General features: G+C 76.1%; 56 protein-coding genes (2 of these 56 cut by a window edge). 46 read left to right on the plus strand and 10 right to left on the minus strand.

Translation table 11 applies throughout. The features are described from left to right. The 3 genes from ACI8AC_RS00310 to ACI8AC_RS00320 all read right to left on the minus strand — a co-directional run. Positions 1-287: the start of a class I SAM-dependent methyltransferase gene (locus ACI8AC_RS00310; protein WP_456894120.1), read on the minus strand. It extends 559 nt beyond the left edge of the window; the window shows 287 of its 846 coding nt (coding positions 1-287); the start codon lies at positions 285-287; the stop codon falls past the left edge of the window. A gap of 4 nt (positions 288-291) precedes the next feature. Beyond that, the gene (locus tag ACI8AC_RS00315) at positions 292-2535 is read right to left on the minus strand and encodes a bifunctional MFS transporter/dTMP kinase (RefSeq protein ID WP_456894122.1); all 2244 of its coding nucleotides are present in this window, start codon (positions 2533-2535) and stop codon (positions 292-294) included. A gap of 61 nt (positions 2536-2596) precedes the next feature. Next, a complete protein-coding gene (locus tag ACI8AC_RS00320) occupies positions 2597-3451 on the minus strand; it encodes a hypothetical protein (protein WP_456894124.1) in 855 nt (284 codons plus the stop codon). Positions 3452-3540: 89 nt separating this feature from the next. Here ACI8AC_RS00320 and ACI8AC_RS00325 point away from each other — a divergent pair, with 89 nt between their 5' ends. Together ACI8AC_RS00325 and ACI8AC_RS00330 are read left to right on the plus strand one after the other, a co-directional pair. Then, the gene (locus ACI8AC_RS00325; RefSeq protein ID WP_456894126.1) at positions 3541-4488 is read left to right on the plus strand and encodes a Ppx/GppA phosphatase family protein; all 948 of its coding nucleotides are present in this window, start codon (positions 3541-3543) and stop codon (positions 4486-4488) included. After that, entirely contained in the window at positions 4485-5249 is a 765-nt protein-coding gene (locus ACI8AC_RS00330) for a hypothetical protein (protein WP_456894128.1), read from the plus strand. The genes ACI8AC_RS00325 and ACI8AC_RS00330 overlap by 4 nt, the downstream gene beginning before the upstream one ends. Here ACI8AC_RS00330 and ACI8AC_RS00335 read toward each other — a convergent pair whose 3' ends face one another. After that, entirely contained in the window at positions 5250-5816 is a 567-nt protein-coding gene (locus tag ACI8AC_RS00335; protein WP_456894130.1) for a type 1 glutamine amidotransferase domain-containing protein, read from the minus strand. It abuts the gene before it with no gap. Between the two features lie 23 nt (positions 5817-5839). Between ACI8AC_RS00335 and ACI8AC_RS00340 the strand changes: the two genes are divergently transcribed. The 6 genes from ACI8AC_RS00340 (at position 5840) to ACI8AC_RS00365 (ending at position 10574) form a co-directional block, all read left to right on the plus strand. Then, a complete protein-coding gene (locus ACI8AC_RS00340; RefSeq protein WP_456894132.1) occupies positions 5840-6607 on the plus strand; it encodes a hypothetical protein in 768 nt (255 codons plus the stop codon). Continuing rightward, positions 6604-7425: a pyrroline-5-carboxylate reductase gene (proC, locus tag ACI8AC_RS00345; protein ID WP_456894134.1), complete on the plus strand. Its 822-nt coding sequence runs from the start codon at positions 6604-6606 to the stop codon at positions 7423-7425. The genes ACI8AC_RS00340 and proC overlap by 4 nt, the downstream gene beginning before the upstream one ends. 251 nt (positions 7426-7676) lie before the next feature. Then, positions 7677-8024: a helix-turn-helix domain-containing protein gene (locus ACI8AC_RS00350; protein ID WP_456894136.1), complete on the plus strand. Its 348-nt coding sequence runs from the start codon at positions 7677-7679 to the stop codon at positions 8022-8024. A 433-nt stretch (positions 8025-8457) separates the two neighbouring features. After that, entirely contained in the window at positions 8458-8556 is a 99-nt protein-coding gene (locus ACI8AC_RS00355; RefSeq protein WP_012854759.1) for a 30S ribosomal protein bS22, read from the plus strand. Between the two features lie 10 nt (positions 8557-8566). Next, positions 8567-9673: an NAD-dependent epimerase/dehydratase family protein gene (locus ACI8AC_RS00360; protein ID WP_456894138.1), complete on the plus strand. Its 1107-nt coding sequence runs from the start codon at positions 8567-8569 to the stop codon at positions 9671-9673. After that, the gene (locus tag ACI8AC_RS00365; RefSeq protein WP_456894140.1) at positions 9666-10574 is read left to right on the plus strand and encodes a lysophospholipid acyltransferase family protein; all 909 of its coding nucleotides are present in this window, start codon (positions 9666-9668) and stop codon (positions 10572-10574) included. The genes ACI8AC_RS00360 and ACI8AC_RS00365 overlap by 8 nt, the downstream gene beginning before the upstream one ends. Positions 10575-10827: 253 nt before the next feature. On the opposite strand, the gene ACI8AC_RS00370 is transcribed toward ACI8AC_RS00365, so the two are convergent. Beyond that, positions 10828-11739 carry an HAD family hydrolase gene (locus ACI8AC_RS00370; RefSeq protein WP_456894142.1) on the minus strand — a complete coding sequence of 304 codons (912 nt, stop codon included), beginning with the start codon at positions 11737-11739 and terminating at the stop codon, positions 10828-10830. 247 nt (positions 11740-11986) lie between these two features. On the opposite strand from ACI8AC_RS00370, the gene ACI8AC_RS00375 reads away from it, so the two are divergent. Beyond that, positions 11987-13531 (plus strand): AMP-binding protein, encoded by a 1545-nt coding sequence (locus ACI8AC_RS00375; RefSeq protein WP_456894144.1) that lies wholly within the window; start codon positions 11987-11989, stop codon positions 13529-13531. Continuing rightward, entirely contained in the window at positions 13524-13763 is a 240-nt protein-coding gene (locus ACI8AC_RS00380) for a glutaredoxin family protein (protein ID WP_456894146.1), read from the plus strand. The genes ACI8AC_RS00375 and ACI8AC_RS00380 overlap by 8 nt, the downstream gene beginning before the upstream one ends. A gap of 30 nt (positions 13764-13793) precedes the next feature. Here ACI8AC_RS00380 and ACI8AC_RS00385 read toward each other — a convergent pair whose 3' ends face one another. Then, a complete protein-coding gene (locus tag ACI8AC_RS00385; RefSeq protein WP_456894147.1) occupies positions 13794-15314 on the minus strand; it encodes an aromatic amino acid ammonia-lyase in 1521 nt (506 codons plus the stop codon). Positions 15315-15582: 268 nt separating this feature from the next. Here ACI8AC_RS00385 and ACI8AC_RS00390 point away from each other — a divergent pair, with 268 nt between their 5' ends. The 14 genes from ACI8AC_RS00390 to ACI8AC_RS00455 all read left to right on the plus strand — a co-directional run bounded on the left by ACI8AC_RS00390 (position 15583) and on the right by ACI8AC_RS00455 (position 28918). Further along, complete coding sequence (locus ACI8AC_RS00390; RefSeq protein ID WP_456894149.1) at positions 15583-15858, plus strand: hypothetical protein; 276 nt, start codon at positions 15583-15585, stop codon at positions 15856-15858. A gap of 265 nt (positions 15859-16123) precedes the next feature. Beyond that, entirely contained in the window at positions 16124-16804 is a 681-nt protein-coding gene (locus tag ACI8AC_RS00395; protein ID WP_456894151.1) for a redox-sensing transcriptional repressor Rex, read from the plus strand. Further along, positions 16801-18306 carry a glutamyl-tRNA reductase gene (hemA, locus tag ACI8AC_RS00400; protein ID WP_456894153.1) on the plus strand — a complete coding sequence of 502 codons (1506 nt, stop codon included), beginning with the start codon at positions 16801-16803 and terminating at the stop codon, positions 18304-18306. The genes ACI8AC_RS00395 and hemA overlap by 4 nt, the downstream gene beginning before the upstream one ends. Beyond that, entirely contained in the window at positions 18303-19238 is a 936-nt protein-coding gene (gene hemC, locus ACI8AC_RS00405; protein WP_456894155.1) for a hydroxymethylbilane synthase, read from the plus strand. Before hemA ends, hemC begins: the two co-directional genes overlap by 4 nt. Positions 19239-19320: 82 nt before the next feature. After that, positions 19321-20865 carry a uroporphyrinogen-III synthase gene (locus ACI8AC_RS00410; RefSeq protein WP_456894157.1) on the plus strand — a complete coding sequence of 515 codons (1545 nt, stop codon included), beginning with the start codon at positions 19321-19323 and terminating at the stop codon, positions 20863-20865. Next, entirely contained in the window at positions 20862-21851 is a 990-nt protein-coding gene (gene hemB / locus ACI8AC_RS00415; protein WP_456894159.1) for a porphobilinogen synthase, read from the plus strand. Before ACI8AC_RS00410 ends, hemB begins: the two co-directional genes overlap by 4 nt. Positions 21852-21928: 77 nt before the next feature. Next, positions 21929-22363 carry a hypothetical protein gene (locus ACI8AC_RS00420; RefSeq protein WP_456894161.1) on the plus strand — a complete coding sequence of 145 codons (435 nt, stop codon included), beginning with the start codon at positions 21929-21931 and terminating at the stop codon, positions 22361-22363. Beyond that, positions 22360-23745 (plus strand): glutamate-1-semialdehyde 2,1-aminomutase, encoded by a 1386-nt coding sequence (gene hemL / locus ACI8AC_RS00425; protein WP_456894163.1) that lies wholly within the window; start codon positions 22360-22362, stop codon positions 23743-23745. The genes ACI8AC_RS00420 and hemL overlap by 4 nt, the downstream gene beginning before the upstream one ends. Further along, positions 23745-24380 (plus strand): histidine phosphatase family protein, encoded by a 636-nt coding sequence (locus ACI8AC_RS00430; protein WP_456894165.1) that lies wholly within the window; start codon positions 23745-23747, stop codon positions 24378-24380. Before hemL ends, ACI8AC_RS00430 begins: the two co-directional genes overlap by 1 nt. Next, on the plus strand, positions 24377-24964 hold the full coding sequence (locus ACI8AC_RS00435; protein ID WP_456894167.1) for a TlpA family protein disulfide reductase: 588 nt from the start codon (positions 24377-24379) through the stop codon (positions 24962-24964). Before ACI8AC_RS00430 ends, ACI8AC_RS00435 begins: the two co-directional genes overlap by 4 nt. 3 nt (positions 24965-24967) lie before the next feature. Then, positions 24968-25819: a cytochrome c biogenesis CcdA family protein gene (locus ACI8AC_RS00440; protein WP_456894169.1), complete on the plus strand. Its 852-nt coding sequence runs from the start codon at positions 24968-24970 to the stop codon at positions 25817-25819. Further along, complete coding sequence (gene resB, locus ACI8AC_RS00445; RefSeq protein WP_456894171.1) at positions 25816-27453, plus strand: cytochrome c biogenesis protein ResB; 1638 nt, start codon at positions 25816-25818, stop codon at positions 27451-27453. Before ACI8AC_RS00440 ends, resB begins: the two co-directional genes overlap by 4 nt. Further along, on the plus strand, positions 27450-28415 hold the full coding sequence (ccsB, locus tag ACI8AC_RS00450) for a c-type cytochrome biogenesis protein CcsB (RefSeq protein ID WP_456894173.1): 966 nt from the start codon (positions 27450-27452) through the stop codon (positions 28413-28415). The genes resB and ccsB overlap by 4 nt, the downstream gene beginning before the upstream one ends. Before the next feature lie 113 nt (positions 28416-28528). After that, positions 28529-28918 carry a hypothetical protein gene (locus ACI8AC_RS00455; protein ID WP_456894175.1) on the plus strand — a complete coding sequence of 130 codons (390 nt, stop codon included), beginning with the start codon at positions 28529-28531 and terminating at the stop codon, positions 28916-28918. A 97-nt stretch (positions 28919-29015) separates the two neighbouring features. Here ACI8AC_RS00455 and ACI8AC_RS00460 read toward each other — a convergent pair whose 3' ends face one another. Beyond that, positions 29016-29249 carry a hypothetical protein gene (locus tag ACI8AC_RS00460; protein ID WP_456894177.1) on the minus strand — a complete coding sequence of 78 codons (234 nt, stop codon included), beginning with the start codon at positions 29247-29249 and terminating at the stop codon, positions 29016-29018. A gap of 65 nt (positions 29250-29314) precedes the next feature. Here ACI8AC_RS00460 and ACI8AC_RS00465 point away from each other — a divergent pair, with 65 nt between their 5' ends. Both ACI8AC_RS00465 and ACI8AC_RS00470 read left to right on the plus strand, forming a co-directional pair. After that, positions 29315-29800, plus strand: a complete 486-nt coding sequence (locus ACI8AC_RS00465; RefSeq protein WP_456894179.1) for an Lrp/AsnC family transcriptional regulator — start codon at positions 29315-29317, stop codon at positions 29798-29800. After that, positions 29793-30104 carry a DUF4229 domain-containing protein gene (locus ACI8AC_RS00470; protein ID WP_456894181.1) on the plus strand — a complete coding sequence of 104 codons (312 nt, stop codon included), beginning with the start codon at positions 29793-29795 and terminating at the stop codon, positions 30102-30104. The genes ACI8AC_RS00465 and ACI8AC_RS00470 overlap by 8 nt, the downstream gene beginning before the upstream one ends. A 45-nt stretch (positions 30105-30149) precedes the next feature. Here ACI8AC_RS00470 and ACI8AC_RS00475 read toward each other — a convergent pair whose 3' ends face one another. Together ACI8AC_RS00475 and menE are read right to left on the minus strand one after the other, a co-directional pair. Continuing rightward, entirely contained in the window at positions 30150-31022 is an 873-nt protein-coding gene (locus tag ACI8AC_RS00475; RefSeq protein WP_456894183.1) for a 1,4-dihydroxy-2-naphthoate polyprenyltransferase, read from the minus strand. 2 nt (positions 31023-31024) lie between these two features. After that, complete coding sequence (gene menE, locus ACI8AC_RS00480; protein ID WP_456894185.1) at positions 31025-32218, minus strand: o-succinylbenzoate--CoA ligase; 1194 nt, start codon at positions 32216-32218, stop codon at positions 31025-31027. A gap of 35 nt (positions 32219-32253) precedes the next feature. Between menE and ACI8AC_RS00485 the strand changes: the two genes are divergently transcribed. The 3 genes from ACI8AC_RS00485 to ACI8AC_RS00495 all read left to right on the plus strand — a co-directional run bounded on the left by ACI8AC_RS00485 (position 32254) and on the right by ACI8AC_RS00495 (position 35526). Further along, entirely contained in the window at positions 32254-33201 is a 948-nt protein-coding gene (locus ACI8AC_RS00485; RefSeq protein ID WP_456894187.1) for an o-succinylbenzoate synthase, read from the plus strand. After that, positions 33198-34907 (plus strand): 2-succinyl-5-enolpyruvyl-6-hydroxy-3-cyclohexene-1-carboxylic-acid synthase, encoded by a 1710-nt coding sequence (menD, locus tag ACI8AC_RS00490; RefSeq protein ID WP_456894189.1) that lies wholly within the window; start codon positions 33198-33200, stop codon positions 34905-34907. The genes ACI8AC_RS00485 and menD overlap by 4 nt, the downstream gene beginning before the upstream one ends. A 76-nt stretch (positions 34908-34983) precedes the next feature. Next, positions 34984-35526, plus strand: coding sequence for a 2,4'-dihydroxyacetophenone dioxygenase family protein (locus tag ACI8AC_RS00495; RefSeq protein ID WP_456894191.1), 543 nt, complete (start codon positions 34984-34986; stop codon positions 35524-35526). A 35-nt stretch (positions 35527-35561) separates the two neighbouring features. Here ACI8AC_RS00495 and ACI8AC_RS00500 read toward each other — a convergent pair whose 3' ends face one another. After that, positions 35562-36836 carry an isochorismate synthase gene (locus tag ACI8AC_RS00500; RefSeq protein ID WP_456894193.1) on the minus strand — a complete coding sequence of 425 codons (1275 nt, stop codon included), beginning with the start codon at positions 36834-36836 and terminating at the stop codon, positions 35562-35564. A gap of 35 nt (positions 36837-36871) precedes the next feature. Between ACI8AC_RS00500 and ACI8AC_RS00505 the strand changes: the two genes are divergently transcribed. From ACI8AC_RS00505 to ACI8AC_RS00585, 17 genes are all read left to right on the plus strand, one after another. Beyond that, entirely contained in the window at positions 36872-37591 is a 720-nt protein-coding gene (locus ACI8AC_RS00505) for a demethylmenaquinone methyltransferase (RefSeq protein ID WP_456894195.1), read from the plus strand. Positions 37592-37821: 230 nt separating this feature from the next. Beyond that, a complete protein-coding gene (locus ACI8AC_RS00510) occupies positions 37822-39081 on the plus strand; it encodes a geranylgeranyl reductase family protein (RefSeq protein ID WP_456894197.1) in 1260 nt (419 codons plus the stop codon). Between the two features lie 96 nt (positions 39082-39177). Next, positions 39178-39540, plus strand: a complete 363-nt coding sequence (locus tag ACI8AC_RS00515) for an NADH-quinone oxidoreductase subunit A (protein ID WP_456894199.1) — start codon at positions 39178-39180, stop codon at positions 39538-39540. Positions 39541-39549: 9 nt separating this feature from the next. Then, on the plus strand, positions 39550-40266 hold the full coding sequence (locus tag ACI8AC_RS00520; RefSeq protein ID WP_456894201.1) for a NuoB/complex I 20 kDa subunit family protein: 717 nt from the start codon (positions 39550-39552) through the stop codon (positions 40264-40266). Beyond that, the gene (locus tag ACI8AC_RS00525; RefSeq protein WP_456894203.1) at positions 40263-41000 is read left to right on the plus strand and encodes an NADH-quinone oxidoreductase subunit C; all 738 of its coding nucleotides are present in this window, start codon (positions 40263-40265) and stop codon (positions 40998-41000) included. The genes ACI8AC_RS00520 and ACI8AC_RS00525 overlap by 4 nt, the downstream gene beginning before the upstream one ends. Continuing rightward, on the plus strand, positions 40997-42328 hold the full coding sequence (locus tag ACI8AC_RS00530) for an NADH-quinone oxidoreductase subunit D (protein ID WP_456894205.1): 1332 nt from the start codon (positions 40997-40999) through the stop codon (positions 42326-42328). Before ACI8AC_RS00525 ends, ACI8AC_RS00530 begins: the two co-directional genes overlap by 4 nt. A gap of 73 nt (positions 42329-42401) precedes the next feature. Continuing rightward, positions 42402-43436: an NADH-quinone oxidoreductase subunit NuoE gene (gene nuoE, locus ACI8AC_RS00535; RefSeq protein WP_456894207.1), complete on the plus strand. Its 1035-nt coding sequence runs from the start codon at positions 42402-42404 to the stop codon at positions 43434-43436. A 3-nt stretch (positions 43437-43439) separates the two neighbouring features. Beyond that, positions 43440-44768 carry an NADH-quinone oxidoreductase subunit NuoF gene (gene nuoF, locus ACI8AC_RS00540; protein WP_456894209.1) on the plus strand — a complete coding sequence of 443 codons (1329 nt, stop codon included), beginning with the start codon at positions 43440-43442 and terminating at the stop codon, positions 44766-44768. Then, the gene (locus ACI8AC_RS00545; protein WP_456894211.1) at positions 44765-47233 is read left to right on the plus strand and encodes an NADH-quinone oxidoreductase subunit G; all 2469 of its coding nucleotides are present in this window, start codon (positions 44765-44767) and stop codon (positions 47231-47233) included. Before nuoF ends, ACI8AC_RS00545 begins: the two co-directional genes overlap by 4 nt. Next, positions 47230-48702, plus strand: a complete 1473-nt coding sequence (gene nuoH / locus ACI8AC_RS00550) for an NADH-quinone oxidoreductase subunit NuoH (protein ID WP_456894213.1) — start codon at positions 47230-47232, stop codon at positions 48700-48702. Before ACI8AC_RS00545 ends, nuoH begins: the two co-directional genes overlap by 4 nt. Then, positions 48695-49348 carry an NADH-quinone oxidoreductase subunit NuoI gene (gene nuoI / locus ACI8AC_RS00555; protein ID WP_456894215.1) on the plus strand — a complete coding sequence of 218 codons (654 nt, stop codon included), beginning with the start codon at positions 48695-48697 and terminating at the stop codon, positions 49346-49348. Before nuoH ends, nuoI begins: the two co-directional genes overlap by 8 nt. A gap of 73 nt (positions 49349-49421) precedes the next feature. Next, positions 49422-50267, plus strand: coding sequence for an NADH-quinone oxidoreductase subunit J (locus ACI8AC_RS00560; protein WP_456894217.1), 846 nt, complete (start codon positions 49422-49424; stop codon positions 50265-50267). Then, the gene (nuoK, locus tag ACI8AC_RS00565) at positions 50264-50563 is read left to right on the plus strand and encodes an NADH-quinone oxidoreductase subunit NuoK (protein ID WP_456894219.1); all 300 of its coding nucleotides are present in this window, start codon (positions 50264-50266) and stop codon (positions 50561-50563) included. The genes ACI8AC_RS00560 and nuoK overlap by 4 nt, the downstream gene beginning before the upstream one ends. Positions 50564-50582: 19 nt before the next feature. Next, the gene (gene nuoL, locus ACI8AC_RS00570; protein WP_456894221.1) at positions 50583-52478 is read left to right on the plus strand and encodes an NADH-quinone oxidoreductase subunit L; all 1896 of its coding nucleotides are present in this window, start codon (positions 50583-50585) and stop codon (positions 52476-52478) included. Between the two features lie 33 nt (positions 52479-52511). Next, the gene (locus ACI8AC_RS00575) at positions 52512-54194 is read left to right on the plus strand and encodes an NADH-quinone oxidoreductase subunit M (RefSeq protein WP_456894223.1); all 1683 of its coding nucleotides are present in this window, start codon (positions 52512-52514) and stop codon (positions 54192-54194) included. Further along, the gene (nuoN, locus tag ACI8AC_RS00580; protein ID WP_456894225.1) at positions 54194-55732 is read left to right on the plus strand and encodes an NADH-quinone oxidoreductase subunit NuoN; all 1539 of its coding nucleotides are present in this window, start codon (positions 54194-54196) and stop codon (positions 55730-55732) included. Before ACI8AC_RS00575 ends, nuoN begins: the two co-directional genes overlap by 1 nt. Continuing rightward, positions 55732-56759, plus strand: partial view of a polyprenyl synthetase family protein gene (locus tag ACI8AC_RS00585; protein ID WP_456894227.1) — the 5' portion only. 31 nt of this gene lie beyond the right edge of the window; the window shows 1028 of its 1059 coding nt (coding positions 1-1028); its start codon is at positions 55732-55734; its stop codon lies off the right edge, out of view. The genes nuoN and ACI8AC_RS00585 overlap by 1 nt, the downstream gene beginning before the upstream one ends.

Raw genomic sequence — 56759 nt, forward strand, 5'->3', positions numbered from 1 at the left:
GTCCGCTGCAGCAGCATGGCCGGGGACAGCCGCCCGTCGCCGGCCGGTGCCGCCGCGTCCGTGGAGACCCGCGAGCCGTACACCCCGCCCTCGAAGTAGCCGGCGTCGTCGTAGAGCCGCTGCAGCGCCTCCGGGCGCAGCCGGGGACTGACGAACACCAGCCGGCAGCGCGGGCAGCGCACCACCCCGAAGGGCGCCACGTCGTGCACGAGCGTCCCGGGGACGCCGCACAGGCAGCAGACGACGTCCTCGGTGTCCGCGGTGCTCCAGCGGGCGGGTGCGCTCACCCGGTCAGCCTACGGAGCCGCCCGGTGCCGCCCCCGGAGCCCGGGCCGCCGCGCCCACCGGCGGGTCGTCGCCGGCGTGCCGGGGCCGCGCGTCGGTGTCGTCGCCGGCCGGGGCCTCGTGGTCCCCGCCCGCCTCGCCGCGCCCTTCCCCGTCGGCCGCGGCCGGGTAGCGCAGCGCCACCAGCGAGGTCACCCGCCGCCGGACGGCGGGGGAGACCAGCGAGCCGGGGGCGGCGGTGTCGAGCAGCTCCCCGGGGACGACGACGTAGCGGTCCGGCGCCGCGTCCGCCTGGGCGAGGAAGGCCCGGCGCACCGCACCGGGGTCCGCGCCGTCCGGCGCGGCGGTCACGGGGGCGTCCACCACCACCGTGAGGTCGGGGAGCAGCCCCCGCGTGGCCCACAGCGAGGTGCGGAAGATGCGGTCGGCGTCCAGCCCCTGGCCCGCGCCCTGGAAGGCGATCGAGGTGTCCACGTAGTGGGTGTTCACCACGACGCGGTCGCGCTCGAGCGCGGGGCGGATCACGGTCGCGACGTGCTCGGCCCGGTCGGCGGCCGCGAGCAGCGCCGCCGTGTGCGCCCCCACGGGGCGGCCGTCGCTGCCGGCCCCCGGGGCGGCGGCCGGCGGGAAGCCGGTCCCCGAGGTCGGTGCCGGCGGGAACAGCAGCCCCCGCACCTGACGCCCGAGGTCGGTGTCGCTGGGCTCGGAGGTCACGGTGACCGGGCACCCGCTCTCCCGCAGCACCTCGGCGAGGTCCTCGGTGTAGCGGCGGGTCAGCTCCCGGTCGGCGCCCTCCACGACGACGAACAGGCCCACGCCGCTGGAGGAGGCCGACAGCAGGTCCGAGCGGCCCCACAGCAGCCGCAGCAGCTCGCGGAAGCGCGGCCGGGAGCGGTGCGCCACCTGCCGGGTGGCGTAGGCGCTGACGACCAGCGCGAGGACGCCGCCGACCAGCAGGGTCAGCCCGGGGCCGGTGACGGTGAGCTCCAGGTCCCCGAGCCGGAAGGCGTGGTCGCCGAGCAGGCCGGCCAGCCCGGGCCCGACCGCGACGGCCAGCAGCAGCACGATCCGCACCGAGGAGATGACGAAGGCGAAGACCCGCCCGCGCAGCCGGTCCTCGACCTCGAACCCGATGAGGGTGTAGCCGATGATCCAGCTCACCCCGGCGAACAGGCCGACGAGGAAGGCCGCCGCCGTGGCGAGGACGAAGTCGCGCAGCAGCGACATGGAGAGCAGCGCCAGCCCGGCCAGCCCGATCGCGTGGCTGAAGACGCTGCGCCGCGGCACCGTGGGCAGCACGCGCGGGCCGACCAGCATGCCGATCGCCAGACCGGTGAAGACCGTGCCGAAGACGACGCCGTAGCCCGCCGTGCCAGCCTGCAGCGTGGCCACGTAGAGCTGGGCGACGCCGATGGTCAGGCCCCCGGCGCCGAAGGCCCCGATGACGCCGACGTAGAGAGCCCGCATGAGCGGCTGGCCGCGGAGGAAGGCGACCCCCTCGACCACGAGGGAGAAGACGTTGCGCTGCTCCCCGGCGCGCTCCCCCGGGGACGGCGGGAAGAGCCCCCGGGAGAACAGCACCGTGGCCGCGCTCACCCCGAAGCTGGCCGCGTTGACGACCAGCGCCACCACGATGGCGGTCCGCGCCTCCCCGCCCTCGGTGCCGCCGGGGAAGACCCGGGCCAGCGTGGAGAGCAGGGCGAACAGCAGCGAGGCGACCGGCACGGCGCCGTAGACGCTGAACAGCGACACCTGGTTGGCCACCGCCAGCCGGTCCCGCGGGACGATGGAGACCCACAGCGCCTGCTTGGCGGGGTTGGTGAACAGCCCGACGGCCTCGACGAGGAACTGGGCGATGTAGAGCCAGGTGAGCTCGTAGGTCACCGCGATCGAGAGGTAGAGCGACAGCGCCAGCAGCTCGCCGACGACGACCGTCGTCCGCCGGTCCAGCCGGTCGGCCAGGGCCCCCGCGACCGGGCCGAGCACCAGGTCGGGCAGGAGGCGGGTGAGGATCACCCCGGAGATCGCCGCGCCCTGGACCGCCAGCGACTCGTCGCGGGTCAGCTGCTGGGCCATGGCCGTGGTGGCCAGCAGCCCCAGCCAGTCCCCGAGGCTCGAGACGGTGATCGCCGCCCACAGCCGGCGGAACACCGGGATCCGCACGAGCGCGAGGAAGGCGTTGTCACCCCGCCCCGGCCCGTGCCGGTCACCGGACGAGGGCGCGCCCGTCGCCGCGTGTCCCTCGATCACTGGTCCCCGCCGTCCGCTCGTGGATCCGTCCCCGGAAGGGTAGTGGCGGCGACCTCCGTGGTCAGCGCACCGGCACCCCGGACGGGGGACCGTCTCCCGGGCGGCGGCGGTGCAGGGTCACCGGGACCGGCGCGGGGCTGGCGGGGTGCGGCGCGACCAGCCCGGCGTCCAGCCGGGCCTCGGTGAGCCGGCGCAGCTCGGCGTAGGCGGCGGCCCCGACCAGTGCGGTGAGCTCGGCGGCGTAGGTGGCCACCAGGGGCTCCGGGGAGACGTGCGCGGCCGGGGACCCGGTGCACCACCAGTGCAGGTCGTGCCCGCCGGGACCCCACCCGCGCCGGTCGAACTCCCCGATGCTCGTCACGAGCACCCGCGAGCCGTCGGGCCGGTCCACGTGCTCCTGCTCGCGCCGGACCGGCAGCTGCCAGCACACGTCCGGCTTGGTCAGCATCGGGTGCAGGCCCTCGCGCAGCGCCATGCGGTGCAGCGCGCAGCCGGTCCCGCCGGGGAACCCGGGCCGGTTGAGGAAGACGCAGGCCCCGTCGACCAGCCGGGTGCGCAGCGAGCGGACCGGGTCGCGGCCGGCTCCGGCACCGTCGTCGTCCTCGGCGCCGTCCTCCTCGGTCCACCCGGCGCGGCCCTCGGCGGCCAGCTGCCAGTCCCCGGGCGTGAGGTCGGCGACGGCGGCGGTCACCCGGGCGAGGTCGTCGGCGTCGGTGAAGAAGGCCCCGTGGCTGCAGCAGCCGTCGTCCGGACGTCCGGGCACCACGCCGGCGCAGCCGCGGCCGAACACGCACGTCCACGCCGACGACAGCCAGGTCAGGTCCGCCCGGACGACGTGGTCGGGGTCGGCGGGGTCGGGGAACTCCACCCACTCCCGGGCGAAGTCGAGGGGGACCTCGGGGGGCACGTCCGGCACCGGTCGAGCCTAGAGAAGGGACCCCCTCCCCCTCACGCCGCGCTCCGCTCGGCGCGAGCCTCCGCAGGGGGCCGTGCAGACTGACCCGCATGCGGCTCGGGGTGCTGGACGTCGGCTCGAACACCGTCCACCTGCTGGTCGTCGACGCCCACCGCGGCGCGCACCCGACGCCGATGCACGACGAGCGGTCGGTGCTGCGGCTCGCCGAGCACGTCGGCCGGGACGACCTGCTCTCCAGGGAGGGCGAGAAGGCGCTCGTCAAGGCGGTGCGGCGGGCGTGCGACCAGGCCGCGGCGCAGGGCTGCGAGCAGCTGCTGGCGCTGGTGACCTCCGCCATCCGGGAGGCGCGCAACGGCCTGGAGGTCCTGGAGCGGGTCCGCGACAAGACCGGCGTGGAGCTGCAGGTCACCAGCGGCGAGGAGGAGGCGAGGCTCACCTTCCTCGCGGTGCGCCGCTGGTACGGCTGGAGCGCCGGCCGGCTGCTGGTCCTCGACATCGGCGGCGGCTCGCTGGAACTGGCCAGCGGCCTCGACGAGGACCCCGACGTGGCGCTGTCGCTGCCGCTGGGCGCCGGCCGGATGACCCGGCGCTACCTGCCCGGCGCGCACCAGGGCCGGCGGCCGTCGCTCGGTGCGCTGGCCGAGCTCGACGAGCACGCCGCGGACCTGCTCAAGCCCGCGGCGAAGAAGCTCCTGGGCGTCGGGCCGCCGGACCTCGTGGCGGCCACCAGCAAGACCTTCCGCACCCTGGCCCGGCTGACCGGCGCCGCGCCGTACTCCGCCGGCCTGCGGGTCGAGCGCCAGCTCACCCAGGACGGGTTGGACCAGCTGCTGGGCTTCGTCGCCCGCATCGAGTCCGCGGCGCTGGCCGAGCTGCAGGGGGTCTCGCCCGACCGCGCGCACCAGGTCCCGGCCGGCGCCGTCGTGGCGCGGGCCGCGATGCGCGCCCTCCACGTACCGTCCGTGCGGATCTGCCCGTGGGCGCTGCGGGAGGGCGTCATCCTCCGGCGACTGGACCAGCTGGGGGAGGAACGATGAGCGAGCCGCGACGGGACCCCGAGACGGGGGGCCGGTCCCTGGCCGACATCCTGCGCGAGGCCGGGGTCGAGTCGCCGCGCGGCGGGCGGCGACGGCCCCGGTCCGGGGACACCGGCGAGACGCCGATCCGGCAGCGGGGCAGTGGTGGGGACACCGGCCGGGTCGCGGAGCGGCCGGCGTTCGGCCGGCGGGCCGGCGACCGGGCCGAGGCGACCGGGGACACGGGGGCGACGGGCAGAGCGGCCAGGGAGAGGGCGGCGGGGGACACGGCGACGCCGGTTCCCGGGCGCGGCCGCGGCCGCCACGAGCCCTCGACCGCGGCCATCCCCGGGCTGCGGCCCTCCCGCAAGCCCGGGGTCCCCGCCACCGCCGCCGCCGCGGGGAGCCGCGCGTCGGGGGGGACCCCGTCGACCGGCCCGATCCCCGTCGTCCGCGCCCAGGACGACCCGCCGCTGCTCGAGGACGAGGCGCTCGGCCCGCGGGAGGGCGCGCTGGCCTGGCTGCGCTTCGCCGGGGAGCTGGTGGTCGCCCTCGGCGCGGGCGTCGGCACCTACTTCCTGTTCACCGTGCTGTGGGAGCTGCTCCCGTGGCTGGCGGTGGTGCTCGCCCCCCTGGTGGTGGCCGGGCTGGTCGGTGCGGTGGGGGCGTGGCGGCAGCGGCAGGACAAGGAGCCGGCCGACGTCCGGTTGATCGCCGTCCTCGTCTTCGCCGGCACGCTGCTCACCATCGCCCCGGCCGCGGGCCTGCTGTCCGGGACCTGATCACTCCTCCTCGTCCGGGTCGGTCGACCCGGCGGCGAAGAGCTCCACCATCGCCGCCGAGAAGGCGTCGAGGTCGTCGGGCTTGCGGCTGGTCACCAGGTTCCCGTCGACGACGACCTCCTCGTCGACCCACGTCGCCCCGGCGTTGCGCAGGTCGGTCTGCAGCGACGGCCAGGAGGTCATCCGGCGGCCCCGGACGACGTCGGCCTCGGCCAGCACCCAGGGGGCGTGGCAGATCGCCGCGACCGGCTTGGCGGCCTCGAAGAAGGCCGACACGAAGGCCACCGCGTCGGCGTCGGCCCGCACGAAGTCGCCGTTGATGACGCCCCCGGGCAGCACCAGGGCGGCGTAGTCGTCCGGGTCGGCGGAGCCGACGACCGCGTCGACCTCCTTCTTGTCGGCCGGGTCGATGTGGTCGTAGGCGGTGATCGACCCCGACGCCAGCGAGACCAGCTCCGGCTGGGCGCCGGCCTCCTCGAGCGCCTGCCAGGGCCGGTCGAGCTCGACCTGCTCCACCCCGTCGGTCGCGAGCACGGCCACCTTCATCCCGTTCAGTTCTCCTGCCATGCGGCGGCGGCTACCCCGGCCCCGTGAGCAGCACACGCGCCGCGCACTACGGTTCGCCCGTGCCCCCGTCGACCCCCTCCCCGGTCCGGCGGCTGCTCGCCGGCCGCCCGGCGAGCGGTCGGCACGCCCGCTCCGGCCCCGGCGCCGGCCCCGGGCCCGAGGACGCCGCCCGCGTGGCCGCGGAGCTCGTGGCCGCCGGCCACCGCGTGGAGCTGCGGCACCTGCCCGCGCCGGGGGAGGGCCCGGGACCCGGGACGGCACGCCTGGCCGCCCTGCTGGCGGACGGGCTGCCGGCGGGGTCCTGCCGGGTGGTGCTGCCCGCCGGCGACCCGGCGGCCGAGGGCCTCCCCGCCGGGGTCGGCGTCGTCCTGACCGGGCCCGGGGAACCGGTGGACCGGCAGGTCGCGGGCTCGCCGGGTGCGGTCGCCGCCGTGCGCGCCGCCGCCCCGGACGCCGAGGCCCGCTGCCGGACCCTCGCCGGCGGGCGCGTCCGGCTGGAGACCGGCGGTGGTGCCGCGGCCGACCGCGCCGCGGCCCGCTGCCTCGCCGTCCTCATGGCCGGGAGCGGGGAGCCGGGGGTCGCCACCACCGACCCGCGGCTGGTCGCCGTCGCGGGGGAGCGGGCGGCCTGGAACGACCGAGCACACGACACCTGGGAGTACGTCATGCCGTGGAGAGCCGCGATCGACCAGCAGCGCCGCCTGGCGGCGGCCGGCCACCGGGTGCGGGTGGCCGTGCCCTGGGGGGCCGGGGTCCGCGGCGGCCTGCGGCACCTCGGGGGCCGGTCGTGAGCGCCGGGCGCCAGGGGCTGGCGATCATCGGGGGCGGGAAGATCGGGGAGGCGCTGCTGTCCGGGCTGGTCCGGCGCGGGAGCCGCGAGGGCATCGTGGTCTGCGAGCGCAGCCCCGAGCGGGCGGCGGAGCTGACCGCGCGCTACGACGTCCCGGTGCTGGGGCTGGCCGAGGCCGCGGAGCGCTCCCGCGTCCTGCTGCTGGCGGTCAAGCCGCAGGACATCGGCACCCTGCTCGGGCTGCTGGCCGGGGCCGTGGACGCCGGGCACCTGGTGGTGTCGGTCGCCGCCGGCGTGCCGACGGCCACGATCGAGGCGGCCCTGCCCGCGGGGGTCCCCGTCGTCCGGGTCATGCCGAACACGCCGGCGCTGGTCGACGAGGGGATGAGCGTGCTCTCCGCGGGGGCGCACGCCGGGGAGGAGCACCTCGACGAGGCCGAGGCGCTGCTGGCGGCGGTGGGGCGGGTCCGGCGGGTTCCGGAGAGCCAGCAGGACGCGGTCACCGCGCTCTCGGGCAGCGGCCCGGCCTACTTCTTCTACCTGGTCGAGGCGATGATCGACGCGGGGATCCTGCTGGGCCTGCCGCGCGCCCTGGCCGCCGACCTCATCGTCCAGACCGCCCTCGGAGCGGCGGTGATGCTGCGCGACTCCGGGGAGCACCCGGTGCAGCTGCGCGAGGCGGTCACCAGCCCCGGGGGGACGACGATCGCCGCGGTGCGCGAGCTGGAGCGGCACGGCGTCCGGGCGGCGCTCATCGCGGCGATCGAGGCGGCCCACGCCCGCTCGGTCGAGCTGGGGCGGACCACGCGGGACCGGTGACCGTAACCCGGTTGCGCGCCGTCGAGTCGACAATGCGTGACGACTTGCGGACTTCCTGTGGACGACTCGCCCAGGAACATGTCGATCTAGCTACATAGGTGTAGTTCTGCCGAGGACGGACCGGTCCGCCTGTCCGTTTCTTCCATCGCTTCTGTCACGCGTGTCCCCCTACGCTCTGTATCAGCACGTGCGTGACCCGTAGTCGGTGGGGAAGCCGGCGCCCGACGCGTGCTAGGTCCGGAGATGAAGTCATGACCATGCCCCAGCGCAACGCCACTGCCGCCGCCTACGCCCGTCAGGGCATCCCGGGCCCCCGCCCGGTGGGCCGCCCGGTCGCCGCCGCCACCATGGCCCGCCCGATCGCCCCGGCCCACCCGGCCGCCATGCCCGTCGGCCGCCCGGCCGTCCCGGCGCCGCGCGCCGCGGTCACCTTCCTGACCGTCGCCGAGGTGGCGAGCATGATGCGCGTCTCCAAGATGACCGTGTACCGCCTGGTGCACGCCGGCGAGCTGTCCGCCGTCCGCGTCGGCCGCTCCTTCCGCGTGCCGGAGCGCGCCGTCCAGGACTACCTGCGCGACGCCTACACCGACATCGCGTGAGCAGGGACCCCCTCCCGGGTCCCCTCGCCAGCTCGGGGACGCCCTGGAGGGGGCCGGAGGCGACGTCGCAGCGAGCGCCGGCGAGCGAGGAGCGGACCGGTGCGCGGAGTCGCGCCGGCGGCATCGCCTGAGAACGGACCCCGTCCTCCCCTCGCAGGCTCGGGGCGGGAGCCGGGACGGGGCCGCCCTGCCCCCGCCACTCGCAGGCTCGCGGCGGGACCCTGCAGGGAGGCCATCCACCCCCTCCGGGTGGACGCACCACCGGGGCCGGTTCCCGCGGCAGCGTCGCCGCGGGCCGGCCGGGTACGCTCGGTCGCCGAGCGGCGCCCCGTGGTCCGGGTCGTCGCACACGAGCTGATCACCTCGCGCGGCGCCCGGCGTGACCTCCCGGTCACCGGTGGACGTCCGCGCTCACGACGTCGGGAGCACTGGTATGGGTTCGGTCATCAAGAAGCGCCGCAAGCGGATGGCGAAGAAGAAGCACCGCAAGCTGCTGAAGAAGACGCGCGTCCAGCGACGCAACAAGAAGTGAGCTGACGCTCGTGCCGCCCGCGGTCGTCCTCGTCACCGGCGTGAGCCGGTGGCTGGGCGGGGCGTTGGCGGCCGAGCTGGCTCGCGACCCCGCCATCGAGCGGGTCATCGGGGTGGACACGGTCCCCCCGTCGACGGAGCTGCTCCGTCGCCTCGGCCGCACGGAGTTCGTGCGTGCCGACATCCGCAACCCCCTGATCGGCAAGGTCATCGCGACCGCGTCGGTCGACACCGTGGTGCACATGAACATCAGCGCGACGCCGGCCGGCTCCGGGGGGCGTGGGCTGATGAAGGAGCTCAACGTCATCGGCACCATGCAGTTGCTGGCCGCCTGCCAGCGGTCGACGTCGGTCCGGCGTCTGGTCCTGAAGTCGACCAGCGCCGTGTACGGCGCCTCCTCGCGCGATCCCGCCGTCTTCACCGAGACGATGCAGGCCCGCCGGGTCCCCTCGGGCGGCTTCGCCAGGGACAGCCTCGACATCGAGGGCTACGTGCGCTCGTTCGCGCGCCGCCGGCCGGACGTCGGCGTCGCCGCGCTGCGCTTCACCAACTTCATCGGCCCGCGGATCGACTCGGTCCTCACCTCCTTCCTGCGGATGCCCGTGGTGCCCACGGCGCTCGGCTACGACGCCCGGGTGCAGCTGCTGCACGAGGACGACGCCCTGGCGGTCCTGACCCGGGCGACCACCGGCGACTTCACCGGCACGGTCAACGTGGGCGGGAGCGGCACGCTGCTGCTCTCCCAGGTGATCCGCCGGCTCGGTCGCCTGCAGCTCCCGCTGCCCGCGCCCGCGCTCGGCTCGGTCGGCCGGCTGACCCGCCGCCTGGGTCTCGTCGACTACTCGCCCGAGCAGATGCGCTTCCTCAACTTCGGGCGGGTCGTGGACACCACGGTGCTGCGTCGCGACTTCGGCTACACCCCGCGCTACAGCACCGCGGAGGCCCTCGACGACTACGCGCAGACCGTCCCGCCGGTGATCCCCCCGGAGGCCGTCCGGGCGGTGGCCGGCTCCGCGGCCGGGCTGGTGCACCGGGTCGGCGCGACCGCCGGGGCGGTCGGGGACCGGCTGCGGCCGGCCCCCGCGACCCCCTCCCTCCGGGCGGTGCGCGATGCCTGAGGCGCGGGTCATCCCGCTGCGCCCCGAGGACGACGAGCCGCGGCCGTCGCCCCGCCCGGCGCCGAGCTGGGAGGAGCAGGTGGCCGGCGGGCTGGCGTTCCTCAGCCGCCGGCTGACCGGGGACTACGAGACCGACGAGTTCGGCTTCGACCCCGACCTGACCGACCACGTGCTCATGCCGCTGCTGCGGCCGCTGTTCGAGCGCTGGTTCCGGGTGGAGACCCAGGGGCTGGAGAACGTCCCGGACGCCGGCGGCGGCCTGGTGGTGGCCAACCACTCGGGCACCGTGCCGGTCGACGCGATGATGACCACGGTGGCGCTGCACGACGACCACCCGGCCCGACGCCGGCTGCGGCTGCTCGGCGCCGACCTGGTGTTCGACCTGCCCGTGGTCGGCTCGGTGGCGCGCAAGCTCGGCTCGACGCTGGCCTGCAACGAGGACGCCGAGCGCCTGCTCACCGCCGGTGAGCTCGTCGGCGTCTTCCCCGAGGGGTTCAAGGGCATCGGCAAGCCCTTCCGCGAGCGGTACACGCTGCAGCGCTTCGGTCGCGGGGGTTTCGTCACAGCCGCACTGCGGACGGGGGCGCCGATCATCCCGTGCGCGATCGTCGGGGCCGAGGAGATCTACCCGCTGATCGGCAACTCCCGCACCCTGGCCCGCCTCCTCGGGCTCCCGTACTTCCCGATCACCCCGACCTTCCCGGCGCTGGGGCCCCTGGGCCTGGTGCCGCTGCCCTCCAAGTGGCTGATCGCGTTCGGGGAACCGATCGAGACGGCGTCCTACGGCCCGGCGGCGGCCGAGGACCCGATGCTGGTGTTCAACCTGACCGACCAGGTGCGCGAGACCATCCAGCAGTCGCTCTACCAGCTCCTCCTGCAGCGCCCCTCCGTCTGGGGCTGAGCCCGACGAGGGGGCACGGAGGGTCCCCGAGGCGGGCTCGGAGCCGCGGCCGTGCTCCCGGTCGGCCTCCGGGTGACACCGCGACCGGGTGCCGTCTCCCGCTGCGTCGAACCGTTCCCCGTCGCGGTCCGGGGCCTCCGGCCCCCCGCTCGCCGGGACCACTTCGTCCACGGCAGGCGCGGGCGCCCGCCCGTCCCCGGCTCCGTGCCGCGGTCGGTGTCCCTCGTCGGGGGACCCTCCGGGCCCCCGCTCCTCAGAACGGCCAGCGGTTGCGGCGGCGCAGGGCGACCGCGCCGCCGACCAGACCTCCCGACACGGCCGCCGCGGCCACCGTGGGGACGACGGTCTTCACGGCCTTGCGCCCGGTCCGGAAGTCGCGCACCTCCCACCCCCGCGACCGCGCCACCGCCCGCAGCTCGGTGTCCGGGTTCACGGCCACGGCCGCGCCGGTGAGGGTCAGCATCGGCAGGTCGTTGGAGCTGTCGCTGTAGGCGGTGCAGCGGGAGAGGTCCAGGCCCTCCCGATCGGCCAGCGCGCGCACCGCCTCGGCCTTGGCCTCCCCGTGCATGAGCTCCCCGACCAGCCGGCCGGTGTAGCGCCCGTCGACCACCTCGGCCACCGTGCCCAGGGCACCGGTGAGACCCAGCCGGTGGGCGATGATCCGGGCCAGCTCCACCGGGGTGGCGGTGACCAGCCAGACCCGCTGGCCGGCGTCCAGGTGCTTCTGGGCCAGCAGGCGGGTGCCGGTCCAGATCCGGTCGGCCATGAGCTCGTCGTAGATCTCCTCGCCGACGGCGACGATCTCCTCCACCGGGCGGCCGGCGACGAAGGCCAGCGCGTTCTCCCGGATGGTGTGCATGTCGTCGGCGCTCTCGTTGCCGGCGATGCGGAACTTGGCCTGCTGCCAGACGAACAGCGCGAGGTCCCGGGCCTTGAAGTAGTCCCGCGCCGCGAGGCCGCGGGCGAACCAGAACAGCGAGGCGCCCATCATCATCGTGTTGTCGACGTCGAAGAACGCCGCGGCGGCGAGGTCGGGGACGACGGCGGGTGCCGGCTCGACCTCCGCCGCGGCCGCCGACGCGGCACCGGCGACGACCGCGCGGGTCTCCTCGTCCGGCGGACCGCCCGCGCGGCTCCGGCGGCCGCGGAACGGCAGTCCGGGCACGAGGACCTCCCTGGTTCGCCGCCGTCCCGGCGGGCCGGGGCGGCGGTGGTGGCTGCCCTCCGGACCCTAGCGGCGGCCGCTCCGGCGCCCGACGCGGGCCCGGCGCGTGGAGGCTGCGCGCCCGGGCCCGTGGTGACACGATCGCGCAGGACCGGTGCCGTCGCGCCGGCCTCCGGTCCCGCTCGCCCGCGGACGGCCCGGCCGTCGCCGTCCCGGGGCGGACCGACCGCCGACCGAGAGGAGAGCCGTGACCCAGCCCGCGACGACCCTGCCCGCGCTCGTGCGGGCGGCCGCCCGCGCCCGCCCGGAGGCGCCCGCGGTGGTGGCGGGGCAGGAACGGCTCAGCTGGGCCGAGCTCGACGCGCAGGTGGACCGGGCCGCGGCCGGGTTCGCGGCCCGGGGCCTCGCGCCCGGCGACCGGGTGGCGGTGCAGCTGCCCAACGGCAGCGCCTGGCTGCGGGCGGTGCTCGGTGCGCTGCGGGCCGGCTGCGTCGTCGTCCCGGTGAACACCGCCTACACCGACCCGGAGCTCGAGTACGTGCTCGGCGACTCCGGGACGTCGCTGCTGGTGGCCTCCGCCGACCGGCCGCCCCTGGCGGGGGTGCCGGTGATCGCCGGGCCGCCGCACGGGGACGGTGACCCGCCGGCCCCGCCGGAGGACCCCGCGGCGCCGGCCTTCCTGGCCTACACCAGCGGCACGACCGGCCGACCGCGCGGCGCGGTGCTCACCGCCGCCGCGATGCGGGCCAACCAGGAGCAGTGCCTGGCGATGGACCCGCCGCCGGTGCGGCCCGACGACCGGGTCCTGCTGGTCCTGCCGCTGTTCCACGTCTACGGCCTCAACGCCGGCTTCGGGCTGGTCGCCGCCACCGGGGCCTGCGCGGTGCTCCTGGACTCCTTCGACCCGGCCGCGGCGCTGGCGGCCATGGCGGCCGAGGAGGTCACCGCCGTCCCCGGCGCCCCGCCGATGTACCAGGCCTGGCTGGCGGAGGCGGACGCGGCCGGCTCCGACGCCGCGCTGCGGCGGGCCTTCGCCGCCGTCCGGATCGCCTCCTCCGGCGCCGCACCGCTGCCGGCCGAGGTCTGGACGGCGATGCGCGAGCGGGCCGCGGTCACCGTGTGGGAGGGATACGGGCTCACCGAGGCCTGCCCGGTCGTGGCCAGCACGCTGGCCACCGGGCGGGCGAAGCCGGCCTGCATCGGTGGCCCGCTGCCGGGGGTCGAGGTGCAGCTGCGCGACACCGCCCTGCACGAGCCGGCCGGGGACCGGGAGGGGAGCGACGGGACGGAGGAAGGCCCGGGCGAGATCTGGGTGCGCGGCCCGAACCTGTTCTCGGGGTTCTGGCCCGACGGTGCCGACGGGCCGGACGCCGACGGGTGGCTGGCCACCGGCGACCTGGCCTACGCCGACGAGGACGGCGACCTGCACCTCGTCGACCGGCGCAGCGACCTGGTCCTGGTCAGCGGCTTCAACGTCTACCCCGCGGAGGTCGAGCGGGTCCTGGACAGCCACCCGGCCGTCGCCGAGAGCGCGGTGATCGGCGTCCCCGACCCCCGGACGGGCAACTCCGTGCGGGCCGTCGTCGCGCTGCGCCCCGGGCGGACGCTGACCTACGAGGAGCTCCGCGAGCACGCGGCCGCCTCGCTGGCCCGGTACAAGGTGCCGTCCTCGGTGCACGTGCTCGCCGCGCTCCCGCACTCGCTGACGGGGAAGGTGAGCCGGGCCCGGCTGCGCGAGCTCGGCCTCACCCGCCCCGACGGCGGCCTCCCGGAGGAGGACGACGGTGCCTGACCTGCAGCTCCTGACCCGGGACGGGTGCCACCTCTGCGAGGTGGCCGCGGAGACCCTCGAGCGCCTCGCGGCGGAGGCCGGGACGACGGTGACCCTGGTGGACGTCGACGCCGACCCCGAACTGCAGGCCGAGTACGGCGACCGGGTGCCCGTGGTGCTGCTCGACGGCCGCGAGCACTCCTACTTCACCGTCGACGTGCCGCGGCTGCGCCGCGACCTCGGCCTGGTCTGACCCGCCCTCCGCGACGGGGCGAGCCCGGACCTACCCCACGCGGTGGTCCTCGGCGCGCTCACCCCTCGGGCCGCTCCCGGGGAACCGACCCCGCACCGCCCGGTGGACGGCGTCCGGGTACGGCTCGGCCGCGGCGGTCGCCGTCCGCACCAGGTCCAGCGCGGCGTGGGCACCGGTGCCCAGGGTCCGCCCGTCCGGCGCCGTGCCCGCCGCGTCGTCGAGGGCCAGGACGTCGGCGGCGAGGAGCACCTCGACGGCGAGGACGTCCTCCAGGAGGGCCAGCGCGGCCTCGGCCTTGCGGGCGCTGAGCGGGGCCCCGGTGGCGTGGTCCTCCACGCCGTTGTCCAGCGGCGGGACGTCGAGGGTCGCCGGAGCGGCCAGCTGCCTCAGCTCGGCCACCACCGCGGCTGCGCTGGGTCGCAGCGCCAGGCCGTGCGCGGTCGACGGCGGCGGGCCGGTCAGCTGCCGGAAGAACGCCTCCCACAGGTGGGAGAGCCGGCGGTCCCCGAGCTGCCCGACCGCGGCGACCGCGATCCGCAGCGCGTCGCAGGCGATGGCGAGCACCATCGGGTGGAAGTTGCCGTTGCTGACCAGCGCGCGCTCCTCGACCGACACCAGTGGGTTGTCCGCCGCGGCCGCCAGCTCGGCCTCCACCGCGGCGCGGGCGGCCGCGACCTGCTCGCGGAGCGCGCCGTGCACCTGCGGCACCACCCGGAACGACAGCGGGTCCTGCACCGACGCGGGACCGTCCGGGGCGAGCAGCGCGCTGCCGGTCAGCAGGTCCCGCAGGTGGTCGGCGGCCGCCACCTGCCCGGCGATCGGCTTGGCCCGCCCGACGGCGGGGTGCACGACCGACGGATTGGCGCGGATCGCCTCCATCGAGAGCGCGGCGGCGACGTCGGCCGCCTCGGCGGTCCGCGCCGCCCGGGCGACCACCAGCGCCGCCTGGCCCACCGACACCCCGTTGGCCGAGATCAACGCCAACCCGTCCTTGCCGCTGAGCACCAGCGGGGCGATGCCGGCCCGCCGCAGGGCCTCACCGCCGTCGAGCACCTCGCCGCGGTACGCCGCCCGGCCGCGGCCGATGGCCACCTGCGCCATCCCGGCCATCTGGCCGATGTCGGCCGCCCCCACCGACCCGGTCGCCGGTACCACCGGGTGGACCCCGGCGTTCAGCATCGCCGCCAGCGTCTCGGCGGCCGCCACCGACGCGCCCGACCCGCCGCGCGCGATGCCGGCGAGTCGCACGGCCAGCGCGGCGCGCACCACCGGCACCGGCAGCGGCGGCCCGACCCCGCCCGCGTGCGACAGGACGAGGAACTGCTGCTCGCCGCGGATCTCCTCCTCGCTCAGTCGGGAGTCGCGCAGGTGCCCGACCTGGGTGGTCAGGCCGTAGACCGCCGCGTGCGAGGACAGCGCCTCGTCGACCACGGCGCGGGCGGCGGCGATCGCGTCCCGCGCCGCGGGGCCCAGCTCCACGCGCGCGCCGTCGACCACGGCGAGCAGGTCGTCCACCGACAGGGGCGCGCTGGTGATCGTCACGGTCGCCACGGGGGCCTCCTCGGCGGGTGGGAGGAGCGCGTCGGGACGACGGTAGGCCCGCGCCTCCGGCCGCTCCCCCGGTCCCGGCGCGCGAGGTCGGTGACGAGCGCCCCTGTGCACCCCGGGGGACCGCGAGGACCGTCGGGCCCTACCCGGAGCGGGTGCTCGTCACCGACCTCGTGGACCGCGCCCAGCCGCTGGTCCGCTACGAGCTCGCCGACGCGGTCACCGAGGTCCCACGGCCCAACCTGGCCGGCCGTGGCGCTGCCTGGTCTCGGTGGACGGCCGCACCCCGGACATCCTGCACCTGCCCGGCCCGGACGGCGCCCGGGTGCCGGTCCACCCGTCGGTGCTCGGCTCAGCGGTGGCGCCCTTCCCGGAGGGCGGCCAGTACGCGTTCGTGCAGGACGCGACGGGCCTGCACGCGCGGGTCGTGCTGGGCCCGGGCGCCGCCGCGGACGTCACCGGGCGGCCGCGCGCGGCGCTGCTGGCGGCGGTGACGTCGCTGACGCCCGAGCCTGGGACGAAGTCCCGGTCGGTCCGCACGGGGTGACGGCCCGCGTGCGGCGCCGGACCGCCCCCACCGGCGGACCCCGCACCGGCCCCCCGACGGGGGCCGGTGCGGCCGCGGGGTATGGTCCTCACCACAGGCGGGCGGATTCGCGCCGGTGGCGGCCCCAGGAGGCCCCCGGCGACTTTGTTCCTGCGTTCACAAGCGGTTACCGTGGCGTTCGCCGGGCAGGAGTGCCCGGCTCCCCGATGTCGTCCGTCCGCACCGGCGCCCGCCGGCCCGCGGGTGCGACCGCTGTGGAGAGCCCGTGACGCAGCCGCGGCCCCGGATCCCGGAGGCCACCGTCGCCCGCCTCGCCGTGTACCTCCGGGTGCTGACCGGCCTGGCGGACGGTGGTCGCACCACCGTCTCCTCCGGCGAGCTGGCCTCGGCCGCCGGCGTCAACCCCGCCGGGCTGCGCAAGGACCTCTCGCACCTGGGCCCGTGCGGCGTGCGCGGGGTGGGCTACGAGGTGGCCACCCTGCGGGACCGGATCGCCCGGGTGCTCGGTGTCGAGCGGTCGCGCGCCTGCGTGCTCGTGGGCATCGGCAACCTCGGCGCGGCCCTGGCCGACTACGCCGGCTTCGGCGGCCGGGGCTTCCGCTTCGTCGGGCTCTTCGACGCCGCCCCCGCGCGGGTGGGGCAGCGCGTCGGCGGGCAGCCGGTCCGCCCCATGGAGGAGCTCGCCGAGGTGGTCGCCGCGACGGCGGCCAGCATCGGGGTCATCGCGACACCGGCCGAGGTCGCGCAGTCGGTCTGCGACCGGCTCACCGCGGCCGGGGTGAGGAGCATCTTGAACTTCGCACCGGTGGCGCTCGCCGCGCCGCGGGACGTCGACGTCCGCCAGGTGGACCTCTCCGTCGAGCTGCAGGTCCTGGCCTTCCTCGGCCAGCAGCGCGACACCGGCGCCCCGGCGCTGCCCGCCGCGTCCGTGGAGGTGCCGGCATGAGCCTGCTGGCCGTGGGCGTGAGCCACCAGACCGCGCCCGTCGCGCTGCTCGAGCAGTTCGCCATGGGCGCCGACGAGACGACCAAGGCCCTGCACGAGCTGGTCGACACCCCGCACGTGAGCGAGGCCATCGTGCTCGCGACCTGCAACCGGGTCGAGGTCTTCGCCGAGGTCGACCGCTTCCACGGGGGTGTCGCCGAGGTCAGCCGCGTGCTGGCCCGCCAGGCCGGGGCCACCGTCGAGGAGCTGTCGCCCTACGTCACCGTGCACTACGAGGACGAGGCGGTGCGCCACCTGTTCACCGTCGCCGCGGGCCTGGACTCCATGGTCGTCGGCGAGACCCAGGTGCTCGGGCAGCTGCGCAACGCCTACGCGCTGGCCCGCGAGCAGGGCACCGTCGGCCGGGCCCTGCACCCGGTGGCCCAGCGCGCCCTGCGGGTGGGCAAGCGCGTCCACTCCGAGACCGGCATCGACCGCGCCGGCGCCTCGCTGGTGTCGGTCTCCCTCGACCGCGCCGAGGAGCGCATCGGGCCGCTGGCCGGGCGCGGGGTGCTGGTCGTCGGCGCCGGCTCGATGGGCGCGCTGGCCGCCACCACGCTGGCCCGCCGCGGTGCGGGCGTGACGGTCATCAGCCGCACGCCGGCCTCCGCGCAGCGGCTGGCCGACGCCGTCGAGGGCCGCGCCGCCGGGCTCGGGGACCTGACCGGGGAGCTGGCCGCGGCCGACGTCCTCGTCACCTGCACCGGCGCCCGCGGGCTGGTCGTGGGAACCGACGTCGTGAGCGCCGCGCTGACCGGCCGCACGGGCCGCCCGCTGGTGGTCGTCGACCTCGCGCTGCCCCGTGACGTCGACCCCGGCGTGGCCGGGCTGCCCGGCGTGCACGTGGTGGACCTGGCTCTCCTGCAGAGCGAAAAGCGCACGGCTCTCCTGCAGAGCGAAAAGCGCACGGCTCTCCTGCAGAGCGAGGAGCGCACGGCCCTCCTGCAGGGCGAGGAGCGCACGGCTCTCCTGCAGAGCGAGGAGCGCACGGCCCTCCTGCAGGGCGAGCGGGGGGCCGACCGGCTCCCGGGCGACCCGGTCGCCGGGGCGGTCGGGACGGACGACATCGCCTCCGCGCACGCGCTCATCGAGGCCGAGACCGCGCTGCTGCGCGCCGAGCGGCAGGCCGCGGCCGTCGCCCCCACGGTGTCGGCCCTGCGCAGCCAGGCCGCCGAGGTCGTCGACGCCGAGCTGCTGCGGCTGTCCGCCCGGGTCCCGGACCTCGACGCGAAGGCCCGCGCCGAGGTGGCCCGCACCGTCCGCCGCGTCGTCGACAAGCTGCTGCACGAGCCGACCGTCCGCGTCAAGGAGCTGGCCGGCGCCCCCGGTGGGGTCGACTACGCCGACGCGCTGCGCGCCCTCTTCGGGCTGGGCATCGACGCCGAGGTGGTCCCCGAGCGGACCAACCTGGCCGAGGCGGTCACCGTCGACCCCGACGAGCTGCGGCGCGGGGGGAGCTCGTGAGCGTCTCCACCACCACCCTCCGGCTCGGCACCCGTGCCAGCCTGCTGGCCACCACCCAGTCCCGGGCGGTCGCCGACGCGCTCACCGCGGCCACCGGGGTCGAGGTCCAGCTGGTGCCCATCAGCACGGAGGGCGACCGGTCGTCGGCGTCCATCGCGCAGCTCGGCGGCACCGGCGTCTTCGTCGCCGCGATCCGCCGGGCACTGCTCGAGGGGACCGTCGACGTCGCCGTCCACAGCTACAAGGACCTGCCGACGCTGCCCGAGCCGGGCCTGTCGGTGGCCGCCGTCCCGCCGCGGGAGGACCCCCGCGACGCGCTGGTGGCCCGGGACGGCCTGACCCTCGGCGAGCTGCCGCCCGGGTCGCGGGTGGGGACCGGCGCACCGCGCCGCGTGGCCCAGCTGCGCGCCCTCGGCCTCGGCCTCGAGGTGGTGCCGATCCGCGGCAACGTGGACACGCGGGTGAGCCGGGTCGTCCCCGGTGACCTCGACGCGGTGGTGCTGGCGCGGGCCGGGCTGACCCGGCTGGGCCGGCTCGACGCCGTGACCGAGACCCTCGACCCGCTGCAGGTCCTCCCGGCGCCGGCCCAGGGCGCCCTGGCCGTCGAGTGCCGCAGCGCCGACGAGGGCACCCGCGCGCTGCTGGCCACGCTCGACGACCCCGCCACCCGGGCGTGCGTGCTGGCCGAGCGCACCGCCCTGGCCACCCTCGAGGCCGGGTGCAGCGCCCCGGTGGCCGCCTACGCCGAGCTCGCCGAGGGGGAGGACGGCCCCGAGCTGTACCTCCGCGCCTCGGTCACCGCGCTGGACGGCAGCGACGCCGTCCGCGCCTCCCTCACCGGACCGCTCGAGGCCGCCGAGCGCCTCGGCCGCGACATCGCGGCCGACCTGCTCGACCGCGGCGCCGCCGAGCTGATGGCGGCCGGCCGGTGAGCCCCACCCCGACCGGGGCGCGCGCCCCGGTCCTCCCGACCCCCGCACACGGGCCCTCCGGGGCCATGAACAGGAGCACGCGATGACGCGCCCCCGCAAGCACAACGGGACGACCGGCACGGTCGTCTTCGTCGGCGCCGGCCCGGGCGACCCCGGGATGCTGACCGCCCGGGCGACCGCCGCGCTGACCGAGGCCGACGTCCTCCTCGTCGACCCCCACCTGCCGCCGGCCCTCACCGACGCCGTCGGCGCCGCCCGGCCCGACCTGCAGCCGGAGACCGTCTCCGGGGAGCCCGCCGAGGTCGCCAAGGCGGCCGTGGCCCAGGCCAAGAGCGGCGGCACCGTCGTCCGGCTGGTCGCCGGCGACCCGTTCACCGACGACGCCGTCGTCAAGGAGGTGCTCGCCGTGGGGCGCACCTCCGTGCCCTTCGACGTCGTGCCCGGCGTCGCGACCGCCACGGCGGTCCCCGCCTTCGCCGGCGTCGCCCTCGGCGGGACGTCGCTGTCGGCGGACCTGCGCGCCGAGGTCGACCTCGCCGCGCTCGCCGCCGCCGCCTCGGGCCTGGGCGCCCCGCTGGTCCTGTCGGCCGACGCCGGCCAGCTGCCCGACGCCGCGGTCGGCCTGGTCGAGGGCGGTCTGCCCGGCAGCACCCCGGTCGTGGTGACCACCGGCGGCTCGGGGACCGGGCAGCGCAGCGTGGTGACCAAGCTGGCGGCCGTCGCCGAGAAGACCGCCGGCCTCGACGCGGTCACCGGGCCGGTCGTGGCGACGGTCGGGTCGGCCGTCGACAAGCGCGGCAAGCTGTCCTGGTGGGAGAGCCGGCCGCTGTTCGGGTGGCGGGTCCTGGTGCCGCGCACCAAGGACCAGGCCGGGGAGATGAGCGACCGGCTGCGCGCCTACGGGGCGGTCCCGGTCGAGGTGCCGACGATCGCCGTCGAGCCGCCGCGCAGCCCCGCCCAGATGGACCGCGCCATCAAGGGCCTGGTCACCGGCCGGTACGGCTGGATCGTGTTCACCTCGGTGAACGCGGTCAAGGCCGTCCGCGAGAAGTTCGTCGAGCTCGGCCTGGACGCGCGCGCCTTCGCCGGCGTCAAGGTCGCCTGCGTCGGTGAGCAGACCGCCGACGCGGTGCGGGCCTTCGGCATCGTGCCCGAGCTCCTGCCGACCGGGCCGCAGTCCAGCGAGGGCCTGCTGGCCGACTTCCCCGAGTACGACGACGTCCTGGACCCGATCGACCGGGTGCTGCTGCCCCGCGCCGACATCGCCACCGAGACCCTCGCCGCCGGGCTCAAGGAGCGCGGCTGGGAGATCGACGACGTCACGGCCTACCGGACCGTCCGGGCCGCGCCGCCGCCCGCCCCCGTCCGCGAGGCGATCAAGGGCGGCGGGTTCGACGCGGTGTGCTTCACCTCGTCGAGCACGGTGCGCAACCTCGTCGGCATCGCCGGCAAGCCGCACGCCAAGACCGTCGTCGCGGTGATCGGCCCGCAGACGTCGGCCACCGCGCAGGAGTTCGGCCTGCGGGTCGACGTGCAGCCGGAGACCGCCGCCGTCGGGCCGCTGGTCGACGCCCTCGCCGAGTTCGCCGCCGCCCGCCGGGCCGAGCAGGAGGGCGAGGGGAAGTGAGCGGGGGCGCGAGCCCCGGCTTCGCGCGCGGGCGCCGGCTGCGGTCGACGCCCGCGCTGCGGCGGCTGACCGCGCAGACCCGGCTCTCGCCGGCCGACCTGGTGCTGCCCGTCTTCGTCAAGGAGGGCATCGACGAGCCGGTGCCGATCTCCGCCATGCCCGGGGTCGTGCAGCACACGCCGGACTCCCTGCGCAAGGCCGCCCACGAGGCGGCCGAGGCCGGGATCGGCGGGCTCATCCTCTTCGGCATCCCGTCGGAGAAGGACCCGGTCGGCTCCCAGGCCGACGCCGCGGACGGGATCGTCAACGTCGCGCTGCGGCAGCTGCGGTCCGACGTCGGTGACGACCTGGTGCTCATGGCCGACCTGTGCCTGTGCGAGTACACCGACCACGGGCACTGCGGGCTGGTCACCCCGGCCGGGGTCGTCGACAACGACCCGACGCTGGACCGGTACGCCGCCGTGGCGGTGGCCCAGGCGCAGGCCGGCGCCCACGTCATCGCCCCGAGCGGGATGATGGACGGCCAGGTCGCGGCCATCCGCCGGGCCCTCGACGGCGACGGGTGGACCGAGACGCCGGTGCTGGCCTACGCGGCCAAGTACGCCTCCGGCTTCTACGGCCCGTTCCGCGAGGCCGCCGAGGGGGCCCCGCAGTTCGGCGACCGGTCGACCTACCAGATGGACCCGCCCAACGCCGACGAGGCGCTGCGGGAGGTGCGGCAGGACCTCGACGAGGGCGCCGACGCGGTGATGGTGAAGCCCGCGCTGCCCTACCTCGACATCGTGGCCCGGGTCGCCGACGCCGTCGACGTCCCGGTCAGCGCCTACCAGGTCAGCGGCGAGTACGCGATGGTCGAGGCGGCCGCCGCCCGCGGCTGGGTCGACCGGCGGCGGGCGGTGCTCGAGACGCTCACCGCCATCCGCCGCGCCGGGGCCGGCACGGTGCTCACCTACTGGGCGGTGGAGGCGGCGCGCTGGCTGCGCTGAGCGGCCGGGGCGGCCGGGGTCACGTCGAGCCCGGGGGCTCCTGGCGGCCGTTCTGGGCCACCGCCGGGGTCCTCGCGGTGCTGGTCGCCGCCGATGCGCTGGTCGCCCCCGGCCCCGGCCCGCTCGCGTGGGCGCTCGCCGGGCTCGCCGTCCTGGGCCTGGTGGCCGCCGGCGTGCTCGCCGCGCGGCGCACCTGGACGGTCCGGGTGGACGCCGACGGTCCCGACGCGGCGCTCACCGTGGGCCGGGAACGGGTGCCGCTGCACCGCATCGACGCCGCGCACCTGCGGGCGGTCACCGCCGGCACCGCCGGGGTGGACGCCGGGGCGCCGGTGCTCGGCGGCGCGGGCTCGCTGCCGCGCGGCCGGTCGGGGCTGCCGCTGCGGCTCACCGACGGGCGCACCGTGCTGGTGCCCTCGCGGGACCCGGCGGCCCTCGCCGCGACGCTGCTGGCCACCGTGACGGACACCCCCGGCACCGGACCGGGGGAGGAGGGGACACTGGGGTCGTGACCTCGCTGGACAGCCCGCCGTACGCCTACGAGGCCCCCGCCTCCGCCGATCTGTTCGCCCGCGGGCAGCGGGTGACCCCGGGAGGGGTCAACAGCCCGGTCCGCGCCTTCCGGGCGGTCGGCGGCACACCGCGGTTCATGGCCTCGGGTTCGGGCCCGTACCTGACCGACGCCGACGGGCGCCGCTACGTCGACCTGGTCTCCTCGTGGGGGCCGCTGATCCTGGGGCACGCCCACCCGGCCGTGGTGGAGGCGGTGACCGCGGCCGCCCGCCGCGGCCTGTCCTTCGGCGCCCCGACCGAGGGCGAGCTGGAGCTGGCCGAGGAGATCGAGGCGCGGATGCCCCCGGTCGAGCAGGTGCGGCTGGTGAACTCCGGAACCGAGGCGGTGCTCTCGGCGATCCGGCTGGCCCGCGGCGCCACCGGCCGGCCCCTGGTGGTCAAGTTCGCCGGCCACTACCACGGCCACGTCGACGCGCTGCTGGCCTCCGCCGGCTCCGGCGTGGCGACCCTCGGCCTCCCCGACACCCCCGGGGTCACCACGGGCGCGGCCGCCGACACCGTGGTGCTGCCCTACAACGACGTGGCCGCCGTCGAGGCCGTCTTCGCCGAGCGCGGGGACCGCATCGCCTGCGTCATCAGCGAGGCGGCGGCCGGGAACATGGGCGTCGTCCCGCCGCTGGACGGCTTCAACGCCGAGCTGCGGCGCATCACCGCGGCGCACGGCGCGCTGCTGGTCCTCGACGAGGTCATGACCGGCTTCCGGGTGTCCCGCTCCGGCTGGTACGGCATCGACCCGGTCGACGCCGACCTGTTCACCTTCGGCAAGGTCATGGGCGGCGGGCTGCCCGCGGCGGCCTTCGGCGGCCGCGCCGACCTCATGGGCCACCTGGCGCCGGCCGGGCCGGTCTACCAGGCGGGCACCCTGTCGGGGAACCCGGTGGCCGTCGCCGCCGGGCTGACCACGCTGCGGCACTGCACCGAGGACGTCTACGCCCGCTGCGACGAGGTCGCCGCGACCCTCCGCGGTGCGGCCAGCGCCGCGCTGTTCGCCGCCGGCGTGCCGCACCGGGTGCAGCAGGCCGGCTCGATGTTCTCGGTGTTCTTCGTGCCGGACGACCGGCAGGTCCGCGACTACGACGACGCCCGGTCGCAGGAGGCCGCCCGCTACACCGCCTTCTTCCACGCGATGCTCGCCCGCGGGGTCTACCTGCCGCCCTCGGCGTTCGAGGCCTGGTTCGTCAGCGCCGCGCTGGACGACGAGGCCGTCGGCCGGGTGCTCGACGCGCTGCCCGCCGCCGCCCGCGCCGCCGCCGCCGTCGACCCGGCGAGCGCCCCGCCGGCCGAGGAGCCCGCCGACGCGCCCACCGGGATGAGCACCTGATGGCCGAGACGACCGTCGTCCACGTGCTCCGCCACGGGGAGGTGTTCAACCCCGAGAAGGTCCTCTACGGCCGGCTGCCGGGCTACCGGCTCTCCGAGACCGGCGAGGCGATGGCCCAGGCCGCTGCGGAGTGGCTGGCCGACCGGGGGGTCACCCACCTGGTCTCCAGCCCGCTGGAGCGCGCCCAGCAGACCGCCGCCCCGATCGCCGCGACCCTGTCGCTGCCCGTCGAGATCGACGACCGGCTCATCGAGGCCGGCAACGCCTTCGAGGGGCTGCGGGTCGGCGTGGGGGACGGCGCCCTGCGCATGCCCCAGCACTGGTGGAAGCTCCGCAACCCGTTGCGGCCCTCCTGGGGCGAGCCCTACGTGGAGATCGCCGCGCGCATGCTCGCCGCGGTCGAGGCGGCCCGGGACGCCGCCCGCGGCTCCGCCGCGGTGTGCGTCAGCCACCAGCTGCCGATCTGGACCCTGCGGCTGCACCTGCAGGGACGCCGGTACGCGCACGACCCGCGGCGGCGGCAGTGCGGCCTGGCCAGCGTCACCTCGCTGACCTTCGACGGCGACCGGTTCACCGGCCTCTCCTACGCCGAGCCGGCCGGCGCCACCGACCCCGACGCGGTGCCGGGCGCATGAGGCGGACCCCGACGGCGGTGCTCACCGCCCTGCTCGGCGCCCTGCTGCTGGCCGGCTGCTCGGCCGGGGCCGACGCGGTCGACGTCAACAACGGCGGCCAGTTCCGCTTCGTCGCCGGGACCCCCGCCGGGGAGGTCATCCCCGAGGAGGAGCGCGCCGCGGCGCCGGACTTCTCCGGCACCCTGCTCGGCGGCGGCTCGTTCGACTCGGCCGAGCTCGACGGCGACATCGCCGTCCTCAACTTCTGGGGCTCGTGGTGCCCGCCGTGCCGGGTCGAGACCCCGCAGTTCCAGGAGGTCTACGCCGACGTGCGCGACCGCGGCGTGGCCTTCCTCGGCGTCAACGTCAAGGAGACCAGCGAGCAGTTCGCCCAGGCCTTCGTCGACAGCCAGGGCATCGAGTTCCCCTCGCTGTCGGACCCCCGCGGCGAGGTCGCCCTGGCGTTCCGGGACTACCCCGCGAACGCGATCCCGTCGACCATCGTGCTCGACCGCGCGGGGCAGGTGGCGGCGGTCTACACCGGCGAGGTGGCGCAGGAGGACCTCCGCGCGGTGCTCGACATGCTCCTGGCCGAGGGGAGCTGAGCCGTGGGCGAGACGTTCAGCGGCCTGGTCACCGACGGCCCGCTGCTGGTGGCCGCGGCGGTGGCCGCCCTGGTCGGGCTGGTCAGCTTCGCCTCGCCCTGCGTGCTGCCGCTGGTGCCCGGCTACCTCTCCTACGTGACCGGCCTCGCCGGTGCGGGGGCCGGCGCGGGAGCCGGGGCCCGCAGCGGGGCCGCCGCCGGCGCCGGGGCCCCGGCGGCCGGGGGGAGCACCTCGACGGCGGTGCGCAGCCGGGTCGACGAGCGGTCCCCGCGCGGGCGGATGGTGCTCGGGGCGTTGCTGTTCGTCCTGGGCTTCACCGTCGTCTTCGTCGCCTTCGGCGCGGCGTTCGGCGGGCTGGGCCGGCTGCTGCTGCAGTACTCCGACGTCCTGACCCGCGTGCTCGGCGTCGTCACCGTCGCCATGGGCCTGGCCTTCCTCGGCTGGCTACCCCTCCTCCAGCGCACCGCGCGGCTGTCCGCCCGGCCGGTGGCCGGCCTGGCCGGCGCGCCCCTGCTGGGGGTCGTCTTCGGGCTGGGCTGGACCCCCTGCCTCGGCCCGACGCTGGCCGCGGTCAACTCGCTGGCCTACGTGGAGGCCACCGCCGGCCGCGGGGCGCTGCTCGGCGTGGCCTACTGCGCGGGCCTCGGCATCCCGTTCGTCCTGGTCGCCCTCGGGGCGCGCTGGGCCCTCGGCGCCACCTCGGTGCTGCGCCGCCACGCCCGGACCGTCACCCGCGTCGGCGGGGCGCTGCTCGTGGTCGTGGGCGTCCTGCTCGTGACCGGCGCCTGGACCGAGATGATGGGCTGGCTCCGGTCGTGGCTGGCCGCCACCGGCTTCGCGGAGACCTCGCTGTGACGATCGAGGCCCCCCCGCGGCCGGCCGAGGCCCCGCAGCCGCCCGCCCGCCCGTCGACCGGCCACCGGGCGTGGGCGGTGTGGCTGCGCTGGTGGCGCCGGCTGACCGCCATGCGGACGGCGATCGTCCTGCTCTTCCTGCTCGCCGTCGCGGCGATCCCCGGGTCGCTGCTGCCCCAGCGCTCGCTGTCGCAGAACAACGTCCGGCAGTACTACCTCGACCACCCGACGCTGGCGCCGGTGCTCGACCGGCTCTGGCTGTTCGACGTCTTCTCCGCGCCGTGGTTCGCCGCGGTGTACCTGCTGCTGTTCGTCTCGCTCATCGGCTGCGTCGTGCCGCGCATCGCCGAGCACGCCCGCGCGCTGCGGGCGGCCCCGCCGCCGGCACCGCGGCGCCTGCTGCGGCTGCCCGACTCCGCCGAGCTGGCCACGCCGCTGGCCGGCCCGGCCGCCCTGGACGTGGTCGAGGAGGAGCTGCGGGTCCGCCGCTTCCGCGTCGTCCGGCGCTCCGGGGCCGCGGGGGAGGAGCTGTCGGCCGAGAAGGGCTTCTGGAAGGAGACCGGCAACCTGGTCTTCCACCTGTCGCTGGTCGCGCTCCTGCTCGGGCTGGCCGGCGGAAAGCTGTGGGGGTACGAGGGGAGCATCCTGGTCACCGAGGGCCAGGGCTTCTGCAACTCCTTCCAGCAGTACGACACCTACTCGGCCGGGCCGCTGGTCGAGGGCTCCGACCTGAGCCCGCTGTGCGTCGACCTCGAGGACTTCCGCGCCGAGTACGAGGAGGACCTCACCGCCGCCTCCTACACCGCCGACATCTCCTACGGGCCGCCCGGCGAGGAGGGGCGGCGGACGACGATCGGCGTCAACGACCCGCTGCGCACCGACGGCGACCGCGTGTACGTCACCGGGCACGGCTACAGCCCGCGGTTCACCGTCACGCTCCCGGACGGCACGGTGTTCGAGGGCGTCTCGGCGCCCTTCCTCCCCGCCGACCAGGCCACGCTGGCCAGCGAGGGCGCGCTCAAGCTCCCCGACCTCGGCGCGGGGGTCGAGGACCAGCTGGCCGTCGAGGGGTTCCTCGCCCCGACCGGCGTGCTCCAGGGCGGCATCCTCACCTCGATCGACCCCCGGCCGCTGTCGCCGCAGGTCGCGGTCCTGGTCTACCGCGGCTACCTCGGCCTGGACTCCGGCCTCCCCCAGTCGGTGTACTCCCTCGACGCCGCGCAGATCGAGCGCGGCAGCCTCACCGAGGTGGGCCGGTCCAACCTGGCGGTCGGGGAGTCGCTCACCCTGGACGACGGGACGACGATCACCTTCGACGGCGTCGACCAGTTCGCCGCGCTGCAGTTCTCGCACGACCCCGGCCAGGTGTGGGTCCTCGTCGCCTCGATCACCCTGCTCGCCGGGCTGCTGGCGCTGCTCCTGCTGCGCCGCGAGCGCTTCTTCGCCCGCGCCGCCGCCGCACCCGACGGCGGCGGTACCGTGCTGACCGTCGGCTCCCTCACCCGCGGCGGTGGCGACAGCGCCGAGCGGTTCGCCGAGCTGACCGGTGAGCTGCGGACGGCGCTGGCCGACCGCTCCTCCCCGACCCCGCCGGCCGGCGGGGTCGACCCGCACCCCGGAGGTCCCCACCCGTGACCGTCGACCCCGCCCTGGCCGAGCTGTCGGACACGCTCTTCTCGGCCAGCGTCGCCGTCTACTCGGTGGCCGTCGTGGCGTTCTGCGCGCAGCTGGCCTTCGGCCGCCGGCCGGCCCGGCAGCTGGTGGCCGCGGGCGCCGGCGGCAGCGCTCCTGCGGCGGGGGACGGCGCCACGGACCCGGGTCCCGCCGCGTCGCCGGCCGACCGGGCGTCCCGCTGGGGTGCGGTCGGGCTCGCGCTGACCGTCGTCGGTGCGCTGGTGCACGCCGGGGTGCTGGTCACCCGCGGGCTGGCCACCGACCGGCTGCCCTGGGGCAACATGTACGAGTTCGCCACCGCGGTGGTCCTCGTCGGCGTGGTCTCCTTCGTCGTCCTCGCCGTGCGCGTGCCGGGTGCCCGCGACATCGGCGCCTACGTGCTCGCACCCGTCGTGCTCGCGCAGGTCGCCATCGGGCTGTTCCTCTACGCCGAGGCCGGCCCGCTGGTCGCCGCGCTGCGCTCGAGCTGGCTGGCGGTGCACGTCAGCAGCGCCGTCCTGGGCTTCGGCGTGTTCTTCGTCAGCGGGATCGCCAGCGTGCTCTACCTGCTGCGGCTGCGCCACGACGCCCGCGGCGGGGACGACGGCTCGGTGCTCGCCCGGCTGCCGGGGGCGGTCACCCTCGACCGGGTCGCCCACCGCACGGCGGTGTTCGGCTTCCCCGTCTGGACCTTCGCCGTCATCGCCGGCGCGATCTGGGCCGAGAGCGCGTGGGGCCGGTTCTGGGGCTGGGACCCCAAGGAGACCTGGGCCTTCATCGCGTGGGTGGTCTACGCCGGCTACCTGCACGCCCGGACGACGGCGGGCTGGCGCGGACGGCCCGCGGCGTGGGTCAACATCGTGGGCCTCGGCGTCATGGTCTTCAACCTGCTGTACGTCAACATGGTCTCGACCGGGCTGCACAGCTACGCAGGTCTCGACTGAGCCCCCTGTCGTCACACCGGGTGACTCCTGTCCCGGGGCGCGGCGTCGCATGTCGCCCCCGTGCGGCGTGTCGTGCTTCCATGCGCGCATGACGCACCGTGGGAGGAGCTCCCGTGGGTAGGCACTCGGCGGCCGAGGGCGCCGCGGTGGACCCGCTCGTGGCCGCCGCCCTGGCGCGCCGCCCGGCGACCGACGGCCGGCGCGCGCCGCACGGCGAGGGGGAGCTCGGCTGGCCCGGGGAGGGTGAGCGGCACGAAGGCCTCGGCTGGCCGGGAGGCGTGCACGAGCCCGACGACGCCACCCCGCAGGACGGGGGGACCGGCACCGGACCCGCAGCGGCACCGGCGGACGGGCCCGGGCGCGCGGCCGGGCACGAGGCCGACGACACGGCGCAGATGGACCGGCTGCCGGACCCGCCGGGTCTCGGGGCCCCGCCCGGGCCGGGCGGGGACGTGCCGCCGCGCCGCCGCGCCGGCTGGCGGCGCTTCTTCCGCGCCGCCTGAGAGGACCCCTCCTCCCCGCTCGCAGGCTCGCGCCGAGCCGCCGCACGGGGCCGCCGCCCGGATCCGGGCGGCGGGGACGACCGCCGGGGAGCGGGGCTCAGGCCGGCGAGCCGTCGTCGCGCCGGGCGCGGCGCTCCAGCTCGCGGAGGAAGTCGGAGTCGTCGTCCGGCCCCACGACCCGGCCGGTCGACGGCCGGGGACGGCTCGGCGGCCGGGGCGGGCGCGGCAGCCCGCCACCACCGCCGCCACCGGGACCACCGCTCGCGGAGGCCGCTCGCATCACGAGCACGACGACCGCGACGGCGACCAACAGCACCACCAGCAAGGCCACGACGCCCACCCCCTCGAGTCCCGACAGCCCGTCCGACACCACAGTACGTCCGCGGGGATACTCGGTTGCGTGCGGCGGACGTCCCGCGGCACGGGCAGAGGACGGAGAGCGCCATCGACGCCGTCGACCGGCAGCTGATCGACCTGTTGCGGGCCAACGGCCGGGCGAGCTACGCCGAGCTGGCCCGCCAGGTGGGCCTCTCGGCGCCGTCCGTGCACGAGCGCGTGGGCAAGTTGGAGGCCGCGGGGGTCATCACCGGCTACCGTGCCGTGGTCGACCCCGCGGCCGTCGGGCTGGACGTCACCGCGCTGGTCGGCGTCATCGAGAGCGACTCGGTCGACGACACGGGCGTCGAGGAGGCCCTGCGCGCGATGCCCGAGATCGAGGACTGCTGGCGGGTCGCCGGCAGCGAGGGCTACGTGCTCAAGGTCAGGGTGACCGACATCCCGGCACTGGAGGCGGCCATCAGCGCGTTGAACAGGATCAGAGGCGTGGCGCGCACCCGCACCACGGTCGTCCTGAGCACGAAGTGGGAGGGTCGTCATGGCTGAGCGGGCCGTACCGGGCGCACCGACCGGAGGGCCGGCGACGCCGCCGAAGGTGCTGCCGTGGCTGGCCGTCTACACCGTCGGGCGCTTCGCGATCGCCGCGGCGCTGGTGCTGCTGCTCTGGTGGGTGGGCATGCCCGGCTTCCCCGGGCTGCTGTTCGGGCTCCTGCTGTCGATGCCGGCCGCCTACCTGCTGCTGCGGCCCTCGCGGGAGCGGCTCACCGAGGCCCTCGCGGCCCGCAGCGTCGCCCGCAAGCAGGCCCGCGCCGACCTCGACTCCCGGCTCGCCGGCGACGACGCCGCCTGAGGCGGTCACCCGCTGAGCGCGGCGGTCACCCGCTGAGCGCGGCGGTCACCCGCTGAGCGCGAGGCCCAGCGCCAGCAGCACCCCGGTGGCCAGGGTGAGCAGCCCGGTGCCCTGCAGCGCCCCGATCAGCGCCGGTCCCCGGCCCCCGGAGAGCACGGTCCGCACCGGCGGGACGGCGAGCGGTGCCGCGAGCAGCGCCAGCAGCGCCGCCGGCCGCCCGATGCCGATGGCGACGACCACCGCGGCGGAGACCACGGGCAGCGCGGCGAACAGCGACCGCGTGCGGCGCTCGCCGAGCAGCACCGCGAGCGTGCGCTTGCCGACGGCCGCGTCGCCCTCCACGTCGCGCAGGTTGTTCACCACCAGCAGCGCCACCGACAGCAGCCCGATCGGCACCGAGGCGGCGACGGCCAGGCCGTCGACGGAGCCGGTCTGCACGAACGTCGTCCCCACGACGGCCACCAGGCCGAAGAAGACGAACACGAACACCTCGCCCAGCGCCCGGTAGCCGTAGGGCAGCGGGCCGCCGGTGTAGGTCCAGGCCGCGGCGATGCAGGCCGCGCCGACGGCCAGCAGCCACCAGCTGGTCAGCGCGGCCAGGGCGAGACCGGCCAGCGCCGCGACGGCGAACGAGGCGACCGCCGCGGCCAGCACCTGCCGGGGGCTCGCCGCCCCCGAGCCGACCAGCCGCATCGGGCCCACCCGGGTGGCGTCCGTGCCGCGCACCCCGTCGGAGTGGTCGTTGGCGTAGTTCACCGCGACCTGCAGCGCCAGCGCCACGACGAGGGCGAGGACGGCCGTCAGCGGCCGGAATCCGTCGAGCGCGGCGGCGGCCCCCGTGCCGACGAGGACGGGCGCCAGGGCAGCGGGCAGGGTCCGGGGGCGGGCCGCGGCCAGCCACTGGGCGGGGGTCGCCACGGTCAGCGGGTCTCCTGGGTGCTGGGCACCCGGGCGGCGGACCCCCGGGCGTCGGTCTGCCCGGCGTCGGCCTGCCGGAGGAGGGCCGCGGCGGCGCCGCGGCGGTCGGGCTTGCCGGTGTGCAGGGTCGGGACGGCGGGGATGGCGTGCAGCTCCCGCGGCGCGGCGGGCCCCCCGAGCCGGTCGGCCACCCACCGGCGCAGCGCCGCGGGTTCCGGGGAAGCACCGGGCGCCGGGACGACGGCGGCCACGACCCGCTGGCCCCACTCGTCGTCGGGCCGGCCGAAGACCACCGCGTCGGCCACCTGCGGGTGCTCGCGCAGTGCCGCCTCGACCGCCTGCGGGGCCACGTTCACCCCGCCGGTCACCACGACGTCGTCCAGCCGCCCCTGCACGGTCAGCCGGCCGTCGGGGCCGAGCGTCCCGGCGTCGCGGGTGCGGAACCAGCCGTCGCCGAAGGCCGCGGCCGTCCCCTCGGGGTCGCGCCGGTAGCCCACGGCCAGGACCGGCCCGGCCAGCCGGACGCCCTCGGCGTCCACCGCCACCCGCACGCCGTCCAGCGGCACGCCGTCGTAGACGCAGCCGCCCGCGGTCTCGGTCATGCCGTAGGTCGTCACCACCGCGACGCCGGCGTCCCGGGCCCGGGCCAGCAGGGCGGGGTCGGTCGCCGCGCCCCCGACCAGCACCGCATCGAAGGCGGCCAGCGCCTCCGGCTCGCGGTCGAGGGCCCGCCGCAGCTGGGTGGGGACCAGCGCCGTGTAGCGGCGGCCCCGCGGCATCCGGGCCAGCGCTCCGGCCAGCGGCTCGTCACGCGCCAGGACGGTGGGCCGGGTGCCGGCCAGCAGGGAGCGGCAGAGGACCTGCAGGCCCGCGACGGCCGAGACGGGCAGCGCCAGCAGCCAGGCCCCCGGCCCGCCCAGCCGGGCGTGCGTCGCCGTGCCGGAGGCGCGCACCGCGGCCGCGGGCAGCAGCACCCCCCGGCCCCCGCCGGTGGAGCCGGAGGTGACCACGACGAGGTCGGCGCCGTCCTCCAGGGGCTGCTCGGGGGCGAGCACCGCCCGCGCGGCCGAGACCGCGGCCGCGGGGCCCGCGGGCAACACCGCCAGCGGCGCCGTGCCGTCGAGGGCGGCGCGCAGGGCGGGCACCAGCTCCAGCGGGTCGGCCGGCGCGGGCACGAGGGTCAGCTGCCGGGCCACGGCTGTCGAGGCTACTGCCGCTCTAGGGTGGGCCCGTGATCACCGGGGTCGGCGCGGAACTCGAGCCGCACGTGTGGTCGGTCCCGCTGCGCACCCGGTTCCGGGGGCTCGACGCGCGCGACGGCGTCCTGGTGCGCGGGCCGGCCGGCTGGGGTGAGTTCTCGCCGTTCTGGGACTACGACGCCACCGAGAGCCGCCGCTGGTGGCGGGCGGCGCGGGAGGCGGCCGTCGACGGCTGGCCCGCGCCGGTGCGCGACGCGGTGCCCGTCAACGTCACCGTGCCCGCCGTCGGGCCCGAGCGGGCGCACGCGATCGTCGCCGCCTCCGGCTGCCGCACCGCCAAGGTCAAGGTCGCCGAGCCCTGGCAGACGCCCGCCGACGACCTCGCCCGGGTCGAGGCGGTCCGCGACGCGCTCGGCCCGTCCGGGGCGGTCCGGGTCGACGCCAACGCCGCCTGGGACGCCGGGACCGCCGTCGCCCGGCTGCGCGAACTCGACCGGGTGGGCCTGGAGTACGCCGAGCAGCCCTGCGCCACGCTCGCCGAGCTGGCCGAGGTGCGCCGGCGCACCGGTGTGCGGGTCGCCGCCGACGAGGTGGTGCGGCGCGCGGCCGATCCGCTGGCGGTGGACCTGCGGGAGGCCTGCGACGTCGTCGTCCTCAAGGTGCAGCCGCTCGGCGGGGTCCGGGCCGCCCTGCGCGTGGCCGAGGCGCACGGCCTGCCGTGCGTGGTCTCCTCGGCGCTCGAGTCGTCGGTCGGCATCGCCGCGGGCGTGGCGCTGGCCGCCGCGCTGCCCGAGCTGCCGTTCGCCTGCGGCCTGGCCACGGTGGCGCTCTTCGAGGACGACGTCGCCACCGACCCGCTGCTGCCGGTGGACGGCGCCCTGCCGGTGCGCGCCGCCGTCCCGGACCGGCTGGCCGAGGTCGCGGCCGGGGCCGAGCTGGCTGCCCGCTGGCGCGCCCGGCTGGCGGCGGTCGCCGCGTGAACCCCTCCACCGCGCTGGCCCGCGTGCTGGTCGACGAGCTGGTCCGCGGCGGCGTCGGCGACGCGGTGGTGGCCCCGGGTTCGCGGTCGGCGCCGGTGGCCCTCGCCCTCGCCGAGGCCGAGCGCGCCGGCCGGCTGACCCTGCACGTGCGCATCGACGAGCGCACCGCCGCGTTCCTCGCCCTCGGCCTGGCGCGGGCCTCGGGCCGCCCGGTGCCGGTGCTCACCACCTCCGGGACGGCGACCGCGCACCTGCACGCGGCGGTGCTGGAGGCCGACGCCTCCGGCGTGCCGCTGCTGGCCCTCACCGCCGACCGCCCCCCGGAGCTGCGCGACACCGGCGCCAACCAGACCGTGCACCAGCCCGGGCTCTACGGGGGCGCCGTGCGATCGGCGGTGGACGTCGGCGTGCCGGAGGCCGGGCGGGAGGCGGCGCAGGCCCGGTACTGGCGCTCGCTGGTGGCCAAGGCGCTGCTCGTGGCCCGGGGCGCCCTCTCCGGGGACCCCGGCCCGGTGCACCTCAACCTGCCCTTCCGCGAGCCGCTGCTGCCCGACGACGCGGCGCCGGCCGAGCTGACCGGCCCCTGGGCCGGGCGGCCCGGCGGGGCGCCGTGGACCGCCGCGCAGCCCCGCGTCGCACCCGTCCCCGCCGCCCCGCCGTGGTGCCGGCGCACCCTCGTGGTGGTCGGCGACGGCCCCGCCGCGGCCGGCCGGCGGGCGGCGGAGGAGGCCGCGGCGAACGGCTGGCCGGTGGTCGCCGAGCCCAGCAGCGGGGCCTGGTCGGCCGGCGCCGTCCGCGGCGGTGCGCTGGTGCTGGGCGCCCCCGCCTGGCTCGCGGAGCACCGGCCCGACCGCGTCCTGGTGGTGGGGCGGCCGACGCTGTCCCGCCCGGTGAACGCGCTGCTGGCCGACCCGGGCGTCGAGGTCGTGACGGTGACCTCGTCGCCGCGCTGGCCGGACGCCGGCCGCTCCACCTCGCTGCTCGCGGGCAGCGCCGCCGGGGGTGCGCCGGAGGGCCCGGCGGACGGGCGGTGGGCCGGGGACTGGCGGGCCGCGGGCGCCGCCGTGGGCGCGGCGGTCGACGGCGTGCTCGACGCCGTGCCCGGCCTGACCGCCGCGCGGCTGGCCCGCGACGTGGTGGCCGCGCTGCCGGACGGCGGGCTGCTGGTCCTCGGTTCCTCGACCCCGGTCCGGGACGTCGACCGGCTCGCCGTGCCGCGCGACGGGCTCACCGTGCTGGCCAACCGGGGCGTCGCCGGCATCGACGGCACCGTGTCGACCGCGGTCGGCGCGGCGCGCGTGCACCAGCGGGGCGGTGGCGGGCCCGCGGTGGCCCTGCTCGGCGACCTGACCCTGCTGCACGACCTGCAGGGCCTGCTGGTGGCCGACGGCGAGCCCCGGCCGGACCTCGCGATCGTCGTCCCCGACAACGACGGGGGCGGCATCTTCGCCCAGCTCGAGCCGGGGTCCTCGCGCCACGAGGCGCACTACCGGCGGGTCTTCGGCACGCCGCACGGCCGGGACCTGGTCGCGGTGGCCGAGGCCCTGGGCTGGCCGGCGAGCGCGGTGGACGGACCCGCGCAGCTGGCCGCCGCCCTCGCCGGCGGGGGGCCGCGGGTGGTCGTCGTCCGCACCGACCAGCGGGCCGAGGCGCAGCTGGCGGCGGCGCTGCGCACCGCGGCGGCGGAGGCGCTGGACGGCTCCTGACCGGCCGGCTGGCCCGCCCGGCGGGGGAGGAGCAGGCTGTGAGCAGCCTCACACCTGCGACGTCGAGGAGTGCGCGATGGTCAGCCCCGAGCCCCGCACCGGTCCCGAGTTCTGGCGCGACCTCAAGCCGATCGAGAACGTCTTCCGCAGGGACGCCGCCCCCGAGATCTTCCTGCCCGACACCCTGGACGACGACGAGCGGTACTTCATCCCGCTGTCGGAGACGGTCGGCTCCCGCCCCCTGTGGATCTCGCTGACGCAGAACCGGTGGGCCGACGTCCTCATGGCCAGGCAGGCCGGGCTGGTGAACCGGCACTACCACCCGCACCAGGTCTTCGGGTACACGCTCTCGGGCAGGTGGAGCTACCTCGAGCACGACTGGGTGGCCACGAAGGGCACGTTCGTCTACGAGACCCCGGGAGAGGCGCACACCCTGGTGGCGCACGAGTCCGACGAGCCGATGCGGGTCCACTTCAACGTCACCGGACCGCTGATCTGGCTCGACGAGAACGGCGAGCCCGAGGGGACCTTCGACGCCTACGACTACCTGGAGCTGGCCCGCGACCACTACGAGAAGGTCGGTCTGGGCGCCGCCGAGGTGGAGAAGCTGCTGCGCTGACCGGGACCGCCGACCCGGGCCGCCGACCCGGGGGGTCAGCCCTCGAGCGCGGCCTGGAAGGCGGCGAACTTGGCCTGGGTCTCGGCCAGCTCGGCGGCCGGGTCGGAGCCGGCCACGATGCCGCACCCGGCGAACAGCCGGGCGGTGGCCGGGTCGTCGTCGCACAGCTGGGCGCAGCGCAGGGCCAGCCCGAACTCGCCGTCGCCGCGGGCGTCCAGCCAGCCGACCGGCCCGGCGTAGCGGCCGCGGTCCATCCCCTCCAGCTCGCCGATGAGCGCGGCCGCCGGCCCGGGCGGTGTCCCGCACACCGCGGCGGTGGGGTGCACCGCGCCGACCAGCTCCAGCAGCCCGGCCCGGCCGCGGGCGCCGCCGCGCCGCTGCAGGCCGGTCACGTCGGTGGCCAGGTGGCGCACGTTGGGGAGGGTCAGCAGCTGCGGGTCGTCAGGGGCGGTGAGCGTGGTGCAGTAGGGCGCCAGCGCCCGCACCAGCGACTCCACCGCGTAGGCGTGCTCGGCGCGGTCCTTGGCCGAGCCGAGCAGGGCGGCGGCCAGCCGGTCGTCCTCGGCGCCCGCGCCCCGGGCCACGGTGCCGGCCAGCACCCGCGCGGACAGCTCCCGGCCGGTCCGCCGCAGCAGCAGCTCCGGGGTGGCGCCGAGCAACCCCTCGACGGCGAACGTCCAGCAGTCCGGGAACCGGTCGGCCAGGCGGGCGAGCAGGTCGCGGGGGTCCAGCGGGGCGTCGGCGGTGACCAGCAGGTCCCGGGCCAGCACGACCTTGTCGAGGTCCCCGGCGGAGATGCGGCGCACCGCCGTCTCGACCGCGCGGCACCAGGAGACCGGGTCCAGGCCGCCGTCGGCGTAGCGCAGCCGGCCCAGCGGCGCCGGTGCGGTCGCGGGGGAGCGGGTCAGCTCCGCGGGCGGGTCGACGTCCCCGGTGGTCGTCACCCAGGCCACGCCGTCCCGGCGGCCGACCACCACGCGGGGGACGACGAGCACCGACGTCCCCGCCGCCGGGTCGAAGGCGATCCCGGCGAACACGACCGGCCCCGAGCCGGGCACGCCCAGCGGGTCGGTGACGTCCAGCCCGGCCACCGTCTCCTCCCACCACGCCGCGGCCTCGGCGAGCGCGTCGGGCCCGCGGACCTCCAGGCGCGCGGCCTCGCCCCAGCCGACCAGGCCCTCGCCGCGGCGCACCCAGGAGAGCGCGCCGCTCGCCGGCAGGAGGCCGAGCAGGTCCGGGGTGTCGGGCAGCACGGTCGTGGTGACCGGGTGCGCGGGCGCCTCCGGGGAGGTCACGGCGGCCGCAGTCACGGTCCCAGGGTAGGCAGCCGGTAGCGTCGTCCGCCGTGGTGGACCGGCGAGTGGACGCGGCGACGGCGGGCGTGCGGGCGGGTCTGGACAAGCGGCCGGCCGACGTGGCCGCCATGTTCGACCGCGTCGCCCGGCGCTACGACCTCACCAACACGGTGCTCTCCGCCGGTCGCGACGTCGCCTGGCGGCGGGCGACCCGGGAGGCCCTCGGCGCCCGTCCGGGCCAGACGGTGCTCGACGTCGCGGCCGGGACGGCGGTCTCGACGGTCGAGCTGGCCTCGGGCGGGGTGCACGCCATCGCCTGCGACTTCTCCCAGGGCATGCTGCGCGCCGGTGCCGACCGGCCGGTGCCCAAGGTGGCCGGGGACGCGACCGCGCTGCCGCTGGCCGACGCGAGCGTGGACGGCGTCGTCATCTCCTTCGGGCTGCGCAACGTCGTCGACCCCGACGCCGCGCTGCGCGAGTTCGCGCGGGTCACCCGGCCCGGCGGCACCCTGGTGGTCTGCGAGTTCTCCAGCCCGACGTGGGCGCCCTTCCGCACCGTCTACACCGAGTACCTGATGCGCGCGCTGCCGCGGATCGCCCGCGCGGTGAGCAGCAACCCCGAGGCCTACGTGTACCTCGCCGAGTCGATCCGGGCCTGGCCGGACCAGCCCGCGCTCGCGCGGCGCATCGGCGCCGCCGGGTGGGCCGGCGTGGAGTGGCGGGACCTCACCGGGGGCGTCGTGGCGCTGCACCGCGCCCGCCGGCCCTGACGCCGTCCCCGCTTCCGCCGCCGTTCCCGGTCGAGATCCCCACGATCTCGCACGGTCCCGGGGCCCGGTGCGTGCCGGATCGCGCGATCTCGACCCGAGACCCAACCGTGACGTCCGCATCCCGGGACGCCCCTTGTCAGCAACGTCACACCGCGGCATAGAGTGGGGACCGAGCGACCTTGTGAAGCAATTCACAAAGTCGGTAGGAACTCGAGGGCGAGGGGGCTCCCGTGGACGCGGCGGACCGGCGGGCCGACGTGGTCGTCGTCGGTGCCGGTCCGGCCGGCTCCGCGGCCGCGTGGCACCTGGCCCGCGCGGGGCGGGACGTCGTCCTGCTGGAGAAGGCCCGCCTCCCGCGGGAGAAGGTCTGCGGTGACGGCCTGACCCCGCGCGGGGTCAAGGCGCTGGCCGACATGGGCGTCGACACCACCGGCTGGGTGCGCCACCGCGGCCTGCGGGTCACCGGCGGCGGCCGGGTCGTCACGGTCGACTGGCCGGCGCTGGAGCGCTGGCCCGGCCACAGCCTGGTCCGCCGACGCGCCGAGCTCGACGCCCAGCTCGCCGCGCACGCCGTGGCCGCCGGCGCCCGCCTGCACCAGGAGGTCACCGTCACCGGCCCCGTCCTCGACGAGGCCGGCCGGGTCGCCGGGGTGGAGGCCGCCGAGGGCCCCGACCGCGCCCCGGTCCGCTGGCGGGCCGCGCTGGTCGTCTCCGCCGAGGGGCTCTCCGGTCGGCTGGGCAAGGCCCTGGGCCTCGTCCGCCGGGAGGACCGGCCGCTGGGGGTCGCCGTCCGCCGCTACGTGCGGTCCCCGCGCACGGACGACGACTACCTCGACATCTCCTTCGACCTGTCGGCCACCGGGCCCAGCGCGGACTCGATGCCGGGCTACGGCTGGGCCTTCGGCATGGGCGACGGCACCAGCAACGTCGGCTTCGGCCTGCTCGACCGGCGCCGCGGCACGGGGGCCGAGCCCCGCGCGGTGCTGCGGGGGTGGCTGGCGACCCTGCCGCCGGAGTGGCAGTTCGGCGAGGAGCACGCGGTGACCCCGCTGCGGGGCGCCGGCCTGCCGATGGCGCTGCACCGCCAGCCGGCCTACACCCGCGGCCTGCTGCTGGCCGGGGACGCCGCCGGGGTGGTCAACCCGTTCAACGGCGAGGGCATCAGCTACGCGCTGGAGACCGGGCGGATGGCCGCCGAGGCCGCCGTCGCCGCGCTGGCCGCCGCCGAGGGGCCGGCCCGGGAGGCCGCGCTGCGCGCCTACCCGGCCCGCCTGCGCGAGGAGTACGGCCGCCACCACCGGCTCGGCACCGCCTTCCTCGCACTGCTCGAGCACCCGGGGCTGGTCCGCTTCGCGACCGCGCACGGCCTCGAGCGGCCGCGGATGGTGGCCGCGGCGCTGCGGCTCATGGGCAACCTGTCCGACGGCCGGGACGGCGACGGGTTCGACCGCGCCGTCGCCGTCCTCACCCGGCTGGCCCCGGCGGTCTGACGTGCATCCCCCCGCGCTGTGCCGCCGTGTCGACACGCCCAGTGATCGAATGCCTGCACACGGGCACGTGATCCCGCTCACCGTAGGGTGCCGCTGATGCTCTCGAACTACGTGCCCATCGTCGGGCTGTTCGCCCTCGCCGCGGCCTTCGCGCTGTTCTCGGTGGCGATCGCGCCGTTCGTCGGGCCGCGCCGGTTCAACCGCGCCAAGCTCGCCGCCTACGAGTGCGGCATCGAGCCGGTCGACCAGCCGCTGACCGGCGGCCGGTTCCCGGTGAAGTTCTACCTGACCGCGATGCTGTTCATCGTCTTCGACATCGAGGTGGTCTTCCTCTACCCCTGGGCGGTCGCCAACGACGCGCTCGGGGTGTGGGGCCTGGTCGCGATGGTGGTCTTCATCGGCACGGTCTTCATCGCCTACGCCTACGAGTGGCGGCGCGGCGGGCTCGAGTGGGACTGAGGAGCTGACATGGGTCTCGAGGAGAAGCTGCCGAGCGGCGTCCTGCTCACCACGGTGGAGAAGCTGGTCAACTGGACCCGCAAGTCCTCCCTGTGGCCGGCCACCTTCGGGCTGGCCTGCTGCGCCATCGAGATGATGGCCACCGGCGCCGGCCGCTACGACCTGGCGCGCTTCGGCATGGAGGTCTTCCGCGCCTCACCGCGGCAGGCCGACCTGATGATCGTGGCCGGGCGGGTGAGCCAGAAGATGGCGCCGGTCCTGCGGCAGATCTACGACCAGATGCCCGAGCCGCGCTGGGTGCTCTCGATGGGCGTGTGCGCCAGCTCGGGCGGGATGTTCAACAACTACGCGATCGTGCAGGGCGTCGACCACGTCGTCCCGGTGGACATGTACCTGCCCGGCTGCCCGCCGCGGCCGGAGATGCTGGTCGACGCCATCCTCAAGCTGCACCACAAGATCATGCACGAGCCCCTGGGGCCCCGGCGGGCCCGCGAGCTCGAGCGCGCCCGGGCCGAGGGCGCCGCACCCGACCTGCACGTCGAGATGCCCTCCACGGTCCGCGTGGACAAGGCCCGGCGGGCCGCCTACGAGCGGGCCGCCGCGGAGGGCCGCACCGGCCAGTTCGCCATCGAGCAGCGCGGCGGCGACGCCGTCCTGCTGCCCGAGCCCTCCGTCCGGCCGGGGAGCACCGCGCTGAGCGCCGGCACGCGGGAGGGGGACCGGTGACCGGGCCGGGGGACCGCAGCGGCGCCGACCCCTCGCGCGGTGTCGCGGCGCCCGGCGGCGGCTTCCGCAAGGGCGCCTTCGGGGTCAGCGGCAGCGGCGACACGTCCGGCTTCGGCGGGCTGGTCCGCGTCGAGCCCGGCGGCGCGGTGGCGCTGCACTCGACCGAGCGGCCCTACGGCGGCTACTTCGACGAGGTCACCGACGCCCTGGTCGAGGCGGTCGGCGCGGCCACCTACGCCGCGGCGGTGCCGCGGGTGGTGGTCGACCGGGGCGAGATCACCTACTTCGTCGTCCGGGAGCACCTGCTCACGATGGTGCGCGCCCTGCGGGACGACGAGGCGCTGCGCTTCGAGCTGCTCTCCAGCCTCTCCGGCGTCGACTACCTCGACAGCGGCGGCCCGGTGAGCACGCCGGACCGGCCCCGGCTGCACGTCGTCTACCACCTGACGTCGATGACCTACCGGCGGCGCATCCGCCTCGAGGTCGCGGTGACCGCCGAGGACCCGCACGTCCCGTCGGTGACGCCGGTCTACCCGACGGCGGACTGGCAGGAGCGGGAGGCCTGGGACATGTTCGGCGTCGTCTTCGACGGCCACCCCGCGCTGACCCGGATCCTCATGCCCGACGACTGGGACGGCCACCCGCAGCGCAAGGACTACCCGCTGGGCGGCGTCCCGGTCGAGTACCACGACGCCACCATCCCGCCACCCGACACGAGGCGGAGCTACCGATGAGCACCACGTACAACCCCGCCGACCCCTACGCCGGCTCCCGGGAGACCACCGAGGGGCGGGTCTACACCGTCACCGGCGGCGACTGGGACCAGACGCTGGGCACCGAGGCCTACGGCGAGGAGCGGCTCGTCGTCAACATGGGCCCGCAGCACCCGTCCACGCACGGCGTGCTCCGGCTGGTCCTCGACCTCGAGGGCGAGACCGTCACCAAGGCCCGCGTCGTCGTCGGCTACCTGCACACCGGCATCGAGAAGAACACCGAGTACCGCACCTGGACGCAGGGCACGACCTTCGTGACGCGGATGGACTACCTGTCCCCGCTGTACAACGAGGCCGGCTACTGCCTGGCGGTCGAGAAGCTGCTCGGCATCCAGGCCCCGCCCCGCGCCCAGACGATCCGCGTCCTGGTGATGGAGCTCAACCGGATCGCCTCACACCTGGTCGCGCTGGCCACCTTCGGCATGGAGATGGGCGCGCTCACCGGGATGACCAACGGCTTCCGCGAGCGGGAGATGGTCCTCGACCTGCTCGAGGAGATCACCGGCCTGCGGATGAACCACGCCTACATCCGCCCCGGCGGGCTGGCCCAGGACCTCCCCGAGGGCGCGGTCGAGCACATCCGCGAGTTCCTCGGGGTCATGCCGGCCCGGGTGGCCGACTTCCACAAGCTGCTCACCGGCCAGCCGATCTGGCAGAACCGGCTCAAGGACGCCGGGTACCTCGACGTCACCGGCTGCGTGGCGCTCGGCGTCACCGGCCCGGTGCTGCGGGCCACCGGCCTGCCCTGGGACCTGCGCAAGGTGGAGCCCTACCTGGGCTACGAGACCTACGACTTCGAGGTGCCGACGGCCGACACGTGCGACGCCTGGGGCCGGTACCTGGTCCGCATGGCCGAGGTCAACGAGTCGATGCGGATCATCGAGCAGGCGCTCGACCGGCTCGAGCCCGGCCCGGTCATGGTCGAGGACAAGAAGATCGCCTGGCCGGCGCAGCTGTCGCTGGGCCCGGACGGCATGGGCAACTCGCCGGCCCACGTCGCGCACATCATGGGCCAGTCCATGGAGGCCCTGATCCACCACTTCAAGCTGGTCACCGAGGGCTTCCGGGTGCCGGCCGGCCAGGTGTACGTGCCGGTGGAGAGCCCGCGGGGCGAGCTCGGCTACCACGTGGTCAGCGACGGCGGCACCCGGCCCTGGCGGGTGCACGTGCGCGACCCCAGCTTCGTCAACCTGCAGGCCACGGCGGCGATGAGCGAGGGCGGCATGATCGCCGACGTCATCGCCGCGATCGCCTCGCTCGACCCGGTGATGGGGGGGTGCGACAGGTGAGCGAGCCCGTGAGCGAACCCATGAGCACAGCAGCGCCGCGCGCGGCGTCGACGCGCGCCGGCGAGGAGGCGGCGTGAGCGCCCTCCCGGGGAGCGGACCGGGCACGGCGGTGACCGGGCTGGACGCCTCGCCGGTGGACTCCTCGCCGGAGACCCTGGCCGAGCTGCCCCCGCTGACCGAGCAGACCCGGCGCGAGGCGCGGGTGATCATCGCCCGCTACCCGCAGCCGCGCTCGGCCCTGCTCCCGATGCTGCACCTGGTGCAGAGCTACCAGGGCTACGTCTCGCCCGAGGGCGTGGCGCTGTGCGCCGAGGAGCTGGGCCTGACCAAGGCCGAGGTCGGGGCGGTCGCGACCTTCTACACGATGTACAAGCGCCGCCCCACCGGCCGGCACCTGGTCAGCGTGTGCACCAACACGCTGTGCGCCGTCCTGGGCGGGCAGCGGATCTACGACGCGCTGTCGGCGGACCTCGGCGTCCACCACGACGAGACCACCGCCGACGGCTCGGTCACCCTCGAGCACGCCGAGTGCCTCGCCGCCTGCGACTACGCGCCCGTGGTCACCGTCGACTACGAGTTCTACGACCAGCAGGACGTCGAGAGCGCCCGCGCCCTCGTCGCCGCGCTGCGCCGCGGCGAGAAGCCGCACCCCACCCGGGGTGCCCCGCTCACCGACTTCCGCGGCGTGTCCCGCCAGCTGGCCGGCTTCTCCCAGCACGCCGACGAGGCCGCGGCGCGGGCCGCCGTCGACGCGCCCATGCAGGACGAGCCGACCCTGCGCGGCGTCCGCCTGGCCGCCGAGCGGGGCGAGGCCGCCCCGCCCATGCCCGGCCCGGAGCCGGAGCCGGCCGACGCGGGGGAGCCGGCGGAGACGGTGGCGCCCTCCGGGCGCACCGGTGAGACGCCGGAGGAGGAGGCCGCCGACGCGCGCGTCGCCGCCGCCGACACCCCCGCGGAGCGGGCCGGCGCCGCGCAGACCCACCCCGACAAGGGCGCCGAGTACGGGCGGCCGCGGCCGCCCGGCGGCCGGGAGCGGGAGGGCACCGACACCCCGCCCGCCGCCGAGCCGGCCACCGGCACCGACCCGACCCAGAGCAAGGAGGCCTGACCCGTGCCTCTCACCCCCGTGCTGACCTCGCGGTGGGGCGCCGAGCAGTCCTGGCGGCTGGCCACGTACGAGCGGCTCGACGGCTACAGCGCGCTGCGCACGGCGCTGCGGATGGACCCCGACGAGCTGGTGGCCCTCGTCAAGGACTCCGGCCTGCGCGGCCGCGGCGGCGCCGGGTTCCCGACCGGGATGAAGTGGAGCTTCATCCCGCAGCCCAAGCCGGGGGAGACCCCGACGGGGCCGGCCGCGATGCCCAAGTACCTCGTGGTCAACGCCGACGAGGGGGAGCCCGGCACCTGCAAGGACCTCCCGCTGATGATGACCGACCCGCACTCCCTCGTGGAAGGCGTGATCATCTCGGCGTACGCCATCCGGTCGCGGTTCGCGGTCATCTACGTGCGCGGCGAGGCGGTGCACGCCCACCGCCGGCTGGTCTCGGCCGTCGAGGAGGCCTACGCCGCCGGTTACCTCGGCACCGACGTCCTCGGCTCGGGCTACGACCTGGAGCTCGTCGTGCACGCCGGCGCCGGGGCCTACATCTGCGGCGAGGAGACCGCGCTGCTCGATTCGCTCGAGGGCTACCGCGGCCAGCCGCGCCTCAAGCCGCCGTTCCCCGCGGTCGCCGGCCTGTACGGCGCCCCGACGGTCATCAACAACGTGGAGACCCTGGCCAGCGTGCCGTTCGTCGTCCGCGGCGGGGCGGACTGGTTCAAGGAGTTCGGCCCCGAGAAGTCGCCCGGGCCGAAGATCTACTCGATCTCCGGCCGCGTCGTCCGCCCCGGCCAGTACGAGGCCCCCATGGGGACGACGATGCGCGAGCTGCTGGAGATGGCCGGCGGGGTCCGCCCCGGGCACGAGCTGAAGTTCTGGACCCCGGGCGGGTCGTCCACCCCGTACTTCACCGCCGAGCACCTCGACGTCCCGCTGGACTTCGACTCGGTCGCCGCCGCCGGCTCGATGCTCGGGACCACCGCCCTCATGGTGTTCGACGAGACCGACTCGATCGTCGAGGCGACGCTGCGGTTCACCGAGTTCTACGCGCACGAGAGCTGCGGCAAGTGCACCCCGTGCCGGGAGGGCACCTACTGGCTGGTGCAGGTCCTCGAGCGGATCGCGCACGGCCGCGGCACCGCCGCCGACCTCGACGTGCTGACCGACACCTGCGACAACATCCTCGGCCGGTCCTTCTGCGCCCTGGGTGACGGCGCGACCAGCTGCATCACCAGCTCGCTGAAGTACTTCCGCGACGACTACGTCGCGCTGCTGCCGCCCGAGGAGCAGGCCCGGCTGGGCCGCTCCCTGCGGCTCGAGCCCGTCGGAGCTGCCTCATGACCGTCACGCCCGCTGCCCCGCAGCCCGCGCCGGCCCTGCCGCCGGGCGCGCCGGGCCCGCACACCCCGCCCGACGCCGTGCACTGCACCATCGACGGCTTCGACGTCGCCGTCCCCAAGGGCACGCTGATCATCCGGGCCGCGGAGATGATCGGCATCCAGATCCCACGGTTCTGCGACCACCCGCTGCTCGACCCGGTCGGCGCCTGCCGGCAGTGCCTCGTGGAGGTGGAGGGGCAGCGCAAGCCGGTGGCCTCCTGCACCATGCCGGTCACCGACGGCATGGCGGTGCGCACCCAGCTCACCAGCGTCGTGGCCGACAAGGCGCAGCAGGGCACCATGGAGCTGCTGCTCATCAACCACCCGCTGGACTGCCCGGTCTGCGACAAGGGCGGGGAGTGCCCGCTGCAGAACCAGGCGATGAGCAACGGGCGGGCCGAGACCCGGTTCGTCGACGTCAAGCGGACCTACCCCAAGCCGCTGCCGATCAGCAGCGAGATCCTGCTCGACCGGGAGCGCTGCGTGCTCTGCGCCCGCTGCACCCGCTTCTCCCAGCAGGTCGCCGGCGACCCGTTCATCGAGCTGTTCGAGCGCGGCGCGCTGGAGCAGGTGGCGATCTACGAGGACGAGCCGTTCGAGTCCTACTTCTCCGGCAACACCACGCAGATCTGCCCGGTCGGCGCGCTCACCAGCGCCCAGTACCGGTTCCGGGCGCGCCCGTTCGACCTGCGCAGCGAGGACAGCGTCTGCGAGCACTGCGCGTCGGGCTGCGCCCAGCGCACCGACTACCGGCGCGGCAAGGTCACCCGCCGGCTGGCCGGCGAGGACCCCGAGGTCAACGAGGAGTGGAACTGCGACAAGGGCCGCTTCGCGTTCCGCTACGCCACGGCCAACGACCGGCTCACCACCCCGCTGGTCCGCCGCGACGGCGTGCTCGAGCCGGCGTCGTGGCCGGAGGCCTGGGCGGTGGCCGCCGAGGGGCTCCGCGCCGCCCGCGCGGCCGGCGGCGTCGGCGTGCTGCCCGGCGGGCGGCTCACCGTCGAGGACGCCTACGCCTACGCCAAGTTCGCCCGCGTGGCGCTGGGCACCAACGACGTCGACGCCCGGGCCCGCGCGCACTCCGACGAGGAGCTGGCGTTCCTGGCCGCGCACGTGGCCGGCACCGGCCCGTGGCGCGGCGGGGTCACCTACGCCGACCTGGCCGAGGCGCCGGCGGTGCTGCTGGCGGGCTTCGAGCCGGAGGAGGAGTCGCCGATCGTCTTCCTCCGGCTGCGCCGGGCCGTGCGCAAGAACCGGCTCCCGGTCTTCGACCTGGCCCCGTTCGTCACCCGCGCCGCCGAGAAGCTGCAGGCCACGGTCCTCACCACGCTGCCCGGCACCGAGGCGCGCTCGCTGCGCGCGCTGGCCGAGGGCAGCTGGGGCGGGCCGGCGGTCGAGGCGGTGCGCCGTCCCGGCGCGGTCGTGCTCGCCGGGGAGCGGCTGGCCGAGCTGCCCGGTGCCCTCTCCGCGGTCGCCGAGCTGGCCCGGGTCACCGGCGCCCGGGTGGCCTGGGTGCCCCGGCGGGCAGGCGAGCGGGGCGCGGTCGAGGCCGGCGCGCTGCCGGGCCTGCTGCCCGGTGGGCGGCCGGTCACCGACGACGGTGCCCGCGCCCGGGTCGCCGCCGCGTGGGGCCTGGCGGACCTGCCGGCCGCGCCCGGCCGGGACACCACCGGCATCCTCACCGCCGCCCGCGAGGGCACCCTCGGGGGCCTGCTCGTCGGCGGCGTCGACCCGGCCGACCTGCCCGACCCGCTGCTGGCGGAGGCCGCCCTGGCCGCGGCCGGGTTCGTGGTCAGCCTGGAGATGCTGCCGAGCGCGGTCACCGCGCACGCCGACGTCGTCCTCCCGGTCGCCGCAGCGCCGGAGAAGTCCGGCGGCTACCTCGACTGGGAGGGCCGGCTGCGGTCGTTCGACGCCACGCTGCACGGCACCGGCCAGCTCCCCGACGGCCGCGTGCTGCAGGGCATCGCCGACGAGCTGGACGTCGACCTGGCGCTGCCCACCCCGCAGGCCGCGCGCGCCGAGCTGGCCGCCCTCGGGGCGGCGGACGCCCGTCCCGCGCCCACCGGGCTCGACGTGCCCGCCCCCGCGGACGTCGAGCTCACCGGCGACGAGGCGGTGCTGGCCTCCTGGCGCCAGCTGCTCGACGTCGGGACCCTCCAGCGCGACGAGCCCGAGCTCGCCGGGACCGCCCGGCCGCCGGTGGCGCGCATCGGCGGGGACACCGCCCGGCGGCTCGGCGTGGTCGACGGCGACCGGGTCACCGTCCGCGGGAGCGCCGGTGAGATCACCCTCCCGGTGCAGGTGGCCCCGATGCCCGACCGGGTCGTGTGGCTGCCGATGCGCTCGCCCGGCAGCGAGGTGAGGAGCGCCCTGGGCACCCGGCCCGGTGGCGTGGTCCGCGTCGTGGCGGGAGGTGCGGCGTGACCCTGCTCGCGGCCGAGGACCAGCCGACGCTCGCCGACTTCGGCGGCGACGTCTGGTGGATCGTGCTCATCAAGGTCTTCGGCGTCTTCGCCGTCCTGGTGCTGCTGACGCTGTTCGCCATCGTGTTCGAGCGCAAGGTCGTCGCGCGGATGCAGCAGCGGATCGGCCCCAACCGGGTCGGGCCGCGCGGCTACCTGCAGAGCCTCGCCGACGGCCTCAAGCTGGCCTTCAAGGAAGACATCATGCCGGCGATGGCCGACCGGCCGGTCTACTTCCTGGCGCCGGTCCTGGCCACCGTCCCCGCGTTCCTGGCCTTCTCGGTCATCCCGCTCGGCCCGGTGGTCAGCATCTTCGGCGAGCGGACACCGCTGCAGCTCACCGACGCCCCGATCGGGGTGCTCATCGTGCTGGCCTGCTCGGCGATGGGGATCTACGGCATCGTGCTCGGCGGCTGGGCCTCGGGGTCGACGTACCCGCTGCTGGGCTCGCTGCGCAGTGCCGCGCAGATGGTCAGCTACGAGATCGCGATGGGGCTGTCCATCGTCGCGGTGTTCCTCTACGCCGGCACGATGTCGACCTCGGGCATCGTGGCCGCCCAGGCCGACGGCAACGAGGTCTCCTTCTTCGGCCTGGAGTTCACCGGGCCCAGCTGGTACGGGGTGCTGCTGCCGGTCAGCTTCGTCATCTACGCCATCGCGGTGGTCGGCGAGACCAACCGGGCGCCGTTCGACCTGCCCGAGGCCGAGAGCGAGCTGGTCGGCGGGTTCCACACCGAGTACACGTCGCTGAAGTTCGCGCTGTTCTTCCTCGCCGAGTACATCAACATGGTCACCGTCTCGGCCCTCGCCGCGACCCTGTTCCTGGGCGGCTGGCGGGCCCCGTGGCCGATCTCGATCTGGGACGGCGCCAACAGCGGCTGGTGGCCGCTGCTGTGGTTCTTCCTCAAGGTCGTCGCCGCGCTGTTCGTCTTCATCTGGCTGCGCGGGACGCTGCCCCGGCTGCGCTACGACCAGTTCATGCGCTTCGGCTGGAAGGTGCTGGTCCCGGTCGCCCTGGTGTGGATCCTCATCGTGGCGACCATGCGCACCGTCTCCCGCGAGGCCGACCTCTCGGCCGGCCAGGTGGCGCTGTTCGTCGGCGTCCCGGCCGCGCTGGTCGTCCTCGCCGTCCTGCTGGTCGCCAGCCGGGCCACCAACCGGGACACCCGGGTCGCCGCGGTGAAGGCCGCGGCCGGCTCCAACCACCCGACCGACGCCGAGCCGGAGGTCCTGCCGCCGGCCGGGCCCCGGCGGCGGCCGGCCCAGAGGACCGGGCCCAGCCGCGCCGAGGGCGGGTTCCCCGTCCCGCCGATGGACCTGGCGGTGCCGCCCTCGCCACGGCTGCGGCGCTCCGAGTCCGTCGCCACCGGCACGGTCGTGGGCACCGGCCGGCGCAGCACCACCACGATCGAGGAGGACGGCGATGGCTGAGCGCGGCGACGTGGACCGCCGGTCCCCGCACCCGCACGACCCCGGCCACGACACGGTGGCGCAGACCGGGCGCGAGGTGGCCCCCCGCGACCGCGACGCGGGCCCGGTGCGGCGGTCGAGCTGGCTGCCCGGCCCGGGCCAGGGCTTCGGCGTCACCTTCGGCCAGATCTTCCGCAAGGTGACCACCGAGGAGTACCCCGAGGTCCCCAAGGTCACCAAGCCGCGCTACCACGGCCGGCACGTGCTCAACCGGCACCCGGACGGGCTGGAGAAGTGCGTCGGCTGCGAGCTGTGCGCGTGGGCCTGCCCGGCCGACGCGATCTACGTCGAGGGCGGCGACAACACCGAGGACGCGCGCTACTCGCCCGGCGAGCGGTACGGGCGCGTCTACCAGATCAACTACCTGCGCTGCATCTTCTGCGGCCTGTGCATCGAGGCCTGCCCGACCCGCTCGCTCACCATGAGCAACGACTTCGAGCTCGCCGACGACAACCGCGCCGACCTGATCTACACCAAGGAGCAGCTGATGGCCCCGCTGCTCCCCGGCATGGAGGCCCCGCCGCACCCGATGCGGCTCGGCGACGACGAGAAGGACTACTACGTGCGGATGCCGCAGGACCTCCCGGCCGTGCGGGAGGGCTCGTGACCGAGCTCGCGAGGTCACGCCGGGGCACAGCAGCGCCGGGCACGCGCCCGACGAGCGCCAGCGAGGAGGGAGCGTGAGCGAGGTCGTCATCGGCACCGGCGAGGCCGTCGTCTTCTGGATCCTGGGGCCGATCGCCCTCGCCGGCGCCCTCGGCATGGTGCTCTCCCGCAACGCCGTGCACTCGGCGCTGTGGCTCGTCAACACGATGCTGGCCCTGGGCGTCTTCTACGTCGTCCAGGAGGCGCCGTTCCTCGGCGCGGTGCAGATCATCGTCTACACCGGCGCCATCATGATCCTCTTCCTGTTCGTGCTCATGCTGGTCGGCCGGGACTCCTCCGACTCGGTCGTGGAGACCCTCCGCGGGCAGCGGGTGGGTGCCCTGCTGTTCGGCGCGGGCTTCGCCGCCCTCGTCGGCGCGGGCATCGCGCGGGCCACCCGGGACCTGCCGGTCGAGGGGCTGGCCGCCGTCCAGGGCGGGGAGGGGGGCGCCGCCGCGGGCAACGTCGACGCGATCGCCGCGGTCCTCTACAGCCGCTACCTGCTGGCCTTCGAGGTCACCGGCGCCCTGCTCATCACCGCGGCGGTCGGGGCCCTCGTGCTCACCCACGTCGAACGGGAGGCCGGGACCCGGCGCACGCAGAAGGAGCTCTCGCGCGCCCGCTTCCTCACCGACCGGCCGCAGACCCTGCCCGGCCCGGGCGTCTACGCCCGCGCCAACTCCGTGGCCGCCCCGGCGCTGCTGCCCGACGGCCGGATCTCCGAGGACAGCCTCGCGACCGGCATCGACCCGCAGGAGGTCACCCCGATGCCCCGGCCGACCGGCCGCGACCAGCTCGGCAGCCCCGACGCCGCGCTGGGCGCCCTCGACCCGACCGTCAGCGACGTGCCCGGCGGCCGCGAGGGTGGCGAGCACCGGTGACCCTCACGCACTACCTGGTCCTGGCGGCGATCCTGTTCACCATCGGCGCGGTCGGCGTGCTCGTGCGCCGCAACGCGATCGTCGTCTTCATGTGCGTCGAGCTGATGCTCAACGCGGTGAACCTGACGCTGGTCACCTTCGCCCGGTCCACCGGCACCATCGACGGCCAGATCATGGCGCTGTTCGTCATGGTCGTCGCCGCCTCGGAGGTGGTCGTCGGCCTCGCGATCATCATGTCGATCTACCGGACCCGCCGGTCGGCGTCGGTCGACGACGCCAGCCTGCTCAAGTACTGAGAGAACGGGGACCCGGTAGATGGAGACCGTGCCCGCCGAGGGGCTGCTCGCCGCCTCCTGGCTGCTCATCGCCCTACCCCTCGCCGGCGCCGCCGTGCTGCTGCTCGGCGGGCGGCGCACCGACCGGTGGGGGCACCTGCTGGGGACGGCGACCGTCGTCGCCGCGTTCGTCATCGGGCTGGCCTGCACGCTGGAGCTCGACGGCCGGCAGGTGGACGTCGACCTGTTCACGTTCATCTCCGCCGGGTCGCTCGACGTCCAGGCCGGGCTGCTCTACGACCCGCTCTCCGCGGTCTTCGTGCTGCTGATCACCGGCGTGGGCTCGCTCATCCACGTCTACTCGATCGGCTACATGGCGCACGACCCGCGCCGCCGCCGGTTCTTCGCCTACCTCAACCTCTTCGTCGCCGCGATGCTGCTGCTCGTCCTCGGCGACAACTACGTGGCCCTCTACGTCGGCTGGGAGGGCGTCGGCCTGGCGTCCTACCTGCTCATCGCCTTCTGGCACGAGCGCCCCTCGGCGGCCACCGCCGCCAAGAAGGCCTTCATCATGAACCGGGTCGGCGACGTGGGCCTGGCCCTGGCGATCTTCATCATGTTCGCCCAGCTGGGCACGGTCACCTACGAGGGCGTGTTCGGCTCGGTCGGCACGCTGGCCGGCGGCACCGTCACCGCCCTCGGGCTGCTCCTGCTGCTGGGCGCCTGCGGCAAGTCCGGTCAGTTCCCGCTGCAGGCCTGGCTCCCCGACGCCATGGAGGGCCCGACCCCGGTGTCGGCGCTCATCCACGCCGCGACCATGGTCACCGCCGGGGTGTACCTCATCGCCCGCAGCGCCCCGATCTACGACCTCACCCCGACCGCGCGGGCCGTCGTCCTCGCCGTCGGGGCGATCACGCTGCTGATCGGGGCGATCGTCGGCTGCGCGCAGGACGACATCAAGAAGGTGCTGGCCTACTCGACGGTCAGCCAGATCGGCTACATGTTCCTGGCCGTCGGGCTCGGCCCTGCCGGGTACGTCGCCGGCCTGGCGCACCTGCTCACCCACGGCTTCTTCAAGGCCGGGCTGTTCCTCGGCGCCGGGTCGGTCATGCACGCGATGGGCGACTCGGTGGACATGCGCCGCTTCGGCGGGCTGGCCCCGCGGATGAAGATCACCTTCGTCACGTTCGGCCTGGGCTACCTGGCGCTGATCGGCTTCCCGTTCCTGTCGGGCTTCTACACCAAGGACGCGATCATCGAGGCCGCCTTCGACCGCGGCGACGGCTGGGGCTACGTGCTCGGCGGGGTGGCGATCCTGGCCGCCGGGCTGACCGCGTTCTACATGACGCGGCTGATGCTCATGACCTTCTTCGGCCGGCCGCGCTGGGAGGAGGGCGTGCACCCGCACGAGGCGCCGCCGGTCATGACCGCGCCGATGGTGCTGCTGGCGCTCGGGTCGGTGTTCGCCGGCTTCCTGCTGGTCGTGGCCTTCCCGCTGGAGGAGTGGTTCACGCCGGTGTTCGGCGAGCCCGAGGAGGTCGAGCACGTGGTCGCCCCGATCGTGGTGAGCGTGCTCGTGACCCTCGTGATGGTGCTCGGGGTGGCGACCGCCTGGGCCTTCGTCGGCCGCCGCGAGGTGCCGGTGACCGCCCCCGCCCGGGTGTCGCCGGTGGTGCGGGCCGCCCGGCGGGCGCTGTACGCCGACACGGTCAACGAGTCGCTGTTCATGCGGCCGGGCCAGTGGCTGACCCGCGCCCTGGTGTTCGTGGACAACCGCGGGGTGGACGGCGCGGTGAACGGGCTGGCCGCGACGCTGGGCGGCTCGTCGTCCCGGCTGGGCCGGGCGCAGACCGGCTTCGTGCGCTCCTACGCCCTCTCCGTCCTCGGTGGCGCGGTGGTGGTCGCGGGTGCACTGCTGGCGGTGACGGCGGGATGACCCGGCGGACGACGAACGGAGAGGTCCTGCCCCGTGACTGACTTCCCCTGGCTGCTGGCCATGATCGCGGTCCCCGCGGCGGGGGCCGCGGCCGTCGCGGGGCTGCCGAAGGGACGTGACCACCTGGCGCGGCAGGTCGCGCTCGGCGTCAGCCTCCTCGTGCTGCTGCTGGCCGTGCTCGCCACGGTGGCCTTCGACACCGGCGGGCCGCGCTTCCAGCTGACCACGTCGGTCGCGTGGATCCCCGACTTCGGGGTGGACTTCGCCCTCGGCGTCGACGGCATCGCGCTGGTCATGCTGCTGCTCATCGGCGTGCTCGTGCCGGTCGTCGTGCTCGCCTCCTGGCGGGACACCGCGCCGGGGCCGCGGTCGATGACCGCCTTCTGGGCCTGGCTGCTGCTGCTCGAGTCGCTGATGGTCGGGGTCTTCGCCGCGACCGACGTCTTCCTCTTCTACGTGTTCTTCGAGGCGATGCTCGTCCCGATGTACTTCCTCATCGGCAGCTTCGGCGGGCCGCGCCGGCAGTACGCGGCGGTGAAGTTCTTCCTGTACAGCCTGGTCGGCGGGCTGGTCATGCTCGCCGCGGTCATCGGCCTGTACGTGGTGAGCAGCAGCCAGCTGGGGGAGGGCACGTTCGCCTTCGACGCCCTGCGCCAGCTCGAGATCGACCCCGGTGTGCAGAAGCTGCTGTTCCTCGGCTTCTTCACCGCCTTCGCGATCAAGGCGCCGCTGGTCCCCTTCCACACCTGGCTGCCCGACTCCGGTGCCGAGGCGCCGATCGGCGGCGCGGTGCTGCTGGTCGGCGTCCTCGACAAGGTGGGGACGTTCGGCTTCCTGCGCTACTGCCTGCCGCTGTTCCCCGAGGCCTCCCGCGACCTCGCGCCGCTGGTGCTGGTGCTGGCGGTCATCGGCATCCTGTACGCCGCCCTGCTGGCGATGGGGCAGACCGACATGAAGCGGCTGGTCTCCTACACCTCGATCGCGCACTTCGGCTTCATCGCCCTCGGGATCTTCGCCTTCACGACGGAGGCGGCCACCGGCTCGGTGCTCTACATGGTCAACCACGGGATCGCGACCGGGCTGCTGTTCCTCGTCGTCGGGATGCTCATCGCCCGCGGCGGCTCCCGGCTGGTCGGGGACTACGGCGGGGTGGCCGCGCAGGCGCCCCTGCTGGCCGGGGTGTTCCTCGTGGCGGGGCTGGCCTCGCTGGCGCTGCCGGGCACCAACAGCTTCGTCAGCGAGTTCCTGGTGCTCATCGGCTCCTTCCCCGAGGTGCCGGTGTACACGGTGCTGGCCACGGTCGGGATCGTGCTGGCCGCCCTGTACGTGCTGCTCGTGTACCAGCGGACGATGCACGGCCCGCCGCGCGGCGTCCTGCTCGAGCCGGGGACGGCGCCGGCGCCGGAGCCCGTGCCCGCCGGTACCGGGGGCGGCGGCGCGACCGCGGCGACCGCGGCCACGACCACCACCTCCACCACGACCGCCGCCCCCGCCGCCGCCACCGCCCGGCTGCGGGTCAGCGACCTCTCCGGCCGGGAGATCGCCGTCGCCGCCCCGCTGGTCGCGCTGGTGCTGGTGCTCGGCTTCTACCCGCAGCCGCTGCTCGACCTCATCGAGCCCGCGGTCGCCGCCACCATGGTCGACGTCGGCGTGGACCCCGGCACCGCCGTGCCGGCCGACAGCGGCCTCACCACCGACGCCGGGGGGACCGACTGATGATCGAGGCCCCGGAGCTCTCGCTCGCGGCGCTGGCGCCGCTGCTGTTCGTGCTCGGCGCGGCCTGCGTCGGCGTGCTGGTCGAGGCGTTCGTCCCCCGGCCGAACCGGCACCCGGTCCAGGTCGGCGTGGCACTGGTGGGCACCGTCGGCGGGCTGGTCACCACCCTCGCGCTGGCCGGCGAGCGCACGGTCACCGCGGAGGGCGCGCTGGCCGTCGACGGCGCCGCGGTCTTCCTCCAGGCGACCATCACCGGGCTCGGCGCCCTGTCGGTGCTCCTGTTCGCCGAGCGCTCGCTCGACCCGGCCCGCTCGGCGTTCGTGGCCTCCGCCGCGGTCCCGGCCGGCACCGCCCGCGACCGCGAGCTGGTCACCTCCGAGCAGGTCCAGACCGAGGTCTACCCGCTGGCGACCTTCGCCATCGGCGGGATGATGCTGTTCGTCTCGGCCAACGACCTCCTGGTCATGTTCGTGGCCCTCGAGGTGCTCAGCCTGCCGCTGTACCTGATCTGCGGGATGGCCCGCCGCCGGCGGCTGCTGTCCCAGGAGGCGGCGGTCAAGTACTTCCTGCTCGGGGCGTTCGCCTCGGCGTTCTTCCTCTACGGCCTCGCCCTGGTCTACGGGGCCACCGGGAGCATCCGGTTCTCCGAGATCCGGGCGGCGTCCGCCGTCGAGGGCACCGGCACCCTGCTCGTGCTCGGGTTGGGGCTGCTCGTCGTGGGGCTGATGTTCAAGGCCAGCGTCGCGCCGTTCCACGCCTGGACGCCCGACGTCTACCAGGGCGCCCCCACGCCGGTCACCGCCTTCATGGCCGCCTGCACCAAGGTGGCCGCCTTCGGCGCGATCCTGCGGCTGCTCTACGTCGCCTTCGGCACCAGCGAGTGGACCTGGCGGCCGCTGGTGTACGGGATCGCGATCGTGTCGATGGTGGTGGGCGCGGTGCTCGGGCTCACGCAGACCGACCTCAAGCGCATGCTCGCCTACTCGTCCATCGCGCACGCCGGGTTCCTCCTCACCGGCGTCATCGGTCTCGGCGGGGACGGCGGTGGCTCGGGGCTGGCGGCCACGATGTTCTACCTGCTGGCCTACGGCCTGACCACGCTGGGCGCCTTCGCCGTCCTCACCCTGGTCCGCGAGGGCGACGGCGAGGCCACCCACCTGTCCCGGTGGTCCGGCCTGGCCCGCCGCTCACCGCTCACCGCCGCGGTGATGGCGCTGTTCCTGCTGGCGCTGGCGGGGATCCCGCTCACCAGCGGGTTCACCGGCAAGTTCGCCGTCTTCCGGGCGGCGATCGACGCCGGGGCCTGGCCGCTGGTCGTCGTCGCCGTGCTGACCAGCGCCGTGGCCGCGTTCTTCTACCTGCGGGTCATGGTGCTCATGTACTTCAGCGACCCGGCGCCCGACGGTCCGACGGTCGGGGTGCCGGGCCTGCCGACGACGCTCGTGCTGGCCGTGACGGCGACCGCCACCCTCGTCCTGGGGATCGTCCCCGGGGCGGTGCTCGACCTCGCCGACCAGGCGGCTATCTTCGTCGGTTGATGACCGGAGCCAGCGCCGCCGTCGACGGGGACACCCCGGTCGACACCTGGCAGCGGATCGCGACCCCCGCCTCCACCGTCGGGCCCTGGCTGCCCGACGGTGAGCTCGGCGAGCGCCTCGCCGAGGGGCTGGCGCGGGTCGAGGCGCTCCTGCGGACGTCGGTCGACAGCGAGCACCCCTTCGTGCAGGAGGCCGCCGGGCACCTGGTCCTGGCCGGCGGCAAGCGGTTCCGGCCGCTGCTGGCGCTGCTGGCCGCCGAGCTCGGCGACCCCCACGCCCCCGGCGTCACCGAGGCGGCGGTCGTGTGCGAGCTCACCCACCTCGCCACGCTGTACCACGACGACGTCATGGACGAGGCCGCCGTCCGGCGGGGCGCCCCGAGCGCGAACAGCCGCTGGAGCAACAGCGTCGCCATCCTCACCGGCGACCTGCTGTTCGCCCGGGCCTCCGACCTGCTGGCCGACCTCGGGCCGGAGGCGGTGCGCATCCAGGCGCGCACCTTCGAGCGGCTGGTCACCGGCCAGATCCGGGAGACCGTGGGGCCGCCGGCGGGGACCGACCCGGTCGACCACCACCTCGGCGTGCTGGCCGACAAGACCGGCTCCCTGGTGGCCACCTCGGCGCGCTTCGGTGCCTCCTTCGCCGGGGTCGACGGCGAACTGGTGCGAGCGCTGACGGCCTTCGCCGAGGAGGTCGGGGTGGCGTTCCAGCTCTCCGACGACCTGCTCGACATCGTCAGCCAGGACGGCGCCTCGGGGAAGAGCCCCGGCACGGACCTGCGCGAGGGCGTCGCCACGCTGCCGGTGCTCTTCGCCCTCGCGGGGGACGACCCGGCCGAGGCGCGCCTGCGCGACCTGGTCGCCGGCCCGCTGACCGACGACGACCGGCACGCCGAGGCGCTGGCCCTGCTGCGCTCCTCGGCGTCGCTGCAGCGGGCCGCCGGGGTGCTGCGGGAGTACGCCGACCGGGCCCGGGCCCGCCTCGACCCCGTCCCCGAGGGGCCCGTCCGGGACGCCCTCTCGGCGCT

The organism is Geodermatophilus sp. SYSU D00758, assembly GCF_054049955.1.

Excerpts from the sequence above, each read along its gene's own strand:
- hemA (WP_456894153.1), top strand. The coding sequence starts at position 16,801 with ATGAGCCTGCTGGCCGTGGGCGTGAGCCACCAGACCGCGCCCGTCGCG.
- ACI8AC_RS00410 (WP_456894157.1), top strand. The coding sequence starts at position 19,321 with ATGACGCGCCCCCGCAAGCACAACGGGACGACCGGCACGGTCGTCTTC.
- ACI8AC_RS00355 (WP_012854759.1), top strand. The coding sequence starts at position 8,458 with ATGGGTTCGGTCATCAAGAAGCGCCGCAAGCGGATGGCGAAGAAGAAG.
- ACI8AC_RS00495 (WP_456894191.1), top strand. The coding sequence starts at position 34,984 with ATGGTCAGCCCCGAGCCCCGCACCGGTCCCGAGTTCTGGCGCGACCTC.
- ACI8AC_RS00545 (WP_456894211.1), top strand. The coding sequence starts at position 44,765 with ATGACCGTCACGCCCGCTGCCCCGCAGCCCGCGCCGGCCCTGCCGCCG.
- ACI8AC_RS00335 (WP_456894130.1), bottom strand. The coding sequence starts at position 5,816 with ATGGCAGGAGAACTGAACGGGATGAAGGTGGCCGTGCTCGCGACCGAC.
- ACI8AC_RS00330 (WP_456894128.1), top strand. The coding sequence starts at position 4,485 with ATGAGCGAGCCGCGACGGGACCCCGAGACGGGGGGCCGGTCCCTGGCC.
- ACI8AC_RS00515 (WP_456894199.1), top strand. The coding sequence starts at position 39,178 with ATGCTCTCGAACTACGTGCCCATCGTCGGGCTGTTCGCCCTCGCCGCG.
- ACI8AC_RS00520 (WP_456894201.1), top strand. The coding sequence starts at position 39,550 with ATGGGTCTCGAGGAGAAGCTGCCGAGCGGCGTCCTGCTCACCACGGTG.
- ACI8AC_RS00350 (WP_456894136.1), top strand. The coding sequence starts at position 7,677 with ATGACCATGCCCCAGCGCAACGCCACTGCCGCCGCCTACGCCCGTCAG.
- nuoL (WP_456894221.1), top strand. The coding sequence starts at position 50,583 with ATGGAGACCGTGCCCGCCGAGGGGCTGCTCGCCGCCTCCTGGCTGCTC.
- ACI8AC_RS00470 (WP_456894181.1), top strand. The coding sequence starts at position 29,793 with ATGGCTGAGCGGGCCGTACCGGGCGCACCGACCGGAGGGCCGGCGACG.
- nuoI (WP_456894215.1), top strand. The coding sequence starts at position 48,695 with ATGGCTGAGCGCGGCGACGTGGACCGCCGGTCCCCGCACCCGCACGAC.
- ACI8AC_RS00365 (WP_456894140.1), top strand. The coding sequence starts at position 9,666 with ATGCCTGAGGCGCGGGTCATCCCGCTGCGCCCCGAGGACGACGAGCCG.
- ACI8AC_RS00325 (WP_456894126.1), top strand. The coding sequence starts at position 3,541 with ATGCGGCTCGGGGTGCTGGACGTCGGCTCGAACACCGTCCACCTGCTG.
- nuoN (WP_456894225.1), top strand. The coding sequence starts at position 54,194 with ATGATCGAGGCCCCGGAGCTCTCGCTCGCGGCGCTGGCGCCGCTGCTG.
- ACI8AC_RS00430 (WP_456894165.1), top strand. The coding sequence starts at position 23,745 with ATGGCCGAGACGACCGTCGTCCACGTGCTCCGCCACGGGGAGGTGTTC.
- ACI8AC_RS00530 (WP_456894205.1), top strand. The coding sequence starts at position 40,997 with ATGAGCACCACGTACAACCCCGCCGACCCCTACGCCGGCTCCCGGGAG.
- ACI8AC_RS00435 (WP_456894167.1), top strand. The coding sequence starts at position 24,377 with ATGAGGCGGACCCCGACGGCGGTGCTCACCGCCCTGCTCGGCGCCCTG.